Below are 55,587 nucleotides of genomic sequence, written 5' to 3'. Positions count from 1 at the left end.
CGCGCGTTGTAACGCGGAGCGGCAACGCCCTGCCCTGCTTCGGCACGATCCGTCGCACCGGTTCGACGAATCGGCGTGACGGACGCGCGATCGATCAGCCTGCTTCCGCCGCCCACGCCACGGCATCGGCGCCGGCCGGAATGCGCATCGGGCAGGACGGATCGGTCGCCGCACGCCACACGGCTTCGGCGACGTCCTGCGCATGGGTGATCGGCGCGGATTCGTCGACCAGGCGCGCAAAGGTCGCCGCGACAAACGCCGCATAAGCCTCATGCTCGAAGCCGTGCATGTGCGCGCGCGCGTTGTCGGCGAAACGCGTATCGGGCGCACGGCCCGGCAGCACGAGACGCGCGCGCACGCCGAACGGTTCGAGTTCGAGCGCCACCGATTCGGTGTACGCATTAACTGCCGCCTTGCTGGCGCGATAGGCGGCCAGCAGCGGCAGCACCTTCAGCGTGACGCTCGACGTGACGTTCACGACCACACCGGCCCCGCGCCGGCGCAACTGCGGCAGCACCGCTTCCGTGACCGCGATCGTGCCGATCGTGTTGGTTTCGAACAGCGCACGCACGGTGTCGATCGGCATCAGTTCGGCCGGTGCGGCCGCGCCGAAACCCGCATTGTTGACGAGTACGTCGATCGGGCCGGCGGCGTCGATCGCCGCGCGGATGCTGTCGGGGTTCGTGACATCGAGCGCCAGCACGCGCAGGTGCGCCGACGGGGGCAGCACGTCCTCGCGCGGCGTACGCATGGTCGCGACGACCTGCCAGTCGCGGGCCAGGAAATAGCGGGCAATCTCGAGCCCGAAGCCGGAGGAACAGCCGGTGATCAATACGGTCTTCATGCGAACTCACTCCTGTGACGTGTTGAGCATGTGTCCGTACGATAGATGGCCGAATCCGTATTCGCTACAATCGAAAATCCGATTTTCATTTGCAAGAGTCCGGCGATGATCGACCCGTTGACCGAAGTCGTGACCCTCCTGCAACCGGGTGCGCGGCACTCGAAATACATCCGCGGCGCAAGCCCGTGGTCGATCAGCCGCACGGTCGCAGGCGAGCCGTTCTATTGCGCGATCCTCGACGGCGGGTGCCGGATCGCGATCGACGGGCACGCGCCGATCGCGTTGCTGCCCGGCGATTTCATGCTGATTCCGGCGGTATACGGCGTCGCGATGTCCAGCCTCGAACCACCGCCGCCGGGCGTCGAAACCGCCCCGCCGGTCGAACTCGACCCCGGCGAATTCCGGATCGGCGATCCCGCCAACCCGGTCGACACGCGGATGATGGCCGGCAACTGCACCTTCGGTTCGTCGGACGCATCGCTGCTGATTTCGCTCTTGCCCCGATTCGTACACGTACGCGGCGAACCGCGGCTGACCACGCTCGTGCAACTCGTGCGTGACGAATCGCGTGCGCAGCGCCCCGCGCGCGACATCGTGCTGGCGCGCCTGCTGGAAGTACTGCTGATCGAGGCGCTGCGCTTCACGTCCGGCACGAACGCGTCGCCCGGCCTCGTGCGCGGGCTGGCCGACAGCCGGCTGGCCGCCGCGATCCGCCGAATGCACGAACGCCCGGCGCATCCGTGGACGATCGTCGAGCTGGCGAAAGAAGCCGCGCTGTCGCGCTCGACCTTTTTCGATCGCTTCAGCCGTGCAGTCGGCCTCGCGCCGATGGAATACCTGCTCACGTGGCGCATGGCGCTCGCGAAGGATCTGCTCCGCCGCAACGAGGGCCGCATCGCCGAGATCGCGGGGCGCGTCGGCTACAGTTCGGCGAGCACCTTCAGCGTCGCATTCACGCGCCACGTCGGCCGGCCGCCCGCGCAATATGCACGCGACGAACGGGCGGCGGCGAACGAAGCATAATGCGCACCCGCAACCCCTGCCTCGCGACCTGCGTGCCCTGCTTCCGGATTCCCTGATCGATCAACACGCGTCGGCGCCCCAGCCGGTTGCGCCGGACGAACAGGCAGGCGCACGCCGCTCAGGTACCCGTCGACGTATATTTGCGCACCCCGAACCGCCACGCGACGAAGCACGCGCCCAGGAACACGAACGCAACCCCCGGCGCGAGCGGCAAGAACCAGCCCGGCGCGCCGAGCGGATCGGGCTTGCCGAGGATCGCCAGCACCGGGAAGTACGCGATGCACGCGATCGGCACGACGAACGTCAGGAAATGACGGAGCCAGCCCGCATAAAGACTGATCGGGAACTGCGCGGCCTGAACGCCGCCGTACGTGACGACATTGACGACTTCCAGGCTCTCGACGGTCCAGAACGCGAGCGTGGCCTGCAGCACCATCAGCCCGAAGAACAGCGCAACGCCGCCGGCGATCGTCCACAGGGCCAGCGCGATCGCCGTGGCGTTCCAGTCGAAATCGAGCGCGCGCGTCGCGACGACCAGCACGACGATGCCCTGCAGCAGCCGCCCGATCACGCGCAACCGGAAGTCATGGCCGATCAGTTGCAGCGTGGCCGTGCGCGGACGCAGCAGCAGGCGGTCGAAATCGCCCGTGCGGATGAAGTCGCTGCCGAACACGTCGAACCCGCGGCTGATGAAATCGGCGATCGCGAAGCTGACGCTGACCATCCCGAAGAACATGCAGATGTCGCCGAAGCGCCAGCCCTGCACGTCGCCGAAGCGGTCGAACAGTGCCCAGATGCCGACCAGCTCGATCAGGGTCGTCAGGAACGTGCCCGCGCCGAGCATCAGGCTCGAGGCCGGATACTGGAGCTGGGCGCGGATCGAGGTGGCGAAGTAGCGGGACAGCAGGCGGGCGGCATTCATCGGTTCAGCCTCCCTGCAGGTGAAGCCGCGCCATCACGCGGTGCATCGCCGTGCGCCCCAGCGCGACGAAGGCGACGATCCAGAACGCCTGCAGCGCGAGCCCGGCCCAGGCGGCGCCCCCGCTCAGCGTGCCGATGTAGATCCGCGACGGGATGTCGAGCATCCCGGCGAACGGCTGGGCGATCAGCAGCGGCTGCAGCCAGTCCGGAAACAGGCCGAGCGGAATCAGGTTACCCGAGAACAGGATCACGAACGCGGGCGCGAGCGTGTTGATCCCGCGATCGGTCAGCGTCGCGGCGATACACAGGTTGAGCAGCATCACGAACGCGGCGGCGAGCCCGATCATCAGCATCACGGACACGACGAACAGCACGGCCCGCGCGGCGTCCGCCGGCGGCTGCCAGGCCCATTCGCCGAACCCGGCGAGCGGCAGCGCGATCGCCGCCGCGACGAACATCAGCAGGACCCGCGGCAGCGCCCGCGCGCTCATCCACGCCATCGCCCGCACGTACCACCACGAGTACGTATCGACCGGGCGCAACCGGTCATAGCTGACCGCGCCGGTCCGCACCGCGGCCGCGACATCGGGGTCGCCGGCCCACGGCAGCAGCGCGAACAGCGCCTGCGCGATCCACGTGTAGGTCGTCACCTGCTCGAGCGTCATCGATGCATGCGCGTGCGTCGCGTGACGATAGAACGCCGCATAGATCATCACCTTGAGCGCGCCCCACCAGCATTGCGTCGTGAAGCCCGCGAGGGCGGCCGCGCGATACTGGAGCAGGGTCTTGAAGCGTGCCGAGAAGGCCGCGGCGTACGGGCGCAGGACGTCCATCGGCTCAGGCTTCCGTCGCGCCATGCAGGCGGTAGAAGCGCGCGATGACCTCCTCGATCGCCGGCTGCTCGACGCGGATGTCCTCGACCGCATGCTCGGCCGCGATGCGCGCGACGAGCGCGGGCGCACCGATGACGCCCGGATCGAACGCGAGCTCGGCCGTGCGCCCCTCGCGTCGCAGCAACTGCGTACCGGCGATGTCGAGCGCCGGTGCTTCGTCCGCGAAATCGACCAGGATGCGGCGGTCGGACAGCACGCCGGCGCGCAGCGCGTCGAACGGCTGGTCGGCCAGCACGCGGCCATGCCCGATGACGATCACGCGCTCCGCGAGCGCTTCGATGTCGTGCATGTCGTGCGTCGTCAGCAATACGGTCACGCCGCGCTCGCGGTTCAGCGTCTTGACGAATTCGCGCACCGCGAGCTTCGACGGCGCATCGAGGCCGATGGTCGGCTCGTCGAGAAACAGGATCGGCGGCTCATGCAGCAGCGCCGCGGCGATTTCGGCGCGCATCCGTTGCCCGAGCGACAACTGGCGTACCGGCTGGTCGAGCAGGCTGTCGAGGCGCAGCATCGCGACGAGCGCGTCGCGCGTGCGGCGGTAGGCGCCGGGATCGACGCGATAGATGTCGCGCAGCAGGTCGAAGCCGTCGATGACGGGCAGGTCCCACCACAACTGGCTGCGCTGCCCGAACACCGCGCCGATGCGCGCGACGTGCGCGATGCGGTCGTCGAACGGCACGCGGCCGTCGATGACCACCTTGCCGGAAGTCGGCCGCAGGATGCCGGACAGGATCTTGATGGTGGTCGACTTGCCGGCCCCGTTGGGCCCGATGAAACCGAGCAGCTCGCCGTGCCGCAGGCTGAAGCTGACGTCCTTGAGCGCTTCGACTTCACGCCAGCGGCGGCGCAGCAGCCCAAGCATGCCGGGCTGCCGCTCCGCGATGCGGTAGGTCTTCGCCAGGCCTTCGACGATGATCTGGGACATGCGATCCTCGCGGGTTCGTTAGCGGCCCGCGGCCGTCGGGCAGACGGTGCCGGCGCGGAAAGCGCGCGATCTTATCATGGGGCTGCGCAACGAATCGCAGCATGAGCGGTTGCGTTGCCGCGGAGCGAGCTACCAGGCGTAACCCGCGTCGTCGCGTGGGTATCGAATCGGACGGGTTACCCAAACGCAGCCGATTGGCCAGCCCGGCGTGCCGGATCAGCGATGCGCGAGCACGTTGACGAGCTTGCCGAACGGATCGCGCACATAGAAACGCCGCACGCCCCAAGGCTCGTCGGCCGGGCCGTATTCCACCGGAATCCCGGCCGCATGCACGCGCGCGAGCGCTTCATCGACGTCGTCGACCTCGATCGACAGATCGGGCGTCGGCGTACCCGCCCCGCCCTGCGATGCGAAGCTGATCTGCACGTCCATCTGCTCGTCGTTGCCGTAGGTCGCGATCCAGCCGTGGTCCATCAGCAAGTCGAGGCCGAAGATCCGCTGGTAGAAGCGCTTGGCGTCGTCGACCGATCGCGTGTCGATATTGGCGACGATCCGTTTGACTTTCATCGGGTTCCTTCACGGGGCGTGACAGTACCGCGACGCTACACCGGAACCGCGCGCGCGACCAGGGGCGTCAGCGGCCGGCCGCCTCCATGTCCGCCCGCCGCGCCCGCGCCGGCCGCTCGCCCTGCTTGCCGGCCAGCCACACGCCGATCGCGACGACGACGATGCCGAGATAGGTCGACACCTCGATCCGGTCGCCGAACATCCACGCGGCCCAGGTCAGCGTCACCGGCGGCTCGAGATAGACGAGGGTTGCCACGCGCGTCGCGGGCATGCGCTTGAGCAGCGCCCACAACGACAGGTAGGCGATGAAGGTCGAGAACACCGTCAGCCATACGACGGAGACCCACACGTTCGGCTGGGTCGGCACATGCAGGTCGCCCGTGACGATCCCGCACGCCGCGAACAGCACGAGGCTCACGCAGCCCTGCACGAACAGCGGCAGGAACAGCCCGTCCTCGTTGCTGCGCGCGGCCGTCAGCGCACGGCGCCGCTGATAGATCGTCGCGATCGACAGCCCCAGCGCGGACACCAGCGGCAGCAGGTACATGACGAGCCCGACCGACCCGGCGGGCAGCGCATATTGCCCGCCGATCACGATCCCCACGCCGACGAACCCGACGACGAGCCCGGCCCACTGGCGCGCCCCGCTGCGCTCGCTGCCTTCCAGCGCCGTCATCGCGGCCGTGATGAGCGGCTGCAACGCAGCGACGATCGCGGCGATGCCGGGCGGCAGGCCATGCTGAATCGCCACGTACACGCAGGCCAGATAGAGAAACTGCGACAGGAAGCCGATCACCGCGTGATAGCGGAGCTTCTCCCACGTCAGGCGCCCGAGCCGCCGGTTGAGGACGAGCGCCAGACAGAGCGTGACGAGCAGGAACCGCCAGAACAGCAGGTTGAACGCGCCGGCCGTCTCCGCGCCGAGCTTGGCGCCGATGAAGCCGGAACTCCACGACAACACGAAAACGAGCTGGAGCAGGAATAGCTGCATGGGGCGACGGTTCTCAGAAAATTACCGGGGACAGGCGCGGGTCTTCCAGATCCTCCGGGCGAATCGGTTCGAGCCCGAGGCGCCGGTACCGCAGTTCGGCGTCGCGCCTGAAGGCGCGCTGCAGCGCCAGCCAGTTGACGATCGTGTGCGGAATGCCGGCGTTCGCGATCGTGGCGGTCGAACGTCTCCGCAGTCGATTCGTAGAACAGAAGATTTCCGCCGTCGTAGCCGGATCGACCCGACGGCACGATGTTCAGCACGACGCGGGGGCCGTCGGTGTGCCGCATGCCCGGCTGCTCCCTGCCGTTGCCTGCCTGTTGACCCGAGAATATGGGATGCCCAATAATTCCGTCAATCGACATTACCTGAATCACTGATTCGGAAAAACCAAATCATGCCGCGTACCCTGGACGTCGACCTGCTGCGCACCTTCCACGCCGTCGCGAAGCTCGGCCGCTTCAAGGATGCGGCCGTTCATGTGAATCGCAGCCCGTCGTCGGTCACCGCGCAGATTCAGAAGCTCGAGGAAATGGTTGCGCAGCGCTTGTTTACGCGAAACAACCAGGCCGTCGAACTTACCCAGTTCGGCCACAAGCTGCTGAGCGACACCACCGAGTTTCTGCTGAGCCACGACCGGCTCGTCGAATCGCTGTCGCCGCAGATGCTGACCGGCAAGTTGCGCCTCGGCATCCCCGATTCGTACGCCGCGCACTTCATGGCGGAATTCCTGCCGCGCTTCGCCGCCGACCGGCCGCTGCTCGAACTGACCGTCGAAGCGCGCGCCAGCGAGGAGCTGCAGTCGCTGTTCGCCCGCGGCCAGCTGGACATCACGATCGCCGTGGTACCGAAAGTGCCGCCGCACGGCGAGCTGCTCAGCAAGACCCATCCGGTGTGGGTAGCCGCGCGGACCTTCAAGTTCAATCCCGACGCGCCGCTGCCGATCGCCGTGCAACTGCAGGGCTGCCCGTACCGCGAGACCGCGCTGAACGCGCTGAAGAAAGCGAAGATCGCGCACCGGATGCTGCTCGAGAGCGCCAGTTCGCCGGCAGTCGAAGCGTGTATCGCCAACGGCCTCGCGGTCGGCCTCATCGAACACGATCGCGTGTCCGGCAATCTGACGAGCCACGTCACCGGGATCGTGCTGCCCGATCTCCCGCCGCACCTGATCACCATCCTGACGGACGACAACAATCGTGCCGCGCTGCATCTGCGCGACATACTGAAAAGCACGTTCAGGATCGGACCGTGAAGACAAGGCCGGGAACCGGCCTTGCATGAGAAAGCGCAAGAAGAAGCACCGCCGGCCCGTTGCAGGCCGGCGGCATCCGGCGTCAGCCGCCGAGGTAAGCCTGCTTGATCCGGTCGTTCGCGAGCAGGTTCGCGCCCGTATCCGCGAGCACCACGCGCCCCGTTTCGAGCACGTAGCCGCGATCGGCCACACCGAGCGCCTTGTTCGCGTTCTGCTCGACGAGGAACACCGTGACGCCTTCGTCGCGAATCATGCGGATGATGTCGAAGATCTGCGCGATCACGAGCGGCGCGAGGCCGAGCGTCGGTTCGTCGAGCAGCAACAGGCGCGGCTTGCTCATCAGCGCGCGGCCGATCGCCAGCATCTGCTGTTCGCCGCCCGACATCGTGCCGGCCCGCTGCGTCGCGCGCTCCTTCAGGCGCGGAAACAGCTTGAACACGTGCTCGATGCCGTTGTCGATCTCGTGACGGCTCGCGAAGAAGCCGCCCATCTTCAGGTTCTCGAGCACCGTCAGGCTCGGGAACACGCGCCGCCCTTCCGGCGAGATCGCCATCCCCTGCCGCATGATCTGGTGCGTCGACATCCCGGTGATGTCCTTGCCCTCGAACAGCACACGGCCCGACGACGCGCGCGGCGTGCCGCACACGGTCATCATCAGCGTCGTCTTGCCGGCGCCGTTGCTGCCGATCAGCGTGACGATCTCGCCCTTGTTTACCTCGATCGACACGCCCGAGAGCGCTTCGACCGCGCCGTAGTGCGTATGGACCTGTTCCAGCTTCAGCATCACTCTTCCCCCAGATACGCCTTGATCACGCGCGGGTCGTTGCGGACCGCTTCCGGCGTGCCGATCACGATCGGCCGGCCGTGCTCCATCACGAGGATGCGGTCCGATACGCCCATCACGAGGCTCATGTCGTGTTCGATCAGCAGCACCGATACGCCGAACTCGCGGCGCAGCTTGTCGATCAGGTGCTGCAGTTCGATCTTCTCCTGCGGGTTGAGACCGGCCGCCGGCTCGTCGAGCATCAGCAGGCGCGGCTCGGTGATCATGCAGCGCGCGATCTCCAGACGCCGCTGGTGCCCGTACGACAGCGTGCCGGCCGGCCGGTTGGCCACCGACGTCAGCCCCATCCGGTCGAGCCACACCGCCGCGCGTTCGAGCGCTTCCTTCTCGGCATGACGATACGCCGGCGTCGCGAACAGGCCGTGCAGCAGCCCCGCCTTCACCTTGCGATGCTGCGCGACGAGCAGGTTCTCGACGACGGTCAGCGACTTGAACAGGCGGATGTTCTGGAACGTCCGCACCAGGCCCTTCAACGCGATCTTGTGGCTCGGCAGCCCGCCGATCGCGTGGCCGTCGAGCACGACGTCGCCGCCGGTCGGCTTGTAGAAGCCGCCGACGCAGTTGAACACCGTGGTCTTGCCCGCGCCGTTCGGCCCGATGATCGCGAACACTTCATCGCGACGCACGTCGAAATCGATGCCGTCCACCGCGAGCAACCCGCCGAAGCGCATCTGCAGCCCGGCGACCTTCAACAGTTCTGCATTCGCGCTCATTGCGGCAGCTCCACGTGGGGACGGCTCGCGGGCAGCAGGCCCTGCGGACGCCACATCATCATCAACACCATCACGAGACCGAAGATCAGCATCCGGTACTCGGCGAAGCCGCGCGCGACTTCCGGCAGCACGGTCAGCAGGATCGCCGCGAGAATCACGCCGAGCTGCGACCCCATCCCGCCGAGCACGACGATCGCGAGGATCAGCGCCGATTCGATGAAGGTGAACGATTCAGGATTCACGAGGCCCTGACGCGCCGCGAAGAATGCGCCGCCGATGCCCGCGAACGCCGCGCCGAGCGTGAACGCCGACAGCTTGATGCGGGTCGGGTTCAGGCCCAGCGAACGGCACGCGATCTCGTCGTCGCGCAGCGCTTCCCACGCACGGCCCATCGGCATGCGGATCAGGCGGCTCGTGACGAACAGCGTGAAGCCGACGAGCACGAGCGCGATCAGGTACAGGAAGATGACGACGTGGTCGCCGCTGTATTCCAGCCCGATCAGCTCATGGAACGTCTTCGCGCCTTCGACGCTCGCGCTGCGCGCCATCTCGTAGCCGAACACGGTTGGCTTCGGAATGCCCGAGATGCCGTCCGGGCCGCCCGTGAGGCTCGTCAGGTTGTTCGCCATCAGGCGGATGATTTCGCCGAAGCCGAGCGTGACGATCGCGAGATAGTCGCCACGCAGCCGCAGCACCGGGAAGCCGAGCAGGAAGCCGAACGTCGCGGCCGCGATCGCGGCGAGCGGCAGGCACTCCCAGAACGTGAGCCCGAAATACTGGTTCAGCATCGCGTACGTGTAGCCGCCCACCGCGTAGAACCCGACATAGCCGAGATCCAGCAGCCCCGCGAAACCAACCACGATGTTCAGCCCGAGGCCGAGGATCACGTAGATCAGCGCGAGCGTCGCGACGTCCACCGCGCCGCGCGAGCCGAAGAACGGCCACACGAGCCCGACCGCGAGCAGCACCCATACGATCACGCGCTGCTGCTGCGCGCCCATCGCGGGCATCGCCGGCAGCTTCACTGCCGATTTCGCGCGCACGAGCCACGGCTTGAACAACTGGAACAGGAACACGGCCGCGACCGCGATCCACACCGGCCGCCAATGCGGCGTGAGCACCACCTGATAGCCGTCGAGCTTCAACTGCAGCCCGAGCACCGGAATCGTGAGGATCGCCGTCAGGAACGCGGCGGCCACGGCATTTTTCAGCGTCTGGCCGATCGAAGCATCGGCGGCCGGGCGGCGAACGGAAATGACTTGACTCATCTGCGTCTCCCTCAAACCTTTTCGATGTCCGACTTGCCGAGCAGGCCGGTCGGGCGGAAGAGCAGGATCAGCACGAGCAGGCCGAACGCGACGACGTCCTTGTACTCGGCCGGCATGTAGCCCGCTGCGAAGGTTTCCGCGAGGCCGAGCAGCACGCCGCCGAGCATCGCACCCGGAATGCTGCCGATCCCGCCGAGCACCGCGGCGGTAAACGCCTTGATGCCCGCGACGAAGCCGATATACGGATTCAGCTTGCCGATCGTCAGCCCGATCAGCACGCCGCCGACGGCGGCCAGCATCGCGCCGAGCACGAACGTGAACGAGATCACGCGGTTCGTGTCGATGCCGAGCAGGTTCGCCATCTTCATGTCCTCGGCGCACGCGCGGCACGCACGGCCCATCCGCGAATGCGAGATGAACAGCGTGAGCGCGATCATCAGCACGATCGTCACGCAGACGATCAAGAGGCGCGCATACGGAATGGTCACGTCGAAGTCGCCGCCGAGATGGATGTCGAACGCGCCGGAGATCAGCACCGGCACGGACACGTCGCGCGCGCCCTGGCCGATCTGCACGTAGTTCTGCAGGAAGATCGACATGCCGATCGCGGAGATCAGCGGCACGAGACGCGGGCCGCCGCGCAGCGGCCGGTACGCGACGCGCTCGACCGCGAAGCCGTACAGCCCGGTGACGATCACCGACACGATCAGTGCGGCGCCGAGCACGAGCGGCAGCGGATAGCCGGCGGAGATGCCGATTGCGGTGAGTGTGACGAGGCCCACGTACGCGCCGATCATGTAGATCTCGCCGTGGGCGAAGTTGATCATGCCGATGATGCCGTAGACCATCGAATAGCCGATGGCGATCAGCGCATAGATCGCACCCAGCGTCAGGCCGTTGACCAGCTGCTGGGCGAATTGCGGAAAGAAGTCAGTCATGTGCGGGAAGCTCCCGTTGGCGCCATGTCGCCTGCCGTCGCCGGATCACGGCGCGGCCGCGCGCAACGCACGGTGTCGTCTCGGGCCGCCCCGTGGCCGCGCAATGGGCAGATGCGCGGACAATACGCACCCGCCCCGTCCGGGTCGCGGACAGGGCGGAATGCGCGGGCGGGTACTCCGTCTTACTTGGCGGCGGTCTTCGTCGCGTCCTTGTGCCACGTGTACACGACGAACTTGAACGCCTTCAGGTCGCCCTGGGCGTCATACGCGACCTTGCCGATCGGCGTGTCGAACGTCGTCTTGTGCATGTACGCGGCGACCTTGGTCGGATCGGTCGACTTCGCTCCTGCGATCGAGTCGGCGATGATCTTCACCGCTGCGTACGCAGGCATCTGGAACGGGCCGTTCGGATCGCGCTTCTTGTCCGCGAATGCCTTCACGAGGCCCGCGTTGGCCGGATCGGCCGAGAAGTCGGCCGGCAGCGTGACGAGCATGCCTTCCGAGGCCGGGCCGGCGATCGCCGTCACGTCCTTGTTGCCCACGCCTTCAGGCCCCATGAACGTGGCCTTCACGCCCTGCTCGCGCGCCTGGCGCATCAGCAGGCCCATTTCCGGGTGGTAGCCGCCGAAGTAGACGAAGTCGACGCCTTGCGACTTCAGCTTCGTGATGATCGCCGAGTAGTCCGAATCGCCGGCATTGATGCCTTCGAACAGCACGACCGGGATCTTCGCGGCTTCGAGGTCCTTCTTCACCGACGACGCGATGCCCTGGCCGTACGACTGCTTGTCGTGCAGCACCGCGACCTTCTTCGGCTTCACGTTGTTGATGATGAAGTGCGCGGCGGCCGGGCCTTGCTGGTCGTCACGACCGATCGTGCGGAAGATGAAGTGGCGCTTCTTGCCTTCCGTCAGCTGCGGCGCGGTGGCCGACGGCGTGACCATCACGATGCCTTCGTTCTCGTAGATGTCGGACGCGGGGATCGTCGAACCCGAGCACACGTGGCCGATCACGAACTTGATCTTCTGGCTGACGATCTTGTTGGCAACGGCGACGGCCTGCTTCGGTTCGCATGCGTCGTCCATCATCACGACTTCAAACTTGTTGCCGCCCGCACCGCCTGCAGCGTTGACCTGCTCGATCGCGGTCAGCGCGCCGGCCTTCACCATGTCGCCGTATTGGGCGACCGAACCGCTCATCGGACCAGCGATGGCGATCTTCACGGTTTCCGCTTGCGCGGCGGCGGCGCCGGCGGCGAACAGCACGGCGGCGACGGAAATGGACGTAAGACGGGACAGCGTCATCAGGAGCTCCTCGATGTTGTTAGTCATACGGGCAAAGGCGGCATGACTTGCGCAATCGAACAGCACCCGGGGCGAGGACATGGGACACGCCCGAGACACATAGAAGACGGAACTCCGGCGGAATGTTGCGTAGCGGGGCCCGGCTCTTGCAGTCCCCAAAGGGGACGTCTGGTTCGGAAAGACATCGTGATGCGTCTTGCATTGCGCAAGCGTTTCGCCTGCCCCGCTTGCCAAACCGCTTGATCGGAGGGATGGTCCGACAGCCGTTGGCAAGGCAGTCGAAATTATATGGGCGTTTTTAAATCGTCTGTCAAAAATGCCGGTCGACCGAGGGAAAACACGGAGGTTTTCGGGATAGGTGGTGGCGATTGGGGCGCAACCTCGCGAAGCGCGCGAACGTTTGCCTGGAGTGCAATTCGGTTGCTATGAAGTGTGCCGGTTTGGCGGGTTGCCTTGCTACGCTTGGGGTTCAGCGAATGTCGATGCCGAGCGTTGCATTTTTGGGCTACTAAGGGTCGGATTGTTCATAATCAATCGACTGATGATTGCCTGGGCGGGCACTCATTCGGGGCGCTCGGCCGAGGCGGCAAATCCTTCTGTTTACAAACAAAACTAAACATCTGGAAGCTGATTGTTATTTCCATGAAATAATACGAATTCGCTTCTGCAATCCAGCCAGCCTTCCTGCGAGTCGCGCACGCCGCGTTTCGCGGACGCTTCAGGGCCGCTTCGACGCCCGTCCGTCGCCCAGCCGCCAGCCAGTGATCTGCCGTTTTTTCTCATCGCATATCACCTGCTTCGGAACGCTGATGAATCACCCCTTCCGCTGTTCTTCCGCCGCCGCGATCGCGTACGCGCTTGCTCTTTCTGTTTCTGTTTCCACCGCCGATGCGTCGGGACGCGATTCGCTGGCCGATCGGCCAGCGGGTGCCAATGTGTTTCGCTCGGAGCGGTGGGCTGCTGCGCGGGATGACGGGCATGCGGCGCGCATGAACCGCCACCGCGACCAGTACGCTGCACCCGTGGAACGCACGCCGTTCGATACGCCGGATACGCGGCCGTTGCGTGTGTCAGGCGATGCGCTTGTGGCACCGCCGCCTTCGTCCGAGCGCGAGCCCGATTGGGCATTGCCCTCGAGCCGCGTCGCGCTCGGCGCGGGCGGCAGCGAAAGTTTTGGTCGCGCCGTGCCTGGACATGAACAGCGCGAGCAGAACTGGAATGAATATCTGCGCGCGAACGGCTCGCGGCCGGCTGCCAGTGGCGGTTCGTACGCGCCGCAGCGGCCGTACGACGCGGCGCGTGGTCCGCATGGCGCGCCGAATCCGTTCGATCCTTCGGTGCCGCAGCCGGAGACGCGGACGTTCTACGACAACGGCGCGGGGACGCGTTGCACGGCCACTGGCGGTGCGGGGACATCGCGGTCGTCCTGCAATATCGCCTGGTGATGCGTTGGGGCGGTCTGCAGCGGTTGCGTCAAGTGGAAGACACGCCTGTTTCCCCACCCACGCGGGCTGCCACACGCGTATGCAAGCCCCTGCCTGCTCCCGTCCGCTTTGACTGGGTCGGACGCCTGGACCGGGGCAGATTCTCGTCCGCGCTTCACCCAGTCCTGCTGGCGCGGATTCCTCACCAAGCCATCCACACTCCAACTGGAAAATGGTATGAGATGACGCTCCTCGAGCACCTCAAAGGTAGTCCCTCTTCCTGGTCTGGATCACTTTTTTCGAGGCGTCGAAATCGTCGCCATAGATCAAAATATCCCCAAGGAACAGATGATTGACGAAAAAATCCACCAACGTCACATCGACAAGTTCATCAAACACAATCGATATCGACGAGCATTCATCGAGAAAGCAAAGGCTTTCCTGAAACTGCAGTGATATCTCGCGTGGACAAACAAGAACCCGCACCAACCCGCCACTTTGCGCGCCCTGATCGCTCAACTCAACCATCGGCTCGTTCAGCCGTTCGTCGTCTTCAAGATAGACACACGTTTGAATGGAGAAATAGCCATCCGCCAGCCTGAACGTGATCGCGTTCGTATCCAGCTCGTCATAGACAAAATCAACTTCCATCGGACGTATCGTGAGCTCCATCACCGCCCCTTTTTCTCAAACGTCGGCTTACGCATCGCCGCGGCAGCCAATTTCATCCCGCAAGTCTTGTCCACTGAAGAGCAACCATTTCTGCCGCTCACTTAGTCCTGAGGATCATAGAAATCATCCATTTCACGGTAATAGTTGACAGCAAAGACAATATCCGCCAAAGACGCCGTCGAATTTCGACGTCGCTCGAATTCAACTATGCCTCGAAATGTCTGCATATCGAACAGCTGCCTCATATTTCTACTCTTTGCAATTTTTGGCAAATGAGTTCCAGGAGCAACATCTTCGAGCTCGTCATCTCCCTCCAGAAGGAGAATATCCGCATGCCAAGGGTCGGCCATCCATGCCCGATGATCAACAAAAAGAGCCGAATCCCAATCGAGACTGTCCAGCTCGTCGAGCAGGGCCTGGACCGAGCGATAAGTCTTCATCTACACCTCCCGAATCGGTAGAATTTTCCGCCAGCCGTCGTTTAGCTTGCGAATTCGACGGACAAACACATCGCACCCGAAGTGTCCGATCGACACGCTGAGCGAGTCCGTCATCACCAAGCGCTCGAGTTGCGTGCCGGCCATTGCCTCGGCGGCGTACGGTACGCGCGCCGCTTCGGAAACAGGCTCAAGGTAGCTTTCGCAACGGCCTATTCACGGGCGCTTTCTGCCAGGCGAGCAATATCCCGGACTCTCCGCACGCGTGGTTGACTCCGGGCAAGTCCGTCTCCTTGACCGACCAGAGCCACATGTTGTTCGAAATGCTTTTCAATGATCCGCGAGACGAATCAGATCTGATCCATTCCTTCAACGAAAGATCGCCGACACGGATCTCCATGTGTTCCCCGTTGAGAACATTCAGCGGATAAACCATCCTGAGCTTTCCGCGCTCGTAGCTCGCCGTTCCCGGCGATCTGCCAGGGAGATCTCTCGTAAAAAGAGACGTATTCTCGAATGGGAAAATTCGAATCAAATTAACGCCAGTTGAATACTTATATGCAATCGATGCGCTTTCAGCGCCATAAGCAATGGCATATTTAAAGCTCATGTGCGTTGCGACAGTTTTAGCAAATGCCTCTACTTTTTCATCAATTCCATAAATTGACATTCCTATCTGAACATCGATGAACGACAAGCCGCCGTATGCCGGGACATTGTAGCCAAACGAAATGGCTGGAGCGCCATCACTTTCTCCGTCGTTGTACACCTGAAATGCCGTGGCTTCTCCACCGGAAATCTTCCCCTCCAAGTCAGCCAGAAACACCTCGCGCTCGCCAATAAGCCGCTCCCCGTTCTGGACGACGAATTCCAAAAGGGACACCTTGGTTGCCTTGCTACCAAATCGGGAAAAGAGATTCTGGGCGACTGCCAGCGCAGATGCCGCCTGAGTCGGATCGGTTCCGTAAATGACGATTCCTGTGTACATGGGTGCTACCTCCTTCGGCGTCGCAGTTGCGCGCTCACCTGAGATCGTGGTGCTGACGGCGTTGCCAAGATCGGTAGGTGTATGCAAGCCAGCGGGTCAGCGTGTACTCGTCGAGTACCTCGCCATGCGCGTCGTACTTCAGTCTGCCCCGATTCTTCAGCAACGGAGCACGAGGGACAGCCTGTACGACCTGGTGGACGGTTGACGGTGATCACAAGGATCCCACCGTGCCCGCTTGTTCACACCCGACCTGGAGTTTGAACAACCAGCAGCGTCTTCGCTCTGGATCCCGTTACGTCCGGATCAGCCAGCGTCACGCACAGATCGATGAGTATATCCGTAGCAATAGCAAAGGCTTCCGGTTCGACTGCGCTCAGACAGTCCGAATTTGGCCAGAAGATCGCGATTCTCTCGTGCTCTATTTCATCCAATCCCGACGACAGGGAATCAGCCAAAGCGTCCCAGCTTCGATTGCTGCACAAGGGGGGATCTAGTGGACATGTACTACGAATCGCGTCGAAGAACTGTTCCTTGGATGCGATGCCTGCAGGCAAGAAGACAACCAACCAATCACCGCGACCGCATTCTTCCGCAATGCGCTTCGCTTCGTCCGAATCGGTCACATAAAGCCCTCGCCTATCCAGCATCATGAGTCACCCGATTTGAAAAAAGCATGACCTTCGGCATCACGCGCAATACGCTCCACCGCGGCGCATCGCACCTCAAATTTATACAGCCCTCAAATATCGAAATACCACTCAATGAATTCATTAAAATCACACCATCGAGCCACCATACTCCCACTCACGAACTCTTCCAGAGAATTCCCTAGCCCAACATCGAAAACCCCGCCCGTTTTCGCGTCATAGAAATACCCCCGCCCCCCGGGGAATGCGTCCAACGGAATATACTGCACTGGAATTTCAAGAACCTCGCGTGCGACCCTCAATCTTCCATCATAATCAGAGTTATTCAAAAACCAGCAGATTTGATATATCTCGCCGTTCCGGGACGCGAAGGTCGGACCATCTTCCACATGCAAATAAAATTGCGCAAAATCCGACGATATATCCAATCCCATTTTCAAGAGGGCACTTCTACACGCCGGGTCAACGTCATCAAACCACCATTTCCTATCTTTACAAAACTTGACGATCGCATTCGATAGCAAATTTCACCCCTCAATGTCGGACCCGCTTTACACCTTCATTTCGCCGAGAATACTCATCTTCGACGCATTGCCTTCCCGTACGGATCGCAGGACCTCTCGACAATACGGGCGGCACAAAAATCCGTGCCCCACCGACTCGGATCGAGTCGACCACTCAATCGCAAATCGAGACCATTGCGAAGCCATCGCTACACCCCATCCCTTCGTCGAAAGGAAGTAGAAAACCTCGTCACTACCGATACGAATCCCGACCGACCTGCAATCGCCCGCATCGTTTTTCGCATGAGTTCATGCGAAAGCCATGCCGCCGATCCGAACCACAAAGCTCACTCAACGAACCATTCAGAAAGACACACCTTCACCTCGATTCAGTCAAGTTGCACCTTACGTCGACGCGGCACGATATTATTTACGAAATCGGAAAACGTTGGCGCGATACTAATGACGTCATCCACATCCCTATCCGATTCCCACAACACATATTTTACTTCACCCGTCTCCACATCAATCCAAAAATCATTATCCCCAGCATCTCCAGCGAATGGAAAGTGTGTCCGGCAAAAACTGTCTCGCCTTTCGGAATACTTCGCCCTCAGTCCGCGAATCTTCTCTGCAGAACGGAGGTTAACCTCATCCTCATCGAAATATCTTTGACCAAGATAGTAAAAACCCTCCACCTCCATCGAGTCAAAATCTCCAGGAGCCAGATCAAAGAAAACATTCCGATAGAAATACGCCCCACCGTTAAAATAGCCGCCGTTATTTTTTATATAGAACCCGACAAAATCATCCACCCCGTTAAAGTGAGCCCCGGACAGCACTTCCCTCACTATTGCTGCCGACACCGAAGGGCCTTGATCACAAAAATCGAAACCATCACCGCTGAATAAATTCTCAACCAGCATTTATCGACCTCAACAGTTAGCGCCTCGCTCGTCATCCTTCGCGGAGGCGTTGCTTCTCTTGGCTACCTCTTCGATTGTGACTGCTACCACGAAGATCGGCGTGTACATTGCTTGCTCACACTCAACTCGACCATGCGCACACATCCTCTCTGATACGTAGCGAGTGAGTTGACGTGCTCGAACACTCGCGACCATACATCTCGCGGCGGTCATCTACATTTGTTTCGCAATACCTCAAACGCAACTTACCCCACCGAATTCAATTGATCCCAGTCTCACGTCAATCGAGCACGATCACTTCCGCTACCTTCTTGGGGCCCTCATAGATATAAAATAATTTATTACTTGTCATTCGATCCTCAGGGGCACCCTTTACAAGAAAGCCAACCCTTCCAAGGCTAACCATTCCAACATCATCCTGGCAAGGATCCTCCAGGTCAAACACAACACTCCATGCGTTGTTTTGCCAATCAACATCCTTGGGAAATCGAGAGACTGAATAATATTTCCCGGCCATCGGAGGGCGCTTCCTTCCACCATCTTCTTTGGATAGCCACACTACGCGAACGGAATGCACTTGACACCTCCAACGTCAACCTGGAATCTCGAATACTCGACTCACTTGCCTGGAACAATGGCCGATCTAAAATCGTTTAAATCTTCCAGCACCGCATATTGCATCGGCCTATTGCCATCGAGATTCTAAAATCCGATAGCTTGAGAACTATCCGATGCGTGATCCCTCAAACAGATTCGACCAGGATCCTGCGCCCCGCGTCGTCACCTCTCCCTGCCCCGTGACACACTCACATAGACTGTTCAATCGTGACGTACTTACCAGATTTGCTTGAGAATACGTAAACATACGACGTGTCGTGGCGAATTTTGGAGACATCAAGCTGACCAACAAAAATCAACGGCTCTCCATCCGACACAGGCCAAAATTCATCCTGAATCCATTTTGGGGGCTTACTCAGGCAAACAAAACACCGCCCTATTTCACCCTTCATAAATGAAATAAGCTCGGTGCCAGCCAATCCGGCGGCACGCTGCCGAATCTCGCCATACATCTCATCAGGGATCTTCAACCATTTTGGCAAAACCTTGCGCATTTCGTCTATCTGGTTTTGGATCTTGCTTGACGGCGTCACGCCTACCCCACGCGCATGTAAAAACTGACACACGGCATCTTGCGCATCCAAAACGGCGCCCAAGGATTGGTAGCTGTTAGATACCAAAAACAAATAGAGCCCCCTCTCTTCCGCGTAAGGAGGAATCGGAGGGTTTTCGGACAATATCCCCTCCAAATTCTTATCTACACAAAGAATTTTCTCAAACTCAAGCGGACTCATTTCTCCGGAGACAAATTTCTTCAAGACATCCATCGAGTTCATTGTCATAAATTCCTATATGCGCCCGTTGCCAGACGCTACTCCGGGGCCACTTCCCACACGTTTCCACACTCATGAGGCGTCGTCCGATCCTCTCAGGACAGCCGTGTCGCGTGCGGCTGGATACTCGCGAGCATGCCCTCGACGATCGCCTGCCGCTTTCTTTTTAAATTATCCATCAAGATCGCTCGTCAAACGGAACGGATACACCCATGCTTCGTATACCCTCTTCTTCAGCTCCTCACTCATTTCCTTCCCATCACGAGCTTCAATTTCGCCTATCCTGGATAGTACATAGTTCTCGTTTTCCTTGTTGCCTTGCTGGTAAAACCTGACTTCCAACTCGCCGAGATCACCCGCCTTAACAAGGCTCTCAAATGCACCGTTAATTAGCGGACTAGAGGCAAAAATATCCGCCTCTGCATCGTCGCAAGAAAATTTCAAGTACATTATTGCCTTCTTCAGCGCAGAAATCTCATCAACTTTTAAGGAAACACTCTTTCTCGGTTCATCGTGATCAGTCATTTTCATCCGCCCTCTCTAGAAATCATCCGGCGACTTGCCATACTCACACATCAGGTGATGTGGCGACATCATCAATAAACTCCGTCAATATTTCTCCGATGCCACACGGAAACTCCGTCTTAGAGTGAAAGTATTCTTTTTTATGTGATCGCAAAAGCAAGCGTCCATGAATCGCATGAACCATGAGAGAATGGCACACGAAACGGAAGCTGTGCAATCGGAAGCGCTAGTAAGCTGCCCCGCATTTCAATACTAATCGAACACGCTCATTTTCCAGGTGCTTCGAGCACATAATTCATTTCGACGATTTTGCTACGAAATAGGCGAGTGTGTTGTTAGTTAGATAGTTCCCTTTCGAACCATCGAACATCACTGCCGCATCCGGCCCAGCAAAAAATCGGGTCTCTGGCTTATCTCTAACATCACCAGTCTCAAGGTCAATCAAGAACGTCTTCATCGAAAATTTCTTGAATATTTTCCAAACCGTCTTAACAAACCGATCCGTTGCCTCATCTAATTTAGGATCATAGGATGCCGCCAAACGACCGTCTCGCAGGCTACCCGGTGCATATTTAGCTTCATGTGACCGTAGAAACTGAATGGCCCCCGGCCCCTCCATAGATCCAATATAGCCAGACCCGCCTGGATGAGGAGCAACGAATTCACGCGTATAGCGTTCCACAGTACAAATGGCTTCGTCGAGAATCACGACATCGGAGAATGGCTGCCCGTTACACCCGGACATGCTGTGATGTACAGGGGGAAAGGGCGAATTCCATATGTACGAGTCGATAAATTTGACATGAGGAATATGCGCTCTCAGCAAATCAGAGAAAGCCGCTTCGTCAACACGTGTCATGAAGGTTTGCAACGTTGGCATCTTAGGGATCAAAATTGCCTCCTTTCTTTCATCTGGGTAGCGGCGGTTCAGGGTGTCACTATCGTCGGATTCAAATCCCTCAGTCGCGAGATCGATCCCTAGACAGTCGTGGTAACAATCGCAATCGGATCCGGTACCGTGATGTGATTAGCGTTCGCCCGCTCCCATTGAGACATTCGGCGCATCGGCCCAGCGCTTACTGTCTGGATATGAACAGGGTTGCCTTGGAAATCTCTGAATGTCATGCCTATATAGAGACTGCCATATCGTCCAGTTCCATTGAATGGGGGCCAATTGGTCTCTCGATGCCCCCTCCTGTAGACGCATCACGTCCCCGCACAACGTGCCGGTTAGCAAAGATTCTGATCCCTGACACCGTTCATGTGGTCCGTGGTCGCTTGCTTACCTCGGCACCTCCCGTGTCAATGGACTCTCAGCGTACGCATATAGATCACGCCCACCGTTCAGGCCGATCTGATCGGGGTAGATGAAACGATCGATATCGGGATCATAGAGCCCGAGCGAGTTGTAGTGGAGTCTGATTTGGCGATTCGGGCATTTTCGTTGGAAGCGTAAGTGTTGCCGCCGTGGCATGTGGGCAGAGGTCGCAGGAGCTAATTTCACCTCGCCCCATCTTGGTACCTGCAACTACAGAGCCTGCACGACCCAGTCCTCCTGCGCCCCGCTACCCTAAACCACTCGATGGGCGTGCCAGATCGACTCGCCGTTCGCGTTGGCCAGTGCCTCCGGCCATCCTCTCACGTTGTTATAAAAGTTCTGCACGTCGACATCACGCCACCAGCGCGCCCTGGTCATACAGACGAGCGGCACGGGGCTATCCAGCTTTCCGACTCGGATAAAATTCAAAAAACGAATCAATTCTCAAAAACTAAGATCTAAACCGATCATTTTCACGATAGTAATTTACCTCATCAACAAACCACTTTACGCCCCCTCCACCGCCGATCTTATTCTTTAAAATATAGCCCAGTTGATTTACCAGCATCCAACACCTTAAATCATACGACTCAACCGTCTTCGGCATCTCCATATCCTCATCATCCAGACTCTGAATGTATTCCCACGGGATGTGGAAGAATCTCGAACCCTCTGGATCATTTTTCCATGAATCCAAGTTGGCGTAGATCCAGTCCTTTCCTGGTAGGAATGGGATATTTTCAACCAGCTCAACCAGAGAATTGTAAGATTGCATACCCTCCCTCATATGGATCATCCCAAACCACGATCACTTCCAAAAGATTGCACCGAATTACCCTAAACTTTCGTAGCGATCCTGTCAAATGAATTCACCCACAGTGCTATTCAACTTCCTCAACAATATCTATACGTCGTCGTGGAAATAATAAACTGCGCCCAGCACATTGGCGTCGTTAGCTGCTGCCTTACCCTGGTCAATGCGCGCACGCGGCACATCGGATGAGGATGCGTAGACCAGTGCGTTATGAGGGGGCAAATCTAGCGACTCGCGACGCTGCCGATAAATTCCGTAGACATCTCTTTCGATTCACACGAAGGATCCATATTGGAACAATACTCTTTCTCAGAAGACACCTTTCGGTCCATCCCAGTATTTAGCACCTTGATAATCCATCAGCCGTTCCAAAAAAATCTTCAATGAATCTGCTACCCGAGACCAATTACATCTACCATCCAAAGGCAAACTAACGTAAACAGCCCCCTCCGAATCCATCAACAACAATTCAGAATCCCCATAAAAACGAGCGAAAATAACATCACCATCCAGAAACTCTCGTCCACGAATTCGCTTTTGCTTCAAAGTCGCCTCAACTGCCTCCCAAGGCGACAATACCTCGATCCCCCATTGTCCAAACCCAACATCCTTGAACAAATCTGCGTGACCAGAAATTCGCCAAAACGCTATGAGTTCATATGCAGAATCCGGAATACCTTCGATCGCGACGTCGCCCGCAATGCCATCAAAGATGCAACACTTTAACAAGAATGGGCATTCCCGACCAAAGTGGATGGCCTTTCGCTCAACCGACCATTCCAACTTCATCTTCTCAAAAATGGCATGCAAGTCTTGATAGTCGGTCAAAATTCCTCCGGAACCCACCGATTTCCACCTTCCACACTTATCCCGAACCGTCGTCAAATATACGAACCCCTGCGCGCCCCATTTCTCATCAACAAAGCACACTTAACTTCAGAAAGAATACACCCATAGCTCACTGAAAATAAATTCCGGATCCAAAAAATCAATCAATTTTTCGAAATCATCAAATTGACTTGGCAATGGAAGGCCCACTCCCTGTATGCCATCAACCTGGACGAATCCACACCATGCCATCTGCTTCTTTGTCGTTTTCAACACGTCACTGACAGTCATCCCGGGCCACAATTTCCCCAGATAACTCCCGTGAAATTTCGCATTACACGCTAGATTTTCTATACGCCCGCCCACAGAGTCGTGGTAGATGGTAATTACTCCACCATCTACCTTCAAAGTATTTTTATCCAGATACTCAATCAGATGTGCGCCACTCAGTCTATCAACAACATCGTTAACTTCCTCACCAAGAAGAATTCCTCCCAGTGATTTCCCCGGAACAATTACATTATTCAACACTTGCCCTCCCTCATCGTGAGTCGCTCAGTCGCATTTGGTCTGAGGTCGATGATGAATCTTGCTGTGCCCAGGTCGCCGCAGCTATCGTGGGCAAAGCAAGTCACCGGAATCTGGCGTATTTACCGAAGCAGCTCGCGTCGACGCGGCCGTGGCTCGCGCACATCGACCTGGGTTACTTGGATGACTGAGCTACAAAATACACGAGTGCGTTGTTAGTTAGATAGTTTCCGTTCGAGCCACCGAACTGCACTGCGGCATCCGGCCCAGCAAAGAACCGGGTTTCCGCTTTTTCACTCACCGCCCCAGTCTCTCGGTCGACCAAGTATGAACTGCTCTCGCAGGATTTATTGGAAACGCTGTCCCATCTGCAAACGAGCCGAGGTTAGAGCCAAGACTTTCGGTTTGCCTCACGGACTTGTTTTTCGCTATCACGAGATAATTTCGCTCTTTCCTCCTTGCGCATCTCAGATGCGCATCGCGCCTTGCCACGGCTACGCGCCGTGCGATCCTCAAACGATCACGACGTGGAGTTGGCTAAGCACGGAGACAACCCGAACGGGTCAGTCCATGAAATCGGGTTGAGCATATATCGATAGGGACTAGTTTTGCCCGTGAACCAGATTGGGGCCGGATTGATAAGCGCCCGATGTCCGGATCGTAGAGCCTGACCTTGTTGTAACCCTTTCTCGCAGTCCAGATGCTCCCCCGGGAAACGCGGATTGTGCGCCCGCTGCACATTAGTTGGCACTGGAGTCACTGCTCGCACGTCACCCACTCCGGCGTTGGCGGGCTGCAACGCCCACGCGATCCAAGCCTCCGGGAGCGTGCTGCTCCATACTTCGTACCGGGCCTGCCAGCTCAGTTCGACATCCGCGTCGGTCAGTTCGTACGGAAGCCCCGACACGTCGTTGTGAAGAGAGTCGTCCTCCGACAAACAGTCTGAGTGGTTTCCGATTGATAAATTCAAGATATCCGAATCGGAATCCAACGACAGTTATCTTACTTAAATCATTGTGTTACTCAATTGATCATCAGTCGGACGATTCCCGAAAAATTTACAACCAACCAGAGATCCATTGTGGAATTTCGCGCCGTCGAAGGTACAGTCATGGAATGTACAAGCAAGAAGGACAGCCTTTTTCATATTCGCTCGATCAAATGAGCACTTTGCAAAGGAAGCCCCTCGAGCCATCACATCGATCATGTTCGCACCGGAAAAATTGCAATTTAAAAAAGACGCCGACCCTAAAGCGGCGTTTTTCAACGATACCTTTTCAAAATCACAATCTTCAAAAAAAAATCCGACAAACCTTCCATCAAATTTAGCACCAGAAAATCTGCTCCGCCTGACATTACAATTATTCAACGACCCAGCCAAAAGACAGATGGAATCAGAAAAATCGACATCATAAATCGTCATCCTCGAAAGCTGAACCTTTAACGGAAAACCGCGAAAGTCTGCGAGTCCATCCTCCGTTCTATGGAACGGTGATGACGGTAGGTCATTGCGCTGTTTCACCGCGAGAGCTATCTCCTGGTTTGTTGATTGGGATAATTTTTCATCCCATCGGAGTTGTTTCTCAATTGCATCTCTCATGTTCGCAAAATTTCACAATGCTGATCATCTTGCTCAAAGCGACCAACCACAGCATCATCCGCGCGGGTCGGGTATAAGTTTCTCGAACCGCAATGCGCCCCAGTCGATCATGCACTGACCTGAGAGCATTGTGCAACTGCAACAATCAACCTACTCCGGTCTCAGGTTGGTTTCGATGAGATTTTTGTCGTATTCAATATCCCCGGAGGCTTTCGCCTTGACAAATTTTTTCATGTCAAATTCCGACACACCCAAACCATTCACCTTCGCAACATACAGCGCCGTTACCAATGGGTAGGAAAAATCTCGTGGCTCAGAACGAGCAAGTTCGACCACACTTAAATCGAGTCTCAACAGGCTTTCCAGTCGCGGAAGATAATCTTCCATGATTTTATTTGCAATTTCATCACAAGCGCCATCAACCCACTCACCTCGAGATGGAATTTGGAAATGCCCATTGCAAGAGTTCGCAAAAATTTTACCTTCCTCGGACAACGTCGAGAAACAATATTGATGACCTGAGAGGCTTTGCGGTTTGTAGGGGATTGCACAGTTCGCAACAAACTCCCCCAATTCAGTATGATCAGCAAATCCCACCAAATAGTATCCATGCGCCCATTTCACGTAAACAAGACTGAGTTCCGCCTTACCGGACTTCGCCTTGATTGAAATAGACAAATTCTTCCGCACTGTAACGCCTGATTTCCCCGTGAGTCGATTGCGCAAGACACCCAGAAGAACCTCTTCAAACCCGATTTTTTCAAATTTAGCCATTTTCAATATCAACAAACATTAAAGATAGCCTCATGAGCGGTGTCACTTCGGATCTATCGAAAAATTTCGGATCACATCTACAATCTTGAACAATCACCGACAGGCACAAATCAAGCTCTTCAGGCACAAGAGAATTTTCTTCCCTAAGGGTGCCCCGAAGTTGTCATTCAACAAAGAAACCTCACCATACTCGTCTTTTGAAATGGAAGCACCGCGTTCGCACAAATAATTACACAAAACATCCAGTGCCAAAGACGCCTCATTGAAATCAATATACCCCAAAGAAAAGTTAATTTCCTGGTCCGACAGACGATTTCTAAATCTTTCACCAAGCGACCTCAATCTCTCCAGATCCTCCATCTGGCCCCCTCCCCGGTAAATTGGAATAGGCTCACCATCAGGGAGCGCTCTCACTATCCTGCCGATGGCCGACTGACATCGTTCGCCTCAAGCATAATTTCTCACTCTCGCTTGAAGATCAATTCTAGCGGTTCGAAGTTGCGATTATCTCCCAGTCTTCAGCCCATATATTTACCGATGCCAGCCCATTATCCAAGATTTGCCAAAAAATCCTCGAATTCACCAAAACTCATCTCCACATTGGGGTACTCACCATCCCTTACATAATATTCGATCGCTATTCTTCGCAACAAAAAATCATACTCAATATAAACCAGATTCAACCTGATCTCGCCATCTTCTTCCCTGGACATCCGGTCAATCAACAGCCTCTTTATTTGCACACTGCCTTGAATTGATTCCACCAAAAAATCAAGCGTATTGTTTTTCATGCCCCCCATCCGCCAGCGGCCCCGAAACGTCGTTGTGGAAAAATAGACAGTGTCACGTGCTATAGCGTCGTTGGCGGTCGGCGCGCTCTCGTCAATCCGCGCCAATGGCGCATAGCTGTCCAGTACGTACAGATAGGTCAGTGCCTCGTCACCACTCCGATCGCGATACTTCTCCTTCACGAGCGGCATGCTGTCCGACCGGAAGCCAGTACGCTCGCAGCACCATCAACAATATTGTCCCATACGGCGCTTTTTAGTTGGGCCCCGTACTTTGCATCAACTGTTCGAGCCGGATCCAGAGTTGCAGCTAGTGTCTTACCTTTGCATTCCAGGTGAGCTTTTCATTGCAGCTACCCAGTCAGCGGTTCCTCCAGCGGTACGCTGAACCGCCGTCTCATGGCGGAAGTAATTATTTTTCGCAGAGTCAGGTTTCAGGATAGACACGAATTTTCCCTCTTTCACGAATTTCGAAAATAGTCACGCCATCCCCTTCCCCAATTACTTCAAGCACACGATCCGGAAAAGGGCCATCCGGCCATTGAACGGTAATTCTGTTGATGACTCCAGAGGTGGTTCGAGAGTAAATCGTCTCTGTATATTCGAGATCATCCCCCTCAATCTGAAATGCTCCATTAAATCCATCATTAATAGCGGAAAGTCGCACAATGCGAGTTACTTCTGAATCTGGATTTTCACGGAAGGTATTGTCATATACGTATCGTGTCGCGACACCATCAGAGTAGTCATAAAACTCATCCGATCGCATCCAATCGCGGTTTTCAGCGGGACCGATCAATTTTCCATATTTGACTACATGTATGACACGTCCTTCATTGTCATACGAATAGCGATATCGTCGAGGACCGGGTTTCGACTCTCCTTTCAACATACGACCGGGTTTGATTCCCAACACTTCCATACGATAGGGTTCGAGAGACCACGGCGCACCAACACCCGTCCCCCACCGCTGTGATTTTGTGTTCTCTATGGCTTTTTGGAGAAATCGTGGGTAAGCGCCGCCGCACTCACTCAGCAGTTTGACTAGACTCTCTTTTGGCATTGTTCACTCTCGGTCCAGATACTGTCCTTGGAAGCGAATGTTTTGTGGCCGCGGCACGTGAGCAAGTAGCGGAGTCGCATCATGTGCGTGCTTCCATACGGTGTCGACTGGTTAGTTGCTCACGCGATCCACTCCTCCTGCACCGCAGTGCCCCAAACCTTGTATCGAGCTTGCCACACCAGTGCGCCGTCGGCGTCATTCTGCTCCTCCGGCAACCCCGATACATCGTCGTCGAAATCGTAGACCGCATCCCGTACATCCGCATCATTAGCTGCCGCCTTGCCTTGATCGATCCGCGCCAGCGGCACATAGCTGTTGGGCTCATTCATACAAGTACGTCAGCGCTTCCTTACCCTGACGGTCGTGATACGTCTCCTGCACGAGCCGCATACTGTCCCACTGGAAGACGGTACTCGCGTAACCTCCGTTGAGCTTCCGAATCCACCGAACGAACGCGTCGGATTCGAAATGCGTGGCCGCGATCCCAAGACGATCCTTCGTCACGACGGGCTTTAACTGACTCCAATCGCCGTACTCAAGAACTGAATCCTTCACTGTTCCAGCTATCGGACTAAACGTCGGCCTCACGCCCCTCCAAAGGCAGACGAATCAAAAATAACACCACCAACTATCAACCTGATTTTGGATTGTTATGGAGTTCATCCAGGAAACCCCTCCCAGTCGGATATCTATCAAAAAACACAACATCCGTTTTTTTATATATTTCCAAATTAAAAATATACGCCCCCTTGCCTTTCAACATCAATCCATGTTCATGAATTCTCTCCTCTACGCCATCTAGCAAAGAAAGTACCACACCATCGACCAAACTCACATACTCGTCAATAAGCGCCGCAAGCTCATCCGGAAAATTATACTCAATGATTTTTCCATTAAAACAATGCTCGACATTGGAATCAGGAAAATAATCAATTACCGCATAAACTCGACCGTCTCTTCCTTGAATGCAATCAATCATTTCCCACCCCCTCAACTCTTCCGCACCTATTTGACCGATGCTCGTGGCCGGCCGGTTCGAGAAAGCATTATTCCAGATTTGCGTAACCTTGTTAGCATCGGCGGCCCTAATCAATGAGATCCTGGGGGATCCAACTCGGATCGAAAGATGCCGCTAATCTGCCATCACGTGGAGGAACAGGAACATAGTCAGCTTTTCTCGATCGTAGAAACTGAATCATTCCGGGGCCACGTTCCCCTAAATAGCTACCACCTCCTGGATGAGGCCCAACAAACTCTCGCGCGTTCCGCTCGATGGTGCTGATCGTTTCGTCAATGATCACGATATCTGAGAACGAATACCCACGGCATTCCAACATGCGGTCATAAACCGGAGGAATCCGCGAACTCCAGAGGAACGAGTCAACAAACTTGACGCCTGGTATGCGTCCGAGAACACCGACTCATCGGCGATGGACATGACGGCCTGCAACGTCGGCATCTTTAACTTCCGACGGGAATCCTGGCCCGGCTGCCTGTTCAATGCGCCCCATCGGGTCATACCGATACCTCGTCGTGCCATCGTGCAGATCCCGCTTCTGGATCACATTTTCCGCAGCGTCGTATTGCCACTACTTCGCCAGCAACTCGCCCACCACCCTGCCTGCTGTGCAACGTCCCGAGCACGACGGCCAGCCACGTCGTAACCAACGTGAGGTGTAGCTATAAAACTGATCGCTGCCACTTATCCTTAAAATTGAGAAGCTCCTTCTTCTTGATTTTCCACTCTCCGTCTTGACACTTCAACGTGAATCGGAATTTATTTTTCAACCCTATCGTTTGGCAAATAGTAAAAGTTGCTACTCCGCCTTCCATTTCAGCGCCATCCTCTACGTAACTGTCCGGATCGTATGACGGCGGCGAAGTACAACCAAGGTCAATTAAACGCCCCCCGTTCGCCTTATCCGGAAACGCCCACCTATTAATAATCTCGATTAAATTACTACGCCCCGCTTTGTCAATGGCCTCAGTGTCCAGATGCTCGAGCAACGCATTCTGCTTGGCCCGGTAGAACCGAGTCTCCCACTGATTCATTTCCGACATAAATTCCTTCAAGGCACTCCGAGCAAGCTTTAGTTCTTCATCTATCATTTTTGGCTCTTAATCGTTAGTATTGCACTCATGATCTCCTACCCACCCTATAGGACATCATAGGAGATCGGCATCGGTCGTGTACCATCGTTACCGTAGATGAATTGCGTACCTATGTCCGCCGAGCCGACCCTTGAGCTGTACTACGACCGCATCAAGGCATACGGATTTCATCTCCATCCAATATGGCAGCCCCATGTTTCATTGACGCTGAACCACTTATCCGAAATTCTCCGAAGTCGTTCGATGCTTCCAATACCCGGATTGAACATGATTCCATGACGGTGTGCCACCATTAGGCAAGGGCTTATCCGCCGACTAACTTCCATCCGCCAAACGAGACGCTACTCGCCCCCAACGGGTCGATCCAGGACAGCAGGTTGAGTGCGTATTCATACAAGTCGCATCCTCCGCCCGAAGAAATCGGGGCAGGATATTTAAAAATCTCTATGGATTTTTCATCGATCAATTTTACCCAGTCCGCCCCAAAATCGCCATCAATCCAATCCAAAAATCCTGTTCATAACATCTCCATCAAACGATTTATTCGAAGATATTTTCCTTCCAAGAATAAAATCAACATCAAGCTCACCCATCGCAATATCATTCTTCTTCGCCGCAAAAACGATGGTCAAAAATGGATATGAATAGTAGCCGGGGTTCTCCATTACATCACGAATCAGGCCAGGCTTAACCTCCACCACATCGATCACCCTTGGCAAATAAACATTCGCCACCTTCTCGCATATCCACCGACACGTCGACTCAACCTCCATTTCATTCCGTGGAAAATCAACTGCGCCACCGGCATTAGGCGAGAACGACTTTACTGTTTCCATGGATGTATTCATCGCAAGAACAAGACCCGTCGGTATTTTCGGCTTGTATGGTGGATTGCTGTTTTTATAAAAATCCTGTAGCTCACGAGAATCAGCGGAGGCAGAAAGAATATAGCCATTGGCGCTCTTCAGAAATCGGAACCCAATACGCCCACTGCGCCCCTCTTCCTGACCAATAAGAACCTCACCCCTCAATACTTTTACACCACTCTCGCCAATATTTTCGCTTAGAGTTTCCTGCAATCTCTTTTCAAAAAATTTCTTTAATTTCAAACTCATCTTGCACACCTCAACCTTCGGCAGACCTGTCTTTCACCGGTTCTAATCATCGTACACAACAGCCAGTTCCTCGCAGGCCCGCAGCCACTCAACTTGTGAACAGGCTACCCATGTTGGGGGGCAAGACGCGGGCCCGATCCTTTCAAAACTGGAGATCTACCTTGACAGCACGAGGCGTGTTCTCTGGAGGATCCTCTCGTGTAAGGCGACTAACGAAATCCCCTAAGGAGCTGGCGATTTTCGTTAGGCCGCCACCACTGGGCATCAAGCCCGGCCCGACCTCACTTTCATGATCCCAGAACCCAACCGATTGAGAACCATCCGATGCATCGATCCTCAAACATATTTGGTTACCGCCCGGCGCCTCTCCTATCGGAATCCAACCCGCTGCTATACGCCCCTTATACGTCTCAAACATCTGGAACATCGACAAACCGTACTTGCTCACTAGCCCGTAGAGGATCTCCAGAGCATCGGTGCCATCTTCTGCGGCCCATGGCGACGGCTCATCGGTACGAAATTTGATGAACGAGGTGAACTCAATGTCTCCCCCAAAATGGAGCAATAAATTCCTGTAGTCATCAGGAAACGGACCCACTTCAGCCTCCAAGTCGACCAGCAGTTGCGTCTTCATTTTTAGCGGCAAATCGATCGGGGCTGCTCCGAGTTGTGTAAGTTTGTCTAGCATCGTGCCTTCCCCATGTCTGCCGCCGATCCCGTGTGCCGGATATTTCCATGGAGATCGGATGGAATAAACTGAATTTCGGTCGTACTCACGTGGTGAAATGAGTCGTCGCGACGCCAAGCCGGTCCTTCGTCACGACGGTCTTCAACTGGTTCCAGTCGTCGTACTCAAGTACCAGTTCTTTGGCCGGCCCATGACCGCTCAACTTGCGAACCAGCCGCCCATAAACGTCATACTCGAAGCGCTTGTCCTCGAACATCTTGAGCCGGTTGTGCTCAACGAAGCCACCACGGTGATCGCTCGACACCAAGTTGGCCGCCGCATCACCGGTCTTCAGATACGGATAAAACTTGTCTGACTTAGGGGGCGAGGTTTTCACAGGTACCTCACATTTCCTACTTAGTTAAGAAACGTTGCCCACAGCAGCATTCCAGGCACGCTCGAAATCCTCCTCCTTGATTTCGTCATGCGGCATGATTTCAAGCTCATCCTTCATCCCATCAAATAGCAAAAAACCAATATCAGGGTTCCAATCGTGCCTGGACGATGACGCGCAGACAGGTCCATTGTCAGGCCGACTAATCTGGCGCGTCGCGACACCATCAACAAATTCCGTAAAAATCTCCCCGAGGCCGCATAAAAACTCCGTTCGGGAGCAGAAATACTCTTTCTTCATAAGCAACCGATCTGCTTTATTTACGCGATTTAAAATACCAAGCGAACTCTTCTCTTCAACCAAGGATGCCCCAAGGCATGGCTCCGCCTCCTTGCCTTCACGTTGTCCTGAGGCCCCGGTGCCTACGACAGCGGTTGCATCGCGCCCCCTGCAGGACTTGCATGGAACCCCGACGCATACTCCCGCAGTACCATGTCACCTCGTCCGATAGTGCTTCAATTTTTACTTTGTCGAATCCGTAATTATTCAACAACCTCAATGTCAGGATTTAATTTTTCATAGATACCTATAGCCTTCGAGCCAATATTTGAAATCGCACGAATTCCACACGGCTCGAATTTTTCACATACCTCACCATTATTGTCAACATAGCGCCTCCTCAATCGATCATAAAAGCAGTGATTCGGAAAAATATTCATATCCGATTCACGCAGGCGCCCGATATTCTCAAACCCTCCCTTCGCCCTCCAGTCCATCGTCGCAACAAGGGCAGGCGGCACAATCAAATTATTCTTATCCAATGTAAATTTGGAATCCCTCTCAGTCGAAATCTCGTTGTACAGATAAATTATACAGAGCTCCTCTGAGCCATATTTGAAATCATCCTTCACGACGAGACCCGGGATGAACCCAATTCCCTTCATATTCATGATAAATAAATCCCCTCTTTCCGGCTTTGCTTTCTTTCCACCTTCCAGGAGATTAATCACTTCCTTCATTTTCACTTGCTTCATTCGAGTAGATGCCCCATCCGTTATCCTGCAACCAATTTCAACCCCATGCTACAGCATGCGTTATACAAAGGGCGGTTCGGATGAATACTGTTATCAATATTCGCAAATTCGCCGCGCTTTGCGTCAATTACTGCCTGCTCAACTGATCTCGCCTGATTTCTCGGAAGCTGCCCCGTCTCATCTGTAAGCAAGTCGAGGCCATAACCACGGTTTTTCGCGTACCGTGTAGACGGATCTTTTGCTATCCGGACACAATTAGGTTCTTGTCCCTCTGCACTTCTCAGATACACATCGGCCTTGCCACGACTGCGCGCCACCCAGCCCTCAAATGATTCTGGAGTGGACTTGGTTGAGCATGGGGACAGCCCGAACGGATCAATCCACGAGATCGGGTTTCGCGCATAGTGATAGAGGTTAGTTCCGCCCATCAACCCGGTTGGATCCGGACTGATAAAGCGCCCGATGTCAGGATCGTAGAACCGGAACGTGTTGTAGTGCAACCCAGTCTCACGGTCCAGATACTGCCCCTGGAAGCGCAGATTTTTCGCCCGCGGCACATTAGCAGGCACTGGCGCCATCGCTTGCACATCACCCCATTTCGGTGTTGGCTGCTGCGGTTCCCGCGCGATCCACTCCTCCTGCACCGCGTTGCCCCAAACCTTGTAGCGAGCCTGCCAGATCAACTCGCCATCAGCGCTAGTCAACTCCTCCGACAACCCCGATACATCGTTGTGAAAATAGTAGACCGCATCCCGCCCATTGGCGTCGTTAGCCGTCGCCTTATCCTGATCGATCCGCGCCAGCGGCATATAGCTGTTGGACTCATACAAGTACGTCAGCGCTTCCTCACCCTGACGATCGTGATGTGTTTCCTGCGAGAGCCGCATGCCGTCCCACAGAAAATCCGTACTCGCATATCCCCCCATTGAGCTTCCGAATCCGCTGGCCGAACGCGTCGTACTCAAGGGCCAGCTCTTTAGCCGGCCCGTGCCCTCTCAACTTGCGAACCAGCCGCGCATAGACGTCATACTCGAAGCGCTTGTCCTCGAACATCTTGAGCCGGTTATGCTCAACGAAGCCTCCGGGGTGATCGCTCGACACCAGGTTCGGCGCCGCATCCCACCGAAACACTTCCGACGGCAATCTCGGCATGGCCGCCTGTTCAATGCGACCAGTCCATCAACGAAATCGTGACTGAATACATATTGATAGAGAGTTACCTCTCCATCAGTATCTTTTGGACAAGATCGAACCCACACACTTCCATCGTTGTGTATTTCGAGTAATCGGAAACAGGAATGCGCCCGATCTCCTCATCCCCATTGAATAATCCACCCGAATAATTAAAAATCTTCATCTCCAATTTATCACCATATAAATCAGAATGCCCGATAATTGGCCACTCGCCTTTTGCAATCAGCTGAATACCGGCAAATATAATACGAACCTCCCTCTTGAATTTCAGGAAAGCCATCGGAGGGAAATCATCGGCCCTATCGAGATCAAAATCTCGCCCCTCTTGGATTGACAAAACACAAAAAGCAAATACCTTTTTAAATTTCCCTTGAGAGGAAAAAACTATCTGACAGACGGCAAACCTCCCATCGCTCAATGCAATAACAAAAACATCTCCCTCTTTATATACAACGTTCATAGCCCGTGGCCCTGCAAAACAGAAAGTGTGTGGTTCAATATTTGTTGTCCCCCCATCCAGCACTATGTCCAGCGACATCGTAGGCATTCGCATTAGGATTTTTGGGACTATACGAACGAATCTGATTAAGAAGAATCGTTAGCGGATTGATGGGTTGCGCGCCACCATTCAAGTCCATAATCTTCCGCTCCAAAAATTTCTCTTCAGACTTCGTCAAATTATTATCAAAAATAGTCAACCGCATCAACTGGGACTTCCCTGGCGTATTGGCATGAATGCCCAGTCGCGAAGGTGCATCGCCTCTACCGACGTACAAGATGTTCTGTCCATCGTGCAAAACATAAAGTCCCTGTCCGTTGACTCGATCATAACTAGATCCAGTGCCACTGGACTTACGTGTTGACGGGAGACCAAGGCAGGGCGTCAAACCCCAAGGATCAACCCAGCTTATCGGGTTTGGCGCATATTGATATAGGTTGATCCCGCCACGCAATGAGATCGGGTCGGGGTTGATGAAGCGACCGATATCTGGATCATAGAACCTGAACGTGTTGTAGTGCTGCCCAGTCTCGCGTTCCAGGTACTGCCCCTAGAAACGAAGATTCTGTGACCGCGGCGCATGGGTCGGTGTTGGCGCGGCCACTGGCACTTCGCCCCAGGACGGTGTCGCCCGCCGAGGTGTCCGCGCGATCCATTCTTCCTGCACCGCGGTGCCCCACAACTTGTAGCGCGCCTGCCAGACCCGTTCGCCGTCGGCGTCGGTCAGTTCCTCCGGCAGCAAGGATTTATCCGTCGCCAAACTTCCATCTGCTAAACGAGACGCTACTCGCCCTCAGTGGATTGATCCGGGACCGCAGGCTGAGCGCGCATGCATACAAGTCGCATTCTCCGCTCAAGTAGAACGGAACAGCATACGTCTAATTTTTTATGGATTTTTCATCGATCAACTGCATCCAGCTCACCTCAAACTCACCATCAATCTAATTTAAAAATTTATTTTCATAACATCGCCATACAACGACTTATTCCGGGAGATTTTATTTACAAAAAATAAAATCGGCATCAAGCCCATCCAGTCCGACACCATTCTACTTCGCCGCAAAACGGGGACGAGTAGCAGCCCGGAATCTGCCACCATCCTCACGGCATTCCGCATCGGATTGCCCGCGCCACTCCCAAGAATATCCCCTACAAGCTTCAGTTACACGAATCACAATTGAATCGGCCTATATGAGAGAATTTTGTCCACAACCTCCTCAAGCGACATATCCTCGTACTCCTTTTGAAAAATGTAATCCATCGCATAAGGATCCAATACATTTTTATTCAGAATTTCGACATCGTTTTCAGCTTCCTCATCAGAGGTGTAATTTGACTCCCTCATCCTTCCAACCAGAACAATTAGTTCATCCCTATTCATCACTTAACCTCTCAAAAATGATACGAAGGATCCAGCACTTCAGCGTGATATCGGGGCGTTACGATACGCAAATTATCCATATCATAGACACCCCCATCATGCTGAATCGGTTCTATATGATGAAGCACATACGAGGTGTTCTTACCCACTCCCTGAGTAATCGATGCCTTCGGAGCCAATCCATTTGTCATTCTCGACACGTTCGATTTCGAGAACTGACTACTCAGATCGTGGTCCATTGAGACTTCCTGCTTGTCCTCGAACATCTTGAGCCGGTTGTGCTCAACGAAGCCTCCGGGGTGATCGCTCGACACCAGGTTCGCTGCCGCGTCCCAGCGAAACACTTCCGACGGCAATCCCGGCCCGGCCGCCTGTTCAATGCGCCCCGTCGGGTCATATCGGTAGCTCGTCGCCCCATAGCGCAGATCCCGCTTCTGGATCACATCGCCCGCAGCGTCGTATTGCCATTGCTTCGCCAGCAACTCATCCGCCGACCGGCCTCGCTGCGCAACGTGTCGAGCACGACGGCCAACCGCGTCATACCCGAAGTGACTCGTCAGCTTGCCTTGCGTCCGCAGAACTTCCCGATGCAGATCGTCGCGCTCGATGTCCGCAACGGCAGCGCCGTCAACGCGGATCTGATGCACGTGCCCCGAACCGTAATGCAGCCAATCGATCGTGCGTTCGCCCGAGATCGTGGTGCTGACGCGATTACCCAGTTCATCGTAGGTATGCGCAAGCCAGCCCGTCGGCGTGTATTCCTCGAGCACCTCTCCGCGCGCCCCGTACTTCAGGCTGACCCGATTCTTCAGCGACGGGCCACGAGCCGCCAGCGTGTACAACTCGGCCGACGCGATTCGGCTCGCCTTGTCGTACAGGTACTCACATCGCTCATGCGTGGCTTGCTTCGCCGTCAGTCGCCCAATCGCATCGCGCTCGTATCGCGTCTCGATCAGTCCATCGCGTACGATCGTTCCTTGACCGCACACGTCGTACTCGTAAGTGCGCTTGTGGCCATCAAGCCCGATCTGCTCAGCAACCAGATCACGACGGTCATTCTGGAAGCGATACGACTCACGATTTTCGTTGGTCAAGCTCGCGAGCCGGAACGCATCGTCGTACCCGAATCGCACCACACGATCAGCAGCATCCGTACGAGACAAGAGCAGCCCACGCGGATTGATCTCATACCGCGTGCTGCGCTGATTCGCATCAACAACCTCAACGAGACGCCCAGCCACGTCATACCGGAACGCCTGACGAGCACCATCCGCCGTCCCGATCCCCGTGACCCGCCCCATCGCATCCGATTCGTACACGGTAGACTGCCCGGCCGCATCGGTCACACGTGCGAGCGCACCACGTGCGTCATACGCAAACCGCGTCACCTTGCCGGAGCAATCCGTATACGAGATCAACTGCGCACGGCCATTCCACTCGAGGAACTTGCACCCACCCCGCGCAATTCGAACCGAACAACGATTTCTAGGCTGCGCTACACCTTGCACAGTTTGCCAGGGGGCACGCGTTCGGCGTCGATCATTAGCTCATCACACGACAGGCGAGGCGCTCGGTGGTAACCGACGTCGGCAATTCAATCCCCGTCGTAGGTGAGGTCGTGCCAGCGTTGCGAAGTACCACCACCGGACCCGAGTTGGCCTCGCGGAAATCGCTTGACGGCTATCGCATGGAGCGCTCGCTCGTCGCGCGCGGGATCACCGCAGCTACGCCGCACTTTCAGATCGCGGACGCGACCGTTTTCGTCGAGCCAAACACGGACAAGCACATTTCGGTTGGCGTCGCTCGATCGCGGGACGGCTCGAGACAACATGCGATCAATCAATGACATGGGCGTTCTCTTTGCTAGCTGACGTGGTTGGACTTGTACCGGCGTTATGCGTCGATGCTATAACCAACTACAGGCCCTCGTACTTGGTCGGAGCGGCAGGAGTTGCCCGTGATCCTGATCCCAACCCCGACGCACAACCGGACTGCGCTACGCGCCGAACGATCGGACGGACACATTCAGGTCGAGCTGCCGACAGTGATTAAATAATTCCCCGACCTAAGCTCCGATTTTTTTAACAACACCTCAAAAGATGTTCCTTTTGGCGGGATAGCACTTGACAAATCACAGTCATCAAATGCCACGTATTCGCCCAATATAGCACTGGAAAAATCAACTCCTGTCATAGAATTAAATCTGGCCCCTTCCGTCAAATCATCCGTGTATCTACCCCGAAAAACGACGTCCTGCAGCTTACCCGAGAATTTACAACGCTCCAGGTAGCTCGCTTTAAAATCCACCCCCTTCCACTTGCAGTTTGAGAACGAGCACCCAATTAATTCCGGACGGAAAAACATCCCACCACGGAAATCACATTTGTCAAATTTAAATTTTTCAAAAATACCACCCCTAGCGCCCAATGTTATGGTTCTCAGATCAACACCCAAGAATGAGCAATTTCGGAATACACATCCATATGCCCTGGCGTCATTCAGAATAGAACGAACGAAAACGCAATCGTTGAATTCAACGCAATCGAAAACCGGATGATTAAAATCGGTCTCCGAAAAGTCAAACCCGTCAAATTTCTCATTGGAAATAGACGTCTTAAAATCCCACCCAACCCCTTTAAATCTTTCGTCCATTTTATCGGACCCAGAATAATCCCGACCCACCATCTCCATACTTAGCCTGATGCATGCCCCTGCTCCAATCATTTTCCGTTGTTAGATCCCACCAGCTCCCTGTCTTTCGATTTACGACGTCGGCGCCGAACTGCCCAGACTTCGTCACTGTGAGATGCGCCAATGACGGATCGTTGGCAACTCGCATCTCAAATTCTGCGTCCATTCGCTGTCCAACATACAACCGCTCTTTTGTTGCGGCCCTCGTGAGATGGAGTGCCCTGCCTTCCTCAGTTGTAGCTGTTTTCGCTCGGTCCAACGATCTCTCTATCGACGCTAGCTGCCGGTCAGTCATGCCTTTGTTCGCGCGCGCCAACACTGCACTCCTTGTATCTTGCGCGTGCTTCGTCAGTGCGGCGGTGTCCGCACATGAAAGCCCCCAAGGATCGATCCATCCGAGTGAATTCGGCGCATACTGGAACAGGTTCGTGCCGCCGGCGAGCCCGATTGGATCCGGGTGGATGAACCGCCCGATATCCGGATCGTAGACCCGGAAGGTGTTGTAGTGCAGCCCGGTCTCGCGGTCCAGATACTGCCCCTGGAAACGCTGGTTCTGCGGCCGCGGTACGTGCGCCGGCGCTGCCGCTGGCTGCATTTCGTCCCATACCGGCGCCGGCCGCTGCTGCGCTCGCGCGATCCATTCCTCCTGGACCGCATTGCCCCACACCTTGTAGCGCGCCTGCCAGACCAACTCGCCGTCGACGTCGGTCAGTTCTTCGGGCAGCCCCGACACGTCGTTATGGAAATAGTAGACCGTGTCACGCGTTGGCATCGTTCGCCGCTGGCGTCGCCTGATCGATCCGCGCGAGCGGTACGTAGCTATCCGGCTCGTATAGGTACGTCAGCGCCTCTTCGCCGAGGCGGTCGTGATAGATCTCCTGTACGAGTCGCATGCCGTCCCACAGGAAATCCGTGCTCGTGTAGCTGCCGTTGAGCTTGCGAATCCGCCGGCCGAACGCATCGTATTCGAAGTGTGTGGTCGACACGCCGAGCCGGTCCTTGGTCACGACGGTCTTCAGTTGATTCCAGTCGTCGTATTCGAGCGTCTGCTCTCTGGCGGGGCCGTGGCCGCTCAGCTTGCGCACGAGCCGCCCGTACGCGTCATACTCAAAGCGCTTGTCCTCGAACATCCTGAGCCGGTTGTGTTCGACGTAGCCACCCGGGTGGTCGCTCGATACCAGGTTCGCGGCGGCATCCCAGCGGAACACCTCGGACGGCTGGCCTGGCCCCGTCGCCTGCTCAATGCGGCCGGTTGGGTCGTAACTGTAGTTCGTCGTCCCGTAGTGCTGATCGCGCTTCTGGACGACGTCGCCAGCCGCGTCGTACTGCCACTGCTTGGCCAGAAGCGCGTCGCTTTTTAGACTTCAAGCCTTCCATTCGGAAAGACATTTTTTTAATTCTAAAATCTGACTCTCAACCGATCTGATAATTCCATCTTCAGAATCCCACATTTCCAAGAATGTCCATTTTGAATTTGGTGGATTTATCATATTCCCAAGAATTTCTATACCCCTCTCGAGAAGTTTTTTTGCATCTCCATTTTTTTCATCCTGCTGCCAAATATAAGGTTTTGCCAAAAACTGTAAAATATAACATGCCGCCCTGATTTGCTCGTATTTAACTTCGTCCGCTTCATTGAAATTATCAAAGCCATCTTTTACCATGGTCAGATTGCAGCTTTTGATGAATTTCGCAAACCAACTCACTGACTCATCGTTTCCCCACGGTTCAAAACCCCACGCACCCATGATTCCTCTCCAGTTGAGTGTTCACAAAAATTGAACTGCGCACGGCCATTCCACTCGAGGAACTTGTACCCACCCCGCGCATCGCGAATCGTATACACGAGCCCGCGCTCGTCCCGGTGATAACCGGTCGCAAAACCCGCCGGATCGGTTTCCGCTACAGGCAGGTCGTAGTACCCATTCCACTCGGTTCGCTCGACCTAGCCAAGCGCATCGATGCGCTGCGTCTGTCGCCCGCGCTCGTCATATTCGAAGCGCGTCGTGTTCCCCGCCGGGTCGGTCGTGCTGATCAACTGCCGCTTTGCGTTCCACTCCAACTGCCAAACGTGGCCTTCGGCATCCGTATGGCTCGTCGGCTGCTGATCCTCGTTCCACGTCCAGCGGGTAACGCGACCGATCTGATCGGTAATCGTCACCGAACGCTGAACGAGATCCGCATTGAACGTGTACGCTTCGCCGTCATTGGTCCAGTGGCGCACGACGCGCGCATCGCGGCCGACACCCTGCCACTCATAGAAACACTGCAGGCCGCCGCGCAACGTGTGCTGGACCATCAGCCCATGCTCGTACGCAAAGCGCCGACCGCCATGGCCGCTACGATCCGTAACGGCCACCAGTTCGCCGGCATGGTTGTACGCGTACCGCACCAACGTGTCGGGTTGTTCGCCGTCGACACCACGTGTCAGCTCGATCGCGGCAATACGTTGCGGATGCAACTTATCGTAGGACAGTGTCAGCAAGCGACCGGCGCTATCGTGCAACCGTACTGGCCGCACAATCTCGTCCTGAGCTTCTCGCTCCACCTCGATCCAGTTACCGTTGCGATCTTCGAGGCGCCACAGCTTGAGCGCTTCACGATCCGCATCGGTACGAGCACGGCCGAAATCGCGATACACGCCATCGACCGTTTCGACCACATAGTGGCCACCCTCAGTGCAGATCAGGTAAATGCCTTCAGGCACGCTGAAATGGCTCTCACCCGGCTGCACTGCCGGGAACACAATATCGCGCCCCTGCTCGTCCCAGTAGGTGATCGACACGACTTCGCCATGTTCGCGCGCAAGCCGCAACTCAACGCTGATCGGCACGCTCCAGCCCGCCCCGAACAGGCTGTCGGCACGATCATCGAGGCTGCTATAGAAGCGCTGCCAAACGATCGGCAGCGGCCCGGGCAATACGAAGTCGGTATCGTCCGTGCCATCGAGAACCTTGCTGCCGGTAATGACATTAACCGGATGCCCTGCCGACGGCCTCGCCAGACTACCCAGCCAGGTACCGAACGCACCCGCCGCGAAATTCATCGCAATTCACGGCACCTTGCTCTTCAGAAAGTCGCCCCAGCTCATCTTCCCGCGGCCGCACACCGCGAGCGCGATACCGAGCGCCGCCCCCAGCCACCCGAGCCGCGTGGCCGATTTCACATCCCGCACCCGCTGCGTACCGCCGCCGATAAAGACGTTGTCCGAGCCTTCGGCAATCGTCCCGTCGCAAGTCGTCTTGTCGCCGACCCGTGCGGCCGGTTGGTCGTTGATATAAACGCTGCCCGACCCGTCGGCAATCATCTGCGGCCCGGGATGATCGGTACACGCAACGGTATCGAGATCGCCCGGCTTCGCCGCCCGCGCCGCCGGCTTGTCGTTGACGTAAACGTTCCCCGACCCGCTCGCGATCTTGCCTTTGATCTCGGGCGGCACGATCGAATTTTACTTGGACGGTTGCGCCACAAGATAGAAGAACGCGTTATTCGTCAGATAGTGTCCGTCCATACCGTCGAACTTCGCAGCGGCATCCGGTCCCGCAAAAAATCGAGCCTCTGGTTTTTCATTTACCACTCCCGTTTCGCGGTTGACCACGAACGTCTTGTGCGCAAATTTCTTGAACACTTTCCAGACGGTTTTAACAAATGCATCCATATCCGGCTCTGCATCGGGGTTATAGGAAGCTGCCAAGCGTCCGTCTTGTAGGCACCCGGGAGCATAGTCCGCCTCGTGCGATCGAAGAAACTGGATCATTCCCGGACCGACCTTTCCCCCAATATAGCCGGCTCCACCGGGATGAGCTCCAACAAATTCGCGCGCATAACGATCAACGCTACAAATCGACTCATCGATAATAACGATGTTGGAAAACGGTTGCCAATTACACTCTGTCATGCTGTCGTGGACAGGGGGAACCGGCGAGCTCCAGATATACGAGTCGATAAACTTGACTTGCGGAATTTGCGCTTTCAGCAGATCCGAGAACACCGCTTCGTCGACTGGGGTCATGAAGGTCTGCAACGTCGGCATCTTGGTGGTCAAAACGAACTCCTTTCTTTCATTTAATGGTGACAGTGCCAGGCATCATTGTCGCCGTATTCAGGTCGCCAGGTTGTAGTGGCGCGCCTTTTACGACCGTGATTACAATCGCCTTCGGAACCTGTTGCGTGATGCGATTCGCATTCGCCCATTCCCGTTGCGACATTCCGTTCACCGAACCTTTATCGACCGTCTGGATATGGATACGATTGCCTTGGGGATCCTGGAATGTCATATCCGTATATGAGCTTCCCTTCCGGCCGCTACCACTCAATGGCGGAAGATAAGTTTCCGGCTGTTCCCCGCTTGTCAGGCGTTCACGCCCTCCGGCAATATGGTCGTGAGTCGGATTATCAGCAAGATATTGATCTCTGACGTTATCCATATGGTTCTTGGTCGCCTGATTGCCTCGGCGACACCAGCCCCATGGATCAATCCACGTCAGCGGGTTCCCGGCATAGTGATACAAGTTGGCGCCGCCGGCGAGTCCGATCGGATCCGGATTGATGAACCGACCGATATCCGGATCGTAGAACCGGAAGGTGTTGTAGTGCAGCCCGGTCTCGCGGTCCAGATACTGCCCCTGGAAGCGCAGGTTCTGCGGCCGAGGCACATGCGTCGGGACGGGAGCAGCCGCCTGCACTTCGCCCCACGCCGGCGCCGGCCGCTGCGGCGCTCGCGCGATCCATTCTTCCTGAACTGCGTTGCCCCACACCTTGTAGCGAGCCTGCCAGACCAGTTCGCCGTCGACGTCGGTCAGCTCTTCGGGCAACCCCGACACGTCGTTATGGAAATAGTAGACGGTGTCGCGCGCATCGTCGTCGTTCGCCGCGGGCGCCGCCTGATCGATCCGCGCAAGCGGTACGTAGCTGTTGGACTCATACAAATACGTCAGCGCTTCCTCACCCTGACGATCTTGTCGTTGAGACCCGAGCCCTGCATGTACGCGGCCACGCCGACACCGATCGCCAGCACGATGGGCGTCGCCAGCCCGCCGGTGCCGATTTCGAGCGCCCCCAACGCGCCGAACACGAGGCCTTCCGCTATCGTGGTCAGCGCCCATCCGATCCCCATGCCGCCCAGCAGCGACCCGCCCATGCCGAGCATGGTCGCCCGCGAGCGTCGTGTGAGTAAAGGGATCATCCTTACGAGCGGCCGGCTGACTCATGGGCGCCGGCATCAGAAACCAGCGTGGGCGCAACCGGGCGCGGCTGGAAACTCTCCAGCATGCGCGCGGCAAGCGCACGTTGTTCGTCGTTGAGCGGTGCGGCATTGGTCAACGTCATCACTGCCCGCCGGCATCGAGCCGAAACGCCGTCTGTATCTGATGAAAGGTGCGGCCGTCCTGTTCATGCGTCGATTCCGTTTGCACGCCGGGGCATTCCGCCCGCCCGACCGTCATCGGGCGTCGCGACTGCACGTTCAGATTCTTCGCGGTGCGCGACGCCTGCGCCCATTCGCGCTCGACGAATGCATCGATCGACTCTTGCTCGCGAAGCCGGCCGCGTGACACGACGAGACTCAGGCCGCCCGGGCCGACGGGAAGAAACAACATGTTGACCGTACGGTCGAGCGCCGCATCCGGCAGTTCGAAGGTGCCTTCGTGGATTGCGTAGTGCATGCGCGGAGCGCCGCACCTATGGCGCACCGATGTCAAGCAGATTGATTTATCAGCGCAAGAACGTCTTTTACGTATTTTTTTGCCCCAGGAATTCTGGATTTCTTCACATAACTCTCAAGGACCTGCTGACCTTTGAGTCCTAGTAAGAATTCGATTCCATACATCAGCAAAATTCCGCGGGAGAATCCGATCAACTTTTCCTTTTGATCAAAATCTTCAACCTCTTCTCCTTTGGGGAAATCCTGCCGCGCCTCTTGCGTCTTAAAAAATCCAATTTTTGCCGCACAAAAATCAATGAATCTCCTGTTTTTTACAATTACCAAACCCTCAATCTCACCTGGATTAATCCCAGAATTTTCGATTCTTATTTTATCGAAATTGAATATCACATCATCATATTTCTCGTGAATCGAAATTCCACCGATTTCGCAAAGTTCATCAAGCACCTCCTGGTACGGAGAGGAGAACGTGAATTCGTAAATGTTTTTGATATCCATTACCATGTGTCTACACCTTTAATCGTATTCAACAAGTCTTCGCCAGTATGTCTATAAGGGTCAACCGCTTCGTGTTGCCAAGGTGTCAGTTCGCTGAGGTTGGATGGGGCGTGTACCCCGGACCCGCCGACACGTTGAGGTATCGTGGTGTGATGCAGTTCCATCGCGACGTCCTTAGTTGAGATCGCTCCAGTCTTCCGGTTGACGACTTCGACTGTCATTTTAGGTGCTCTCCCGGCCTCCATCTCGCTAACATTATTTTTTGAATACCGGTTGGTCGGGTTTGATCTCTCATTATCGCCGACGGACTTCCAATATTTTTTACGCTCGGTACTCCAACATGCCCAACCCCATGGGTCAATCCAGCCGATTGGGTTCGGCGCGTACTGGAACAGGTTCGTGCCGCCGGCGAGCCCGATTGGATCCGGGTTGATGAACCGCCCGATGTCCGGATCGTAGAACCGGAAGGTGTTGTAGTGTAGCCCCGTCTCGCGGTCCAGATACTGCCCCTGGAAACGCAGGTTCTGCGGCCGCGGTACGTGCGCCGGCGCTGCCGCTGGCTGCATTTCGTCCCATACCGGCGGCGGCCGCTGCGGTGCTCGTGCGATCCATTCCTCCTGGACCGCATTGCCCCACACCTTGTAGCGCGCCTGCCAGACCAACTCGCCGTCGACGTCGGTCAGTTCTTCGGGCAGCCCCGACACGTCGTTATGGAAATAGTAGACGGTGTCGCGCGCATCGTCGTCGTTCGCCGCGGGCGCCGCCTGATCGATCCGCGCGAGCGGCACGTAGCTATCCGGCTCGTATAGGTACGTCAGCGCCTCTTCGCCGAGGCGGTCGTGATAGATCTCCTGTACGAGTCGCATACCGTCCCACAGGAAATCCGTGCTCGTGTAGCTGCCGTTGAGCTTGCGAATCCGCCGGCCGAACGCATCGTATTCGAAGTGTGTGGTCGACACGCCGAGCCGGTCCTTCGTCACGGCGGTCTTCAGCTGATTCCAGTCGTCGTATTCGAGCGTCTGCTCTTTGGCGGGGCCGTGGCCGCTCAGCTTGCGCACGAGCCGCCCGTACGCGTCATACTCAAAGCGCTTGTCCTCGAACATCCTGAGCCGGTTGTGTTCGACGTAGCCACCCGGGTGGTCGCTCGATACCAGGTTCGCGGCGGCATCCCAGCGGAACACCTCGGACGGCAGGCCTGGCCCCGTCGCCTGCTCAATGCGGCCGGTTGGGTCGTAACTGTAGTTCGTCGTCCCGTAGCGCTGATCGCGCTTCTGGACGACGTCGCCAGCCGCGTCGTACTGCCACTGCTTGGCCAGCAGCGCGTCCGCCGATGCACTGCGCTGCGCTGCCGCTCGCGCGCGGCGGCCGACGGCGTCGTAGCCGAACTGGCTGGTCAGCTTGCCCTGCCTGCGCAGTACCTCGCGGTGCAGATCGTCGCGCTCGATATCGGCAATCGCCGTGTCGTCGACGCGGATCTGGTGCACGTGACCGGAGCCGTAGTGCAACCAGTCGATCGTCTGCTCACCCGAAACGGTCGTGCTGACGCGATTGCCGAGCTCGTCGTACGTGTGCGCCAGCCACCCGGTCGGTGTGTACTCCTCGAGCACCTCGCCGCGCGCGCCGTATTTCAGGGTGACGCGGTTCTTCAGTGATGGACTGCGGCCGGTCAACGCGTACAGCTCGCCCGATGCGATCCGGCCCGCCTTGTCGTACCGGTATTCGCAGCGCTCGCGGGCAGCTTGCTTGGCGACAAGCTGACCGATCGCGTCGCGCTCGAACGTGGTCTGGAGCTTCCCCTCGCGCAGCGCGATGCCCAGCCCCCGCACATCGTATTCGTACGCGCGTGCGTTGCCGTCGAGCCCAACTTCCTCGACCAGCAGGTCGCGGCGATCGTAGCGAAAGCGATAGGTCTCGCGGTTCTCGTTCGTCAGGCTCGCTAGCCGGAATGCATCGTCGTAGCCGAAGCGTACGACACGATCGACCGCGTCGGTGCGCGACAGCAGCAGGCCGCGCGGATTCAGTTCATAGCGCGTGCGGCGCTGGTTCGGATCGACGACTTCGACGAGCCGGCCGGCGGCGTCGTAATGGAACATCTGGCGGGAGCCGTCGGCCGTCGTGATCGCCATGACGCGGCCCATCGCATCGGCTTCATACACGGTGGCCTGGCCGGCGGCATCGGTCACGCGCGCGAGCACACCGCGCGCGTCGTACGCGAAGCGGGTGGTCTTGCCTGAACAGTCGATATAGGCGGTCAACTGCGCACGCGCGTTCCATTGAAGGAATTTGTAGCTGCCACGAGCGTCGCGGATCGTGTGCACAAGGCCGCGCTCGTCCCGGTGATACTCGGTCGCAAACCCCGCCGGATCGCGCGTCATCGTCAGGTTGCCGAGATCGTCGTAACGGTAAATCCAGCGCGAATTCGCCGGATCGGTTTCCGCTACAGGCAGGTCGTAGTACCCATTCCACTCGGTCCGCTCGACCTGGCCAAGCGCATCGATGCGCTGAGTCTGCCGCCCACGCTCGTCGTATTCGAAGCGCGTCGTGTTTCCCGCCGGGTCGGTCGTGCTGATCAACTGCCGCTTTGCGTTCCACTCCAACTGCCAAACGTGGCCTTCGGCATCCGTATGGCTCGTCGGCTGCTGATCCTCGTTCCACGTCCAGCGCGTAACGCGACCGATATGATCGGTAATCGTCACCGAACGCTGAGCGAGATCCGCGTTGAATGTGTACGCTTCGCCGTCATTGGTCCAGTGGCGCACGACACGTGCATCACGGCCGACACCCTGCCACGCATAAAAGCACTGCAAGCCACCACGCAGCGTGTGCTGGACCATCAGTCCATGCTCGTACGCAAAGCGCCGACCGACATGGCCGCTACGATCCGTAACGGCCACCAGTTCGCCGGCATGGTTGTACGCGTACCGCACCAGCGTGTCGGGTTGTTCACCGTCAACGCCACGGGTCAGGTCGATCGCGGCAATACGTTGCGGATGCAACTTATCGTAGGACAGTGTCAGCAAGCGACCGGGGCTATCGTGCAACCGTACGGGTCGCACAATCTCGTCCTGAGCTTCTCGCTCCACCTCGATCCAGTTGCCGTTACGATCCTCGAGGCGCCACAGCTTGAGCGCTTCACGATCCGCATCGGTACGAGCACGGCCGAAATCGCGATACACGCCATCGACCGTTTCGACCACATAGTGGCCACCCTCGGTGCAGATCAGGTAAATGCCTTCAGGCACGCTGAAATGGCTCTCACCCGGCTGCACTGCCGGGAACACAATATCGCGCCCCTGCTCGTCCCAGTAGGTGATCGACACGACTTCGCCATGTTCGCGCGCCAGCCGCAACTCAACACTGATCGGCACGCTCCAGCCCGTCCCGAACAGGCTGTCGGCACGATCATCGAGGCTGCTATAGAAGCGCTGCCACACGATCGGCAGCGGCCCGGGCAATACGAAGTCGGTATCGTCCGTGCCATCGAGAACCTTGCTGCCGGTAATGACGTTCACCGGATGCCCGGCCGACGGCCTCGCCAGACTACCCAGCCAGGTTCCGAACGCACCTGCCGCGAAATTCATCGCAATACACGGCGCCTTGCTCTTCAGAAACTGCCCCCAGCTCATCTTCCCGCGGCCGCACACCGCGAGCGCGATACCGAGCGCCGCCCCCAGCCACCCGAGCCGCGTGGCCGACTTCACATCCCGCACGCGCTGCGTACCGCCACCGATGTAGACGTTGTCCGAGCCTTCGGCAATCGTCCCGTCGCACGTCGTCTTGTCGCCAACCCGCGCAGCAGGCTGATCGTTGATATAAACGCTGCCCGACCCGTCGGCGATCATCTGCGGCCCGGGATGATCGGTACACGCGACGGTATCGAGATCGCCCGGCTTCGCCGCCCGCGCCGCCGGCTTGTCGTTGACGTAAACGTTCCCCGACCCGCTCGCGATCTTGCCTTTGATCTCGGGCGGCACGATCGAATTGGCCAGCGCCTTCGCGCCGTCGTCGATGGCCTCGTTCATGCCGCTCGCTTCCATCAGCGCACCCGAGCCGACCGCCACGCCCACGCCGATCGCAATCACGAGCGGCGTCGCCAACCCCGCCGTGCCGATCTCGAGCGCAGCGAGGCCGACGAATATCAGCCCCTCCATCGCCTCTGCCACCAACGCGCCGACGATGGCCCCGCCGACCACGGACCCGACCGTGCCGACGAGCTCCCCCATGAACGACGTGTGCTGGATCGGATCTTCGAAGCGAGCGGCCGCGAAGTTTTCCGCGCTCACGACGCGTCACCCGGCCCGAGCAGGGACGGCCGCGCCGCGCGCGGCTGGAAACTGGCGAGCATGCGCTCGGCGATCGCCTGCTGTTCTTCGGTCAGCGGTGCCGCACTGGTCAACGTCATCACCAGCACGCGGCCGGCGTCGTCCGACGGAAACATCGTCTGCACCTGATGCCAGAGCCTGCCGTCCCGCTCGAGCGTGGAATCGATCTGAACGCCCGGACGGGACCCCACCGTCACGGGCCGGCGCGCTTTCTCGGTCAGCATCCTGGCATCGCGCGACGCCACTTCCCATTCGCGCGCGACGAACGCGTCGAGATTCTCCCCGTCACGCAACCGCCCGCGGGCGATCACGAGATTGAGGCCGCCGGGGCCGGCGTTCATCATCAGGATGTTGACCGTACGGTCGAGCGCCGCGTCCGGCAGTTCGAAGGTACCTTCGTGGATTGCGTAGTGCATGGCTGGTTTCGTTCGTTTTATTTGTTGAGATCGATGCGCGTGCCGTTGACCATCACGCCATCGTCGGTCATCAGGATCACGGAGCCCTTGTGCTCGAGGCGAATGCCTTCCGGCGCGAGCGAGATCGAGCTGTCCATCACCTTCAGCAGGATGCCGCGCTCGGCCACGTGGACCTGCGTGCCGCCGCCCCCATCCTTGGCCGGCGTCATCACCTCGACGGTGGTCGCGGTCGTGCTGCGCTTCTCGGCGATCGTCTCGGTCAGGTTGCCCTGCGGAATCTGCTTCTCTTCGCTGCCCGTCGCCACCAGCACGGTACGCATCGGCCCCATCACCTTGTGCGTCTCGTTGTTCTCGACGACGGTGTTCATGTCCTTCTGCGCGTGCATGAAGAATTCCTGCATGCCGTTCGTGTCGGTCATGCGGATCTCGTTCGAACCCTGCCCCTTGTGGGTCTGGCTCTTGATCCCCATCGTCTGGCCGGCCGCGCCGTGGTACGGGTTGCCCTGCTCGCCGTTGAACACGCGGCCGACGATCACCGGGTTATCCGGGTCGCCCTGGTTGAACGCGACGAGCACTTCCTGCTTGATCCGCGGAATCGCGGCCGCCCCCCAGCCGTCGCCCGCCCACGGTTGAGACACCCGCACCCACATCGAGTCGGATCCGTCCTTCTTGCCGCGCCGGTCCCACGGGAAGTGCACCTTCACCGCGCTCCCGTTGGTGTAGATTTCCTCGCCCTTGGGGCCGACGACGATCGCCGATTGCGTGCCGTGAATCACCGGCTTCGGCGTGCCACGCGACGCGCGATACGGCACCTTCTTCGGCAGCAGCGCGAAGCTGTTGCGGTACGGCAGTTTGGCGCTGTGCTGCGTGTAGTCGTTCACCGCCTCATGACGCACGTGCAGGATCACGTATTCCTGGTTGTTCTCGAGCACCGGGTGATTCGCCACGGTGACGGCACCCGCCGTGGTCATGCGCCACGCGTAGCCGCCGCCGGTAAAGCGATGGGCCTGCGCCTCCTCGGCCTCCATCGCGAAACGGGCGTAGCGGTTGCCGTCGTCGCCGTGGTCGTACAACGACTGGTGCTCGAACCGCTCGGTTGCGTCGAGCCGCGCGTGCTTGAGGTTCTGCGGCCCGGCCTCCACCAGCATCAGCGGCGACGACGGGTTCTGGTGGTTGAAGTCGCGGAACGTGACCTTGCCGACGCCAAAGCGCCGGCCTTCGTGCAGCTGGTCGATGCCGCTGTCCTCACTCGCCTCGGTGGCCGCGAACGGCACCGTCGCGAGCCCGTCGATCGGGCGGAACAGCAGATTCGAATCGCCGATCACGAGAACGTGCCTGTCCTTCTCGTAGCGGTGGGTCCAGACCAGCCCCTCCTGCTCCATCAGCCGCGCGCAGAAGTTGTAATAGCTCTCCTGGTACATCACGACATACTCGAGCGGCTTCTCGTTCGTCCGGATATCGAACACGAAGTCGGAAAAGCCGTGCTCCTGGAAGATCTCGGTGAGGATGTCCTGCGCGGTCTTGTTCTGGAAGATCCGGCAGTCGGTCGAGCGCGTCAGGAACCAGAACCACGGCACCGCCGTCAGGTGATACTGCGTGACGTTGCCGGGGTTGCCGGCCCGGTCGAACGACGCCACGTAGCCGTCGAAGTACCGGTCGTTGTCGGTCGCGCCCGATGCGACGACGCGCTCGAGCGTCGACAGGCGCGCCTGCTGGTCGAAGCGGATCTTGACCTGCTGGCCGATCAGGTCCTCCGGGCGCAGGTCGTGGCGATGCGACAGCAGGTCGAGGTGGATCTCCGGCAACCGGTTCACGTGCTCGTCGACGACGGCGGCGCTGACCAGCAGCACGTCCGGGCCCAGCGGCGTATCGAGCGTCACGTAGCGGTTGAGCTGGGTCAGGCGCGCGGGGTTGGCGGCGCCGTTGATCGCCTCGGCAATGGCGCCGGGCGTCTTGTCCATCAGCGAAAAGCCGGTCTGCGCGAGCTGCATCGCGCGCTGGACGGTGTCGACGTGCCCGGCCAGGCCCGCGAGCGGCCCGAGACTGCCGGCCACACTCGATGCAACCGGGCCGGCGAGGCCGCCGAGCGCGCTCAACGAGCCGAACGCACCGCCGCCCAATCCAGTGGGAATACCCCCGTTCGGAGCGAAACTCATTCTTGTTCCTTGCTTGTGTTCTCAGGTTCCGTAGACCGGCTGGCCGGCCCGAAGCCACGATAATGTAGGACAAAACCCGACCGCATGAAAGCTGCGCGCAAACGTTTTCGTTCAGGCCCCCGATCATACAAACACCGACCGGCGGCCGGCCACGTGCGGCTGCCCGCGCCGAAGCACCGCGCCGGCACGCCCGGAACACGACACAATCTGCATGAAACGTGTGACAGATCCACGAGGGGCGAGGCCTCGCCCCCAGTCACGATGAAACTGCGCGATCGCCCGGGAAGGAAACCGGCGCACGAAGGCGCCGCGATGCGGCGCCACTCAATCGATCAACGCGATCGATAGCGTGATTTCCGCCACTGGCACCCGCCCGTCTCCCCGATCGGGGAAACCGCCCCGTCACCGCGGCGACACGACGATCGCCGCCCGCCGATTCTGCGCCCGGCCGCCCGGCGTCTTGTTATCCCCGACCGGATCGCTCTTGCCCTTTCCGACGACCGCGATGCGCTTCGCATCCAGCCCGACGTCGATCAGTTCAAGGGAAACGACCTCCGCCCGCCGCCGGGACAACTCGAGGTCATACTCGTCCACCCCTTCCTGGTCCGAGTATCCATAGACCCGTACGCCGTTGATTCCGGCCGACCTGAGCGTACGGCCGATCCTTTCGACGATCCGCCGCACATCGGGCTTCAGGTTGTAGCGATCGAAATCGAACAGGATCGGCCCGGTCGAGCCGAACTCGAAACCCTGCTCGGTTTCCTGGAAGCCGGCCGACTTGAGCGCCGTGACCTGCGTCTGCGTCAACCCACGATGAAGCGGCGGCGCCTTGCAACCTCCAAGCAGCATGCACAAAAGCAGCGCGCTGCCGACGCACAAGCGCCCAATGCCCACCGGATACGTGTTGTTCATCATTGACCCCTTCGATTGCACCCGCATCGCGAGCGCATTTTCAACCCACTGCCGCGGCCTCGCCCGCAGCGTGAAACGATGAACCTCAAGCCGCCCCCGCGACCCCTTCCGCCAGTTGCCACGAGCCTGGCCGGGCGCGCTTGGCGCGGTACATCGCGGCATCCGCCGCCCGCAGCAAGCCGCTCGCATCCGACGCGTGATCGGGATACAGCGCAACGCCGGCACTCATCATGGTGGCCACCACGCGGCCGTCGGACAGCTCGATCGACGGCGCCATGCCGGACAGGATCTCGTCCGCAATACGACACACGCTACCCGCTTCGCGCACGGCCGGCAGCATCACAGCAAATTCGTCGCCACCCAGGCGGGCGACCAGGTCGGCCTCGCGCACCTGCGTGCGCAGCCGTGACGCGATGCCGATCAGCACCGCATCGCCGGCGTCGTGGCCGAGGCAGTCGTTGATTTCCTTGAAGCGGTCGCAGTCGAGATACAGGATCGCGACCCGCTGCCCCGTCACCCCGGCTTCGCCGAGGGCGATCGCGAGCCGCGATTCGAACTGCACGCGGTTGGGCAGCCCCGTGAGCGCATCGTGCGTCGCCTTGTGTTCGAGCGATGCGTTCTCGTCGCGCAGCGTGTTCTGCCAGTCTTCGAATTCGTCGAGCAGTGCATTGAAGTCGTCGCCGAGCTGGTTGAGCTCGGCAATCGCCACCGGCTCGACCCGCTGCGCGAACGCACGCTCGCGCCGCACCGCGTGGGCGACGCCGGCCAGCGCGCGCAACGGCGAAACGATGTTGCGCAGCAGGCGCTTCGAGCTGATATAGGCGCCGATCACGCTGACGGCCAGGCAACCGAGAATGCCGCCCACGCCGCCCAGCAGGAATCCGAAGAACTGATGGCCGCGCCCGCGCACGACGACGTGGCCGACGACGATGCCGTCATGCACCACCGGCGCCGTCACGGGCCCGGGCAGCGCAAGGTCGGCGACGACGCGCTCGAGCCGCGCGATCCCGCTGCCGGCGGGCAACTGCCACGTCGCGAACGGCTGGCCCTTGCTATCCGTGACCACGACCTGCGCGACGTCCTCGTCGCTGGCGATCAGCCCGATCGCCTCGGACGCCGCGACGCGATCGCCAAACACGAGCGCCGCCTCGACCGTATAGCCGAGCGAGCGGGCCAGCAGGTTCAGGTTGTTGCCGGCATACGCACGCAATGCGATCACGGCCACCACGATCAACGATACGGCGGCCATCGCGACGGCGACGAACGCGAGGCGCAGGTGCGCGCGGCGCAGCACGCTTTGCAGCGTCGGGCGCGGCACGCGCGACAGGGAAACGGGCGGGGCGTGCCGTGTCATGGTGCCCCCGGCCGCCGCGCGAGATTGAGCACGTTCGGGTGCACGCGCACCCCGCTGCGGGCGACGGCGTCGAGATTGATGTCGAACGACACGCGTTCGCCGTCGACGTTGAGACAGAACATGCCGCCCGCGGTGCAGGATGGATCGTGTTCCGAAATCGTCAGCACCGGATGGCCGGCCACCGCAGCTCTCACGCGCGCTCTCTCATCTGCGCTCAGGTTGCCGAGATAGACGACGTCGCAGGCGATACCGAGCGCGGGATCGTCGAAGCGCACACGCTGCACGTCGAGCAGCGTCGAGCCGGCCTGCAGCGTGTCGGTCAGGCCGCGCGCATAGTCGGGCCGGCCCGTGACGCACAGATGCAGGCGAACGGGTGTCGTCGGCCAGTGGGTGAAGCTGACGATGCCCAGCACGACCTGACGCACGGCCGTGTCGTGTGACGCGTCAGCGGGATCGGCGGGGCTCGCGGCGGCAACGATGCGCACCGTGTCGACCGGATCGTCGGCGCCGGCGGAAGCGCCGGCGAGCATGGCCTGTGCCGCTCCCAGAACGCAAACGATTGCGACCAGGGCGTGGCGCAGCGGAGCGGTTCGGCCGGGGTAGCCGGGCGCCGTTCGCGCGGCGATTGCCGCCGCGCCCGCTGGCGTCGCTGCAGTCGCGAGACTGGCAGCCGACGCGCACACTTTCGCATCCATGATGGCAACATCCGCTGGCGTCGCTCCGGCGCTGCCTCCCGCCTCCCTCCATGCGCGTGCAGGCACCGAATTACGCGCATGATGGCTTCATCTTAGGTAAAAATTCGCATGACCAACCAGTGGGAAACACCCGCGAGAAGCGCTGGAAAGTATGCGGAATCGGCGCTGGGCGCGCGGACGTGTTTGCCGATGTCGATCCGGTGTCGACGGCGGGAAATTGATCAGCGGATTGGTGGCTCGTGTACGCCAAACTTCATACGTTCTGTCGCGCGATGTCACCGCCGCCCCATCGCAGTGAAGGCGTCGGGGACGTTGTTCGGGATGACGTGAAGACGCGGTGAACAACTACCGTTCGTCAGCGTCCTCGACGAAGATCTCGAACCACGCGTTCATCACGGCCCAGAAGTCCACGTGCTCAAGCTCGGTCGGACGTTCGTGCCACGCTATCCATCCCATCGGGTTGCCGTCATCGGCCCCTTCGCTCGAATCGATGCACAGCCAATCGCCGCTGCCGTTATGAAACACGGCACGCACGAGATCCGGGTTCACGCCGAGCTTGCGCGTCTCGGCAGGTGTCAGGTCAAGCTTGTCCGTCAGCGCAGCCTGATCGGCGAGCGCCAGCGGTCCCATCGAATTCGCGGGAAAGAACGTCCAGCCGTCATGCACGTTTTGATGGAAAAGCCGCAGCGCTTCGGGCAGTGCGGCCCAGAACGGCGCATCAACCGGCGCCCGCTCGCGCAACGGCGCACGACCGATGAAGAAATTGAGGTCGTCGTGCTCGA

General features: G+C 58.0%; 66 protein-coding genes and 3 pseudogenes (2 of these 69 only partly in view). 4 read left to right on the top strand and 65 right to left on the bottom strand.

The genetic code is table 11. From position 1 onward, the window contains the following. Window positions 1-12: the final stretch of an aspartate aminotransferase family protein gene (locus tag ACN8ZM_RS19120; protein ID WP_420212062.1), read on the top strand. Its footprint begins 1,290 nt before the window's first position; only the last 12 of its 1,302 coding nucleotides appear in the window; its start codon lies off the left edge, out of view; it ends in the stop codon at window positions 10-12. A gap of 82 nt (window positions 13-94) precedes the next feature. Here ACN8ZM_RS19120 and ACN8ZM_RS19115 read toward each other — a convergent pair whose 3' ends face one another. Continuing rightward, window positions 95-844 carry an SDR family oxidoreductase gene (locus ACN8ZM_RS19115; RefSeq protein ID WP_420212061.1) on the bottom strand — a complete coding sequence of 250 codons (750 nt, stop codon included), beginning with the start codon at window positions 842-844 and terminating at the stop codon, window positions 95-97. A 45-nt stretch (window positions 845-889) separates the two neighbouring features. Between ACN8ZM_RS19115 and ACN8ZM_RS19110 the strand changes: the two genes are divergently transcribed. Continuing rightward, the gene (locus ACN8ZM_RS19110; RefSeq protein WP_420212060.1) at window positions 890-1,867 is read left to right on the top strand and encodes a cupin domain-containing protein; all 978 of its coding nucleotides are present in this window, start codon (window positions 890-892) and stop codon (window positions 1,865-1,867) included. 118 nt (window positions 1,868-1,985) lie between these two features. On the opposite strand, the gene ACN8ZM_RS19105 is transcribed toward ACN8ZM_RS19110, so the two are convergent. From ACN8ZM_RS19105 to ACN8ZM_RS19080, 6 genes and pseudogenes are all read right to left on the bottom strand, one after another. After that, window positions 1,986-2,789 carry an ABC transporter permease gene (locus tag ACN8ZM_RS19105; RefSeq protein ID WP_043180264.1) on the bottom strand — a complete coding sequence of 268 codons (804 nt, stop codon included), beginning with the start codon at window positions 2,787-2,789 and terminating at the stop codon, window positions 1,986-1,988. A 4-nt stretch (window positions 2,790-2,793) separates the two neighbouring features. Beyond that, a complete protein-coding gene (locus ACN8ZM_RS19100; RefSeq protein ID WP_205823669.1) occupies window positions 2,794-3,621 on the bottom strand; it encodes an ABC transporter permease in 828 nt (275 codons plus the stop codon). A gap of 4 nt (window positions 3,622-3,625) precedes the next feature. Then, complete coding sequence (locus ACN8ZM_RS19095) at window positions 3,626-4,606, bottom strand: ABC transporter ATP-binding protein (protein ID WP_420212059.1); 981 nt, start codon at window positions 4,604-4,606, stop codon at window positions 3,626-3,628. Window positions 4,607-4,822: 216 nt separating this feature from the next. Continuing rightward, window positions 4,823-5,173: a VOC family protein gene (locus ACN8ZM_RS19090; protein ID WP_089452088.1), complete on the bottom strand. Its 351-nt coding sequence runs from the start codon at window positions 5,171-5,173 to the stop codon at window positions 4,823-4,825. A gap of 67 nt (window positions 5,174-5,240) precedes the next feature. Further along, window positions 5,241-6,164 (bottom strand): DMT family transporter, encoded by a 924-nt coding sequence (locus ACN8ZM_RS19085; RefSeq protein WP_420212058.1) that lies wholly within the window; start codon window positions 6,162-6,164, stop codon window positions 5,241-5,243. Between the two features lie 13 nt (window positions 6,165-6,177). Further along, window positions 6,178-6,472: pseudogene (locus ACN8ZM_RS19080) on the bottom strand (2OG-Fe(II) oxygenase); the annotation flags it as partial. Window positions 6,473-6,558: 86 nt separating this feature from the next. Between ACN8ZM_RS19080 and ACN8ZM_RS19075 the strand changes: the two are divergent. Next, window positions 6,559-7,413, top strand: a complete 855-nt coding sequence (locus ACN8ZM_RS19075) for a LysR family transcriptional regulator (protein WP_420212057.1) — start codon at window positions 6,559-6,561, stop codon at window positions 7,411-7,413. Window positions 7,414-7,495: 82 nt separating this feature from the next. Here ACN8ZM_RS19075 and ACN8ZM_RS19070 read toward each other — a convergent pair whose 3' ends face one another. The 5 genes from ACN8ZM_RS19070 to ACN8ZM_RS19050 all read right to left on the bottom strand — a co-directional run bounded on the left by ACN8ZM_RS19070 (window position 7,496) and on the right by ACN8ZM_RS19050 (window position 12,477). After that, window positions 7,496-8,197 carry an ABC transporter ATP-binding protein gene (locus ACN8ZM_RS19070; RefSeq protein WP_043180276.1) on the bottom strand — a complete coding sequence of 234 codons (702 nt, stop codon included), beginning with the start codon at window positions 8,195-8,197 and terminating at the stop codon, window positions 7,496-7,498. After that, window positions 8,197-8,970: a high-affinity branched-chain amino acid ABC transporter ATP-binding protein LivG gene (gene livG / locus ACN8ZM_RS19065; RefSeq protein ID WP_043180278.1), complete on the bottom strand. Its 774-nt coding sequence runs from the start codon at window positions 8,968-8,970 to the stop codon at window positions 8,197-8,199. The genes ACN8ZM_RS19070 and livG overlap by 1 nt, the downstream gene beginning before the upstream one ends. Then, entirely contained in the window at window positions 8,967-10,238 is a 1,272-nt protein-coding gene (locus tag ACN8ZM_RS19060; RefSeq protein WP_043180279.1) for a high-affinity branched-chain amino acid ABC transporter permease LivM, read from the bottom strand. Before ACN8ZM_RS19060 ends, livG begins: the two co-directional genes overlap by 4 nt. An 11-nt stretch (window positions 10,239-10,249) precedes the next feature. Beyond that, complete coding sequence (gene livH, locus ACN8ZM_RS19055) at window positions 10,250-11,176, bottom strand: high-affinity branched-chain amino acid ABC transporter permease LivH (RefSeq protein ID WP_043180281.1); 927 nt, start codon at window positions 11,174-11,176, stop codon at window positions 10,250-10,252. A 182-nt stretch (window positions 11,177-11,358) separates the two neighbouring features. Continuing rightward, a complete protein-coding gene (locus ACN8ZM_RS19050) occupies window positions 11,359-12,477 on the bottom strand; it encodes a branched-chain amino acid ABC transporter substrate-binding protein (RefSeq protein WP_043180283.1) in 1,119 nt (372 codons plus the stop codon). Window positions 12,478-13,286: 809 nt separating this feature from the next. Between ACN8ZM_RS19050 and ACN8ZM_RS19045 the strand changes: the two genes are divergently transcribed. After that, on the top strand, window positions 13,287-13,922 hold the full coding sequence (locus ACN8ZM_RS19045; protein WP_420212056.1) for a hypothetical protein: 636 nt from the start codon (window positions 13,287-13,289) through the stop codon (window positions 13,920-13,922). 240 nt (window positions 13,923-14,162) lie between these two features. On the opposite strand, the gene ACN8ZM_RS19040 is transcribed toward ACN8ZM_RS19045, so the two are convergent. From ACN8ZM_RS19040 to ACN8ZM_RS18780, 53 genes and pseudogenes are all read right to left on the bottom strand, one after another. Continuing rightward, a complete protein-coding gene (locus tag ACN8ZM_RS19040) occupies window positions 14,163-14,552 on the bottom strand; it encodes a hypothetical protein (protein WP_205823673.1) in 390 nt (129 codons plus the stop codon). A gap of 122 nt (window positions 14,553-14,674) precedes the next feature. Then, on the bottom strand, window positions 14,675-15,013 hold the full coding sequence (locus tag ACN8ZM_RS19035) for a DUF7716 domain-containing protein (protein WP_420212055.1): 339 nt from the start codon (window positions 15,011-15,013) through the stop codon (window positions 14,675-14,677). Window positions 15,014-15,200: 187 nt separating this feature from the next. Further along, window positions 15,201-15,998, bottom strand: a complete 798-nt coding sequence (locus ACN8ZM_RS19030; protein ID WP_420212054.1) for a hypothetical protein — start codon at window positions 15,996-15,998, stop codon at window positions 15,201-15,203. A 239-nt stretch (window positions 15,999-16,237) separates the two neighbouring features. Next, on the bottom strand, window positions 16,238-16,621 hold the full coding sequence (locus ACN8ZM_RS19025; RefSeq protein ID WP_420212053.1) for a barstar family protein: 384 nt from the start codon (window positions 16,619-16,621) through the stop codon (window positions 16,238-16,240). A 116-nt stretch (window positions 16,622-16,737) separates the two neighbouring features. After that, window positions 16,738-17,085 carry a hypothetical protein gene (locus ACN8ZM_RS19020; RefSeq protein WP_420212052.1) on the bottom strand — a complete coding sequence of 116 codons (348 nt, stop codon included), beginning with the start codon at window positions 17,083-17,085 and terminating at the stop codon, window positions 16,738-16,740. Between the two features lie 452 nt (window positions 17,086-17,537). Next, window positions 17,538-18,074 carry an SMI1/KNR4 family protein gene (locus ACN8ZM_RS19015; RefSeq protein WP_420212051.1) on the bottom strand — a complete coding sequence of 179 codons (537 nt, stop codon included), beginning with the start codon at window positions 18,072-18,074 and terminating at the stop codon, window positions 17,538-17,540. A 280-nt stretch (window positions 18,075-18,354) separates the two neighbouring features. Further along, on the bottom strand, window positions 18,355-18,651 hold the full coding sequence (locus ACN8ZM_RS19010; RefSeq protein WP_420212050.1) for a hypothetical protein: 297 nt from the start codon (window positions 18,649-18,651) through the stop codon (window positions 18,355-18,357). A gap of 229 nt (window positions 18,652-18,880) precedes the next feature. Continuing rightward, window positions 18,881-19,468, bottom strand: coding sequence for a hypothetical protein (locus tag ACN8ZM_RS19005; RefSeq protein WP_420212049.1), 588 nt, complete (start codon window positions 19,466-19,468; stop codon window positions 18,881-18,883). A gap of 168 nt (window positions 19,469-19,636) precedes the next feature. Further along, window positions 19,637-19,996, bottom strand: a complete 360-nt coding sequence (locus ACN8ZM_RS19000; protein ID WP_420212048.1) for a hypothetical protein — start codon at window positions 19,994-19,996, stop codon at window positions 19,637-19,639. Between the two features lie 289 nt (window positions 19,997-20,285). Next, a complete protein-coding gene (locus tag ACN8ZM_RS18995; RefSeq protein ID WP_237435443.1) occupies window positions 20,286-20,870 on the bottom strand; it encodes a hypothetical protein in 585 nt (194 codons plus the stop codon). A gap of 402 nt (window positions 20,871-21,272) precedes the next feature. After that, on the bottom strand, window positions 21,273-21,464 hold the full coding sequence (locus tag ACN8ZM_RS18990; RefSeq protein WP_420212642.1) for an RHS repeat-associated core domain-containing protein: 192 nt from the start codon (window positions 21,462-21,464) through the stop codon (window positions 21,273-21,275). Window positions 21,465-21,759: 295 nt separating this feature from the next. Then, entirely contained in the window at window positions 21,760-22,083 is a 324-nt protein-coding gene (locus ACN8ZM_RS18985) for a hypothetical protein (protein WP_420212047.1), read from the bottom strand. A 348-nt stretch (window positions 22,084-22,431) separates the two neighbouring features. Continuing rightward, on the bottom strand, window positions 22,432-22,950 hold the full coding sequence (locus ACN8ZM_RS18980; protein WP_420212046.1) for a hypothetical protein: 519 nt from the start codon (window positions 22,948-22,950) through the stop codon (window positions 22,432-22,434). Between the two features lie 108 nt (window positions 22,951-23,058). Beyond that, window positions 23,059-23,481, bottom strand: coding sequence for a hypothetical protein (locus ACN8ZM_RS18975; protein ID WP_420212045.1), 423 nt, complete (start codon window positions 23,479-23,481; stop codon window positions 23,059-23,061). A gap of 517 nt (window positions 23,482-23,998) precedes the next feature. Beyond that, entirely contained in the window at window positions 23,999-24,385 is a 387-nt protein-coding gene (locus ACN8ZM_RS18970) for a hypothetical protein (RefSeq protein ID WP_420212641.1), read from the bottom strand. Between the two features lie 99 nt (window positions 24,386-24,484). Continuing rightward, window positions 24,485-25,078 (bottom strand): pentapeptide repeat-containing protein, encoded by a 594-nt coding sequence (locus ACN8ZM_RS18965; RefSeq protein ID WP_420212044.1) that lies wholly within the window; start codon window positions 25,076-25,078, stop codon window positions 24,485-24,487. Between the two features lie 150 nt (window positions 25,079-25,228). Continuing rightward, window positions 25,229-25,852, bottom strand: a complete 624-nt coding sequence (locus ACN8ZM_RS18960) for a hypothetical protein (RefSeq protein ID WP_420212043.1) — start codon at window positions 25,850-25,852, stop codon at window positions 25,229-25,231. 93 nt (window positions 25,853-25,945) lie between these two features. Further along, window positions 25,946-26,212: a MafI family immunity protein gene (locus ACN8ZM_RS18955; protein ID WP_420212042.1), complete on the bottom strand. Its 267-nt coding sequence runs from the start codon at window positions 26,210-26,212 to the stop codon at window positions 25,946-25,948. A gap of 188 nt (window positions 26,213-26,400) precedes the next feature. Continuing rightward, window positions 26,401-26,832 carry a hypothetical protein gene (locus ACN8ZM_RS18950; protein WP_420212041.1) on the bottom strand — a complete coding sequence of 144 codons (432 nt, stop codon included), beginning with the start codon at window positions 26,830-26,832 and terminating at the stop codon, window positions 26,401-26,403. A gap of 235 nt (window positions 26,833-27,067) precedes the next feature. Continuing rightward, window positions 27,068-27,703 carry a hypothetical protein gene (locus ACN8ZM_RS18945; RefSeq protein WP_420212040.1) on the bottom strand — a complete coding sequence of 212 codons (636 nt, stop codon included), beginning with the start codon at window positions 27,701-27,703 and terminating at the stop codon, window positions 27,068-27,070. A gap of 119 nt (window positions 27,704-27,822) precedes the next feature. Continuing rightward, on the bottom strand, window positions 27,823-28,032 hold the full coding sequence (locus ACN8ZM_RS18940; protein WP_420212039.1) for an RHS domain-containing protein: 210 nt from the start codon (window positions 28,030-28,032) through the stop codon (window positions 27,823-27,825). Between the two features lie 302 nt (window positions 28,033-28,334). Next, window positions 28,335-28,796, bottom strand: a complete 462-nt coding sequence (locus tag ACN8ZM_RS18935) for a hypothetical protein (protein WP_420212038.1) — start codon at window positions 28,794-28,796, stop codon at window positions 28,335-28,337. A gap of 587 nt (window positions 28,797-29,383) precedes the next feature. Next, window positions 29,384-29,812: an NTF2 fold immunity protein gene (locus ACN8ZM_RS18930; RefSeq protein ID WP_420212037.1), complete on the bottom strand. Its 429-nt coding sequence runs from the start codon at window positions 29,810-29,812 to the stop codon at window positions 29,384-29,386. 497 nt (window positions 29,813-30,309) lie between these two features. Then, window positions 30,310-30,930 (bottom strand): hypothetical protein, encoded by a 621-nt coding sequence (locus tag ACN8ZM_RS18925; RefSeq protein ID WP_420212036.1) that lies wholly within the window; start codon window positions 30,928-30,930, stop codon window positions 30,310-30,312. A gap of 142 nt (window positions 30,931-31,072) precedes the next feature. Continuing rightward, a complete protein-coding gene (locus tag ACN8ZM_RS18920; protein WP_420212035.1) occupies window positions 31,073-31,618 on the bottom strand; it encodes an SMI1/KNR4 family protein in 546 nt (181 codons plus the stop codon). An 85-nt stretch (window positions 31,619-31,703) separates the two neighbouring features. Then, window positions 31,704-31,994 carry a hypothetical protein gene (locus tag ACN8ZM_RS18915; RefSeq protein WP_089452064.1) on the bottom strand — a complete coding sequence of 97 codons (291 nt, stop codon included), beginning with the start codon at window positions 31,992-31,994 and terminating at the stop codon, window positions 31,704-31,706. Between the two features lie 24 nt (window positions 31,995-32,018). Continuing rightward, complete coding sequence (locus tag ACN8ZM_RS18910; protein WP_420212034.1) at window positions 32,019-32,354, bottom strand: hypothetical protein; 336 nt, start codon at window positions 32,352-32,354, stop codon at window positions 32,019-32,021. Window positions 32,355-32,533: 179 nt separating this feature from the next. Then, window positions 32,534-33,016, bottom strand: a complete 483-nt coding sequence (locus tag ACN8ZM_RS18905; RefSeq protein WP_420212033.1) for a hypothetical protein — start codon at window positions 33,014-33,016, stop codon at window positions 32,534-32,536. A 29-nt stretch (window positions 33,017-33,045) separates the two neighbouring features. After that, window positions 33,046-33,990, bottom strand: coding sequence for an RHS repeat-associated core domain-containing protein (locus ACN8ZM_RS18900; RefSeq protein WP_420212032.1), 945 nt, complete (start codon window positions 33,988-33,990; stop codon window positions 33,046-33,048). Window positions 33,991-34,241: 251 nt separating this feature from the next. Then, window positions 34,242-34,757, bottom strand: a complete 516-nt coding sequence (locus ACN8ZM_RS18895) for an immunity 26/phosphotriesterase HocA family protein (RefSeq protein ID WP_420212031.1) — start codon at window positions 34,755-34,757, stop codon at window positions 34,242-34,244. Window positions 34,758-35,106: 349 nt separating this feature from the next. Further along, window positions 35,107-35,454 (bottom strand): annotated as a pseudogene (locus ACN8ZM_RS18890) (RHS repeat-associated core domain-containing protein); the annotation flags it as partial. Window positions 35,455-35,889: 435 nt separating this feature from the next. Continuing rightward, entirely contained in the window at window positions 35,890-36,099 is a 210-nt protein-coding gene (locus tag ACN8ZM_RS18885; protein ID WP_420212030.1) for a hypothetical protein, read from the bottom strand. 11 nt (window positions 36,100-36,110) lie between these two features. Continuing rightward, window positions 36,111-37,517 carry an RHS repeat protein gene (locus tag ACN8ZM_RS18880; protein WP_420212029.1) on the bottom strand — a complete coding sequence of 469 codons (1,407 nt, stop codon included), beginning with the start codon at window positions 37,515-37,517 and terminating at the stop codon, window positions 36,111-36,113. Between the two features lie 176 nt (window positions 37,518-37,693). Beyond that, window positions 37,694-37,930 carry an energy transducer TonB family protein gene (locus ACN8ZM_RS18875; protein WP_226214040.1) on the bottom strand — a complete coding sequence of 79 codons (237 nt, stop codon included), beginning with the start codon at window positions 37,928-37,930 and terminating at the stop codon, window positions 37,694-37,696. Window positions 37,931-38,124: 194 nt separating this feature from the next. Beyond that, entirely contained in the window at window positions 38,125-38,751 is a 627-nt protein-coding gene (locus ACN8ZM_RS18870) for a pentapeptide repeat-containing protein (RefSeq protein ID WP_420212028.1), read from the bottom strand. A gap of 1 nt (window position 38,752) precedes the next feature. Further along, window positions 38,753-39,562: an RHS repeat-associated core domain-containing protein gene (locus ACN8ZM_RS18865; protein ID WP_420212027.1), complete on the bottom strand. Its 810-nt coding sequence runs from the start codon at window positions 39,560-39,562 to the stop codon at window positions 38,753-38,755. Then, complete coding sequence (locus ACN8ZM_RS18860) at window positions 39,549-39,998, bottom strand: hypothetical protein (RefSeq protein WP_301768340.1); 450 nt, start codon at window positions 39,996-39,998, stop codon at window positions 39,549-39,551. The genes ACN8ZM_RS18865 and ACN8ZM_RS18860 overlap by 14 nt, the downstream gene beginning before the upstream one ends. 156 nt (window positions 39,999-40,154) lie before the next feature. Continuing rightward, window positions 40,155-40,538 carry a hypothetical protein gene (locus ACN8ZM_RS18855; protein ID WP_420212026.1) on the bottom strand — a complete coding sequence of 128 codons (384 nt, stop codon included), beginning with the start codon at window positions 40,536-40,538 and terminating at the stop codon, window positions 40,155-40,157. A gap of 197 nt (window positions 40,539-40,735) precedes the next feature. After that, entirely contained in the window at window positions 40,736-41,836 is a 1,101-nt protein-coding gene (locus ACN8ZM_RS18850; RefSeq protein WP_420212025.1) for a DUF6531 domain-containing protein, read from the bottom strand. A 6-nt stretch (window positions 41,837-41,842) separates the two neighbouring features. Then, window positions 41,843-42,229, bottom strand: coding sequence for a PAAR domain-containing protein (locus ACN8ZM_RS18845; RefSeq protein WP_420212024.1), 387 nt, complete (start codon window positions 42,227-42,229; stop codon window positions 41,843-41,845). A gap of 9 nt (window positions 42,230-42,238) precedes the next feature. Next, a complete protein-coding gene (locus tag ACN8ZM_RS18840; protein ID WP_420212023.1) occupies window positions 42,239-42,835 on the bottom strand; it encodes a hypothetical protein in 597 nt (198 codons plus the stop codon). 16 nt (window positions 42,836-42,851) lie between these two features. Further along, window positions 42,852-43,634: pseudogene (locus ACN8ZM_RS18835) on the bottom strand (RHS repeat-associated core domain-containing protein); the annotation flags it as partial. Window positions 43,635-43,723: 89 nt separating this feature from the next. Next, on the bottom strand, window positions 43,724-43,975 hold the full coding sequence (locus ACN8ZM_RS18830) for a hypothetical protein (protein ID WP_420212022.1): 252 nt from the start codon (window positions 43,973-43,975) through the stop codon (window positions 43,724-43,726). A gap of 2 nt (window positions 43,976-43,977) precedes the next feature. Continuing rightward, window positions 43,978-44,118 carry a hypothetical protein gene (locus tag ACN8ZM_RS18825; RefSeq protein WP_420212021.1) on the bottom strand — a complete coding sequence of 47 codons (141 nt, stop codon included), beginning with the start codon at window positions 44,116-44,118 and terminating at the stop codon, window positions 43,978-43,980. Beyond that, window positions 44,118-44,480, bottom strand: coding sequence for a DcrB-related protein (locus ACN8ZM_RS18820; protein WP_420212640.1), 363 nt, complete (start codon window positions 44,478-44,480; stop codon window positions 44,118-44,120). The genes ACN8ZM_RS18825 and ACN8ZM_RS18820 overlap by 1 nt, the downstream gene beginning before the upstream one ends. 5 nt (window positions 44,481-44,485) lie before the next feature. Then, window positions 44,486-44,956: a hypothetical protein gene (locus tag ACN8ZM_RS18815; protein ID WP_420212020.1), complete on the bottom strand. Its 471-nt coding sequence runs from the start codon at window positions 44,954-44,956 to the stop codon at window positions 44,486-44,488. Beyond that, entirely contained in the window at window positions 44,950-49,233 is a 4,284-nt protein-coding gene (locus tag ACN8ZM_RS18810; protein WP_420212019.1) for an RHS repeat-associated core domain-containing protein, read from the bottom strand. The genes ACN8ZM_RS18815 and ACN8ZM_RS18810 overlap by 7 nt, the downstream gene beginning before the upstream one ends. Continuing rightward, a complete protein-coding gene (locus ACN8ZM_RS18805; RefSeq protein ID WP_420212018.1) occupies window positions 49,230-49,688 on the bottom strand; it encodes a DcrB-related protein in 459 nt (152 codons plus the stop codon). Before ACN8ZM_RS18805 ends, ACN8ZM_RS18810 begins: the two co-directional genes overlap by 4 nt. Window positions 49,689-49,705: 17 nt before the next feature. Beyond that, window positions 49,706-51,844, bottom strand: a complete 2,139-nt coding sequence (locus ACN8ZM_RS18800; protein ID WP_420212017.1) for a type VI secretion system Vgr family protein — start codon at window positions 51,842-51,844, stop codon at window positions 49,706-49,708. Between the two features lie 402 nt (window positions 51,845-52,246). Then, window positions 52,247-52,756, bottom strand: a complete 510-nt coding sequence (locus ACN8ZM_RS18795) for an OmpA family protein (protein WP_043181406.1) — start codon at window positions 52,754-52,756, stop codon at window positions 52,247-52,249. Between the two features lie 85 nt (window positions 52,757-52,841). After that, window positions 52,842-54,110 (bottom strand): diguanylate cyclase domain-containing protein, encoded by a 1,269-nt coding sequence (locus ACN8ZM_RS18790; protein ID WP_301770012.1) that lies wholly within the window; start codon window positions 54,108-54,110, stop codon window positions 52,842-52,844. Next, window positions 54,107-54,805, bottom strand: a complete 699-nt coding sequence (locus ACN8ZM_RS18785; protein ID WP_089452058.1) for a YfiR family protein — start codon at window positions 54,803-54,805, stop codon at window positions 54,107-54,109. Before ACN8ZM_RS18785 ends, ACN8ZM_RS18790 begins: the two co-directional genes overlap by 4 nt. 345 nt (window positions 54,806-55,150) lie before the next feature. After that, window positions 55,151-55,587 carry the 3' portion of an SMI1/KNR4 family protein gene (locus ACN8ZM_RS18780; RefSeq protein WP_420212016.1) on the bottom strand. The gene runs 289 nt beyond the window's last position, so only the last 437 of its 726 coding nucleotides appear in the window; the start codon falls outside the window, past its right edge — the gene reads right to left on this strand; its stop codon occupies window positions 55,151-55,153.

The sequence above is a fragment of the Burkholderia aenigmatica genome (genome assembly GCF_048627025.1).
Classification (GTDB): Bacteria; Pseudomonadota; Gammaproteobacteria; order Burkholderiales; family Burkholderiaceae; genus Burkholderia; species Burkholderia aenigmatica.
This window is presented reverse-complemented; position numbering and strand designations above follow the sequence as displayed.

What these genes read in the sequence shown, in the direction of transcription:
- ACN8ZM_RS18815 (WP_420212020.1), bottom strand. Translation starts at nt 44,956, where the DNA reads ATGGTAATGGATATCAAAAACATTTACGAATTCACGTTCTCCTCTCCG.
- ACN8ZM_RS19115 (WP_420212061.1), bottom strand. Translation starts at nt 844, where the DNA reads ATGAAGACCGTATTGATCACCGGCTGTTCCTCCGGCTTCGGGCTCGAG.
- ACN8ZM_RS18790 (WP_301770012.1), bottom strand. Translation starts at nt 54,110, where the DNA reads ATGACACGGCACGCCCCGCCCGTTTCCCTGTCGCGCGTGCCGCGCCCG.
- ACN8ZM_RS18795 (WP_043181406.1), bottom strand. Translation starts at nt 52,756, where the DNA reads ATGAACAACACGTATCCGGTGGGCATTGGGCGCTTGTGCGTCGGCAGC.
- ACN8ZM_RS18830 (WP_420212022.1), bottom strand. Translation starts at nt 43,975, where the DNA reads ATGATCCCTTTACTCACACGACGCTCGCGGGCGACCATGCTCGGCATG.
- ACN8ZM_RS18940 (WP_420212039.1), bottom strand. Translation starts at nt 28,032, where the DNA reads ATGAATGAGCCCAACAGCTATGTGCCGCTGGCGCGGATCGATCAAGGC.
- ACN8ZM_RS19045 (WP_420212056.1), top strand. Translation starts at nt 13,287, where the DNA reads ATGAATCACCCCTTCCGCTGTTCTTCCGCCGCCGCGATCGCGTACGCG.
- livH (WP_043180281.1), bottom strand. Translation starts at nt 11,176, where the DNA reads ATGACTGACTTCTTTCCGCAATTCGCCCAGCAGCTGGTCAACGGCCTG.
- ACN8ZM_RS19015 (WP_420212051.1), bottom strand. Translation starts at nt 18,074, where the DNA reads ATGCTGGTTGAGAATTTATTCAGCGGTGATGGTTTCGATTTTTGTGAT.
- ACN8ZM_RS18895 (WP_420212031.1), bottom strand. Translation starts at nt 34,757, where the DNA reads ATGTCGCTGGACATAGTGCTGGATGGGGGGACAACAAATATTGAACCA.
- livG (WP_043180278.1), bottom strand. Translation starts at nt 8,970, where the DNA reads ATGAGCGCGAATGCAGAACTGTTGAAGGTCGCCGGGCTGCAGATGCGC.
- ACN8ZM_RS19060 (WP_043180279.1), bottom strand. Translation starts at nt 10,238, where the DNA reads ATGAGTCAAGTCATTTCCGTTCGCCGCCCGGCCGCCGATGCTTCGATC.
- ACN8ZM_RS19070 (WP_043180276.1), bottom strand. Translation starts at nt 8,197, where the DNA reads ATGCTGAAGCTGGAACAGGTCCATACGCACTACGGCGCGGTCGAAGCG.
- ACN8ZM_RS19095 (WP_420212059.1), bottom strand. Translation starts at nt 4,606, where the DNA reads ATGTCCCAGATCATCGTCGAAGGCCTGGCGAAGACCTACCGCATCGCG.
- ACN8ZM_RS19050 (WP_043180283.1), bottom strand. Translation starts at nt 12,477, where the DNA reads ATGACGCTGTCCCGTCTTACGTCCATTTCCGTCGCCGCCGTGCTGTTC.
- ACN8ZM_RS18945 (WP_420212040.1), bottom strand. Translation starts at nt 27,703, where the DNA reads ATGCCAAAAGAGAGTCTAGTCAAACTGCTGAGTGAGTGCGGCGGCGCT.
- ACN8ZM_RS18855 (WP_420212026.1), bottom strand. Translation starts at nt 40,538, where the DNA reads ATGGGTGCGTGGGGTTTTGAACCGTGGGGAAACGATGAGTCAGTGAGT.
- ACN8ZM_RS19090 (WP_089452088.1), bottom strand. Translation starts at nt 5,173, where the DNA reads ATGAAAGTCAAACGGATCGTCGCCAATATCGACACGCGATCGGTCGAC.
- ACN8ZM_RS18785 (WP_089452058.1), bottom strand. Translation starts at nt 54,805, where the DNA reads ATGGATGCGAAAGTGTGCGCGTCGGCTGCCAGTCTCGCGACTGCAGCG.
- ACN8ZM_RS18925 (WP_420212036.1), bottom strand. Translation starts at nt 30,930, where the DNA reads ATGAGTTTGAAATTAAAGAAATTTTTTGAAAAGAGATTGCAGGAAACT.
- ACN8ZM_RS19110 (WP_420212060.1), top strand. Translation starts at nt 890, where the DNA reads ATGGCCGAATCCGTATTCGCTACAATCGAAAATCCGATTTTCATTTGC.
- ACN8ZM_RS19030 (WP_420212054.1), bottom strand. Translation starts at nt 15,998, where the DNA reads ATGTACACAGGAATCGTCATTTACGGAACCGATCCGACTCAGGCGGCA.
- ACN8ZM_RS18865 (WP_420212027.1), bottom strand. Translation starts at nt 39,562, where the DNA reads ATGCCAACGCGTGACACGGTCTACTATTTCCATAACGACGTGTCGGGG.
- ACN8ZM_RS18875 (WP_226214040.1), bottom strand. Translation starts at nt 37,930, where the DNA reads ATGTTGTCTCGAGCCGTCCCGCGATCGAGCGACGCCAACCGAAATGTG.
- ACN8ZM_RS19035 (WP_420212055.1), bottom strand. Translation starts at nt 15,013, where the DNA reads ATGAAGACTTATCGCTCGGTCCAGGCCCTGCTCGACGAGCTGGACAGT.
- ACN8ZM_RS19040 (WP_205823673.1), bottom strand. Translation starts at nt 14,552, where the DNA reads ATGGAAGTTGATTTTGTCTATGACGAGCTGGATACGAACGCGATCACG.
- ACN8ZM_RS18825 (WP_420212021.1), bottom strand. Translation starts at nt 44,118, where the DNA reads ATGACGTTGACCAATGCCGCACCGCTCAACGACGAACAACGTGCGCTT.
- ACN8ZM_RS19075 (WP_420212057.1), top strand. Translation starts at nt 6,559, where the DNA reads ATGCCGCGTACCCTGGACGTCGACCTGCTGCGCACCTTCCACGCCGTC.
- ACN8ZM_RS18885 (WP_420212030.1), bottom strand. Translation starts at nt 36,099, where the DNA reads ATGAATAGGGATGAACTAATTGTTCTGGTTGGAAGGATGAGGGAGTCA.
- ACN8ZM_RS18920 (WP_420212035.1), bottom strand. Translation starts at nt 31,618, where the DNA reads ATGCTAGACAAACTTACACAACTCGGAGCAGCCCCGATCGATTTGCCG.
- ACN8ZM_RS18800 (WP_420212017.1), bottom strand. Translation starts at nt 51,844, where the DNA reads ATGAGTTTCGCTCCGAACGGGGGTATTCCCACTGGATTGGGCGGCGGT.
- ACN8ZM_RS18960 (WP_420212043.1), bottom strand. Translation starts at nt 25,852, where the DNA reads ATGGCTAAATTTGAAAAAATCGGGTTTGAAGAGGTTCTTCTGGGTGTC.
- ACN8ZM_RS18870 (WP_420212028.1), bottom strand. Translation starts at nt 38,751, where the DNA reads ATGGACGAAAGATTTAAAGGGGTTGGGTGGGATTTTAAGACGTCTATT.
- ACN8ZM_RS19005 (WP_420212049.1), bottom strand. Translation starts at nt 19,468, where the DNA reads ATGAACTCGATGGATGTCTTGAAGAAATTTGTCTCCGGAGAAATGAGT.
- ACN8ZM_RS18985 (WP_420212047.1), bottom strand. Translation starts at nt 22,083, where the DNA reads ATGCAATCTTACAATTCTCTGGTTGAGCTGGTTGAAAATATCCCATTC.
- ACN8ZM_RS19085 (WP_420212058.1), bottom strand. Translation starts at nt 6,164, where the DNA reads ATGCAGCTATTCCTGCTCCAGCTCGTTTTCGTGTTGTCGTGGAGTTCC.
- ACN8ZM_RS18950 (WP_420212041.1), bottom strand. Translation starts at nt 26,832, where the DNA reads ATGCCGCTCGTGAAGGAGAAGTATCGCGATCGGAGTGGTGACGAGGCA.
- ACN8ZM_RS19100 (WP_205823669.1), bottom strand. Translation starts at nt 3,621, where the DNA reads ATGGACGTCCTGCGCCCGTACGCCGCGGCCTTCTCGGCACGCTTCAAG.
- ACN8ZM_RS18850 (WP_420212025.1), bottom strand. Translation starts at nt 41,836, where the DNA reads ATGAATTTCGCGGCGGGTGCGTTCGGTACCTGGCTGGGTAGTCTGGCG.
- ACN8ZM_RS18930 (WP_420212037.1), bottom strand. Translation starts at nt 29,812, where the DNA reads ATGATAGATGAAGAACTAAAGCTTGCTCGGAGTGCCTTGAAGGAATTT.
- ACN8ZM_RS18805 (WP_420212018.1), bottom strand. Translation starts at nt 49,688, where the DNA reads ATGCACTACGCAATCCACGAAGGTACCTTCGAACTGCCGGACGCGGCG.
- ACN8ZM_RS18990 (WP_420212642.1), bottom strand. Translation starts at nt 21,464, where the DNA reads ATGCCACGGCGGCAACACTTACGCTTCCAACGAAAATGCCCGAATCGC.
- ACN8ZM_RS19000 (WP_420212048.1), bottom strand. Translation starts at nt 19,996, where the DNA reads ATGAAAATGACTGATCACGATGAACCGAGAAAGAGTGTTTCCTTAAAA.
- ACN8ZM_RS18955 (WP_420212042.1), bottom strand. Translation starts at nt 26,212, where the DNA reads ATGGAGGATCTGGAGAGATTGAGGTCGCTTGGTGAAAGATTTAGAAAT.
- ACN8ZM_RS18965 (WP_420212044.1), bottom strand. Translation starts at nt 25,078, where the DNA reads ATGAGAGATGCAATTGAGAAACAACTCCGATGGGATGAAAAATTATCC.
- ACN8ZM_RS19105 (WP_043180264.1), bottom strand. Translation starts at nt 2,789, where the DNA reads ATGAATGCCGCCCGCCTGCTGTCCCGCTACTTCGCCACCTCGATCCGC.
- ACN8ZM_RS18995 (WP_237435443.1), bottom strand. Translation starts at nt 20,870, where the DNA reads ATGCCAACGTTGCAAACCTTCATGACACGTGTTGACGAAGCGGCTTTC.